The organism is Clostridium ihumii AP5, assembly GCF_000612845.1.
GTDB classification, from domain to species: Bacteria; Bacillota; Clostridia; order Clostridiales; family Clostridiaceae; genus Clostridium_J; species Clostridium_J ihumii.
The window spans coordinates 115,344-173,014 of record NZ_CCAT010000085.1 but is presented as its reverse complement, the minus strand read 5'-3'; the positions used below and the strand labels follow the sequence as shown (position 1 = coordinate 173,014).

General features: G+C 26.9%; 55 protein-coding genes (1 of these 55 only partly in view). 50 read left to right on the top strand and 5 right to left on the bottom strand.

From position 1 onward, the window contains the following. The 8 genes from acpS to BN346_RS18760 all read left to right on the top strand — a co-directional run. Positions 1–168 carry the 3' portion of a holo-ACP synthase gene (gene acpS / locus BN346_RS18795; RefSeq protein WP_040330602.1) on the top strand. 207 nt of this gene lie to the left of the window's left edge, so 168 of the gene's 375 nt are visible here — the last part of the coding sequence; its start codon lies off the left edge, out of view; the stop codon is at positions 166–168. Position 169: 1 nt separating this feature from the next. Next, on the top strand, positions 170–1,084 hold the full coding sequence (locus tag BN346_RS18790) for an NAD(P)H-hydrate dehydratase (RefSeq protein WP_051540520.1): 915 nt from the start codon (positions 170–172) through the stop codon (positions 1,082–1,084). A 72-nt stretch (positions 1,085–1,156) separates the two neighbouring features. After that, on the top strand, positions 1,157–1,789 hold the full coding sequence (locus tag BN346_RS18785) for a germination lipoprotein GerS-related protein (RefSeq protein WP_040330601.1): 633 nt from the start codon (positions 1,157–1,159) through the stop codon (positions 1,787–1,789). A 75-nt stretch (positions 1,790–1,864) separates the two neighbouring features. After that, positions 1,865–3,028, top strand: a complete 1,164-nt coding sequence (gene alr / locus BN346_RS18780; RefSeq protein WP_040330600.1) for an alanine racemase — start codon at positions 1,865–1,867, stop codon at positions 3,026–3,028. 145 nt (positions 3,029–3,173) lie between these two features. Continuing rightward, a complete protein-coding gene (locus BN346_RS18775) occupies positions 3,174–3,437 on the top strand; it encodes a hypothetical protein (protein ID WP_040330598.1) in 264 nt (87 codons plus the stop codon). A 16-nt stretch (positions 3,438–3,453) separates the two neighbouring features. After that, a complete protein-coding gene (locus tag BN346_RS18770; protein WP_040330597.1) occupies positions 3,454–3,819 on the top strand; it encodes a type II toxin-antitoxin system PemK/MazF family toxin in 366 nt (121 codons plus the stop codon). 161 nt (positions 3,820–3,980) lie between these two features. Continuing rightward, entirely contained in the window at positions 3,981–4,808 is an 828-nt protein-coding gene (locus tag BN346_RS18765; protein ID WP_040330595.1) for a transketolase, read from the top strand. Beyond that, positions 4,805–5,746, top strand: coding sequence for a transketolase family protein (locus tag BN346_RS18760; protein WP_101541726.1), 942 nt, complete (start codon positions 4,805–4,807; stop codon positions 5,744–5,746). Before BN346_RS18765 ends, BN346_RS18760 begins: the two co-directional genes overlap by 4 nt. A gap of 1,252 nt (positions 5,747–6,998) precedes the next feature. Here the strand turns inward: BN346_RS18760 and BN346_RS18750 are convergent. Continuing rightward, positions 6,999–7,766, bottom strand: a complete 768-nt coding sequence (locus BN346_RS18750) for a YdcF family protein (protein ID WP_051540519.1) — start codon at positions 7,764–7,766, stop codon at positions 6,999–7,001. A 289-nt stretch (positions 7,767–8,055) separates the two neighbouring features. On the opposite strand from BN346_RS18750, the gene BN346_RS18745 reads away from it, so the two are divergent. The 21 genes from BN346_RS18745 (at position 8,056) to BN346_RS18645 (ending at position 34,309) form a co-directional block, all read left to right on the top strand. Further along, positions 8,056–8,532, top strand: coding sequence for a hypothetical protein (locus BN346_RS18745; protein WP_040330592.1), 477 nt, complete (start codon positions 8,056–8,058; stop codon positions 8,530–8,532). Positions 8,533–8,722: 190 nt separating this feature from the next. Further along, positions 8,723–9,409, top strand: coding sequence for a cell division ATP-binding protein FtsE (gene ftsE, locus BN346_RS18740; RefSeq protein WP_040330682.1), 687 nt, complete (start codon positions 8,723–8,725; stop codon positions 9,407–9,409). Beyond that, on the top strand, positions 9,399–10,289 hold the full coding sequence (gene ftsX, locus BN346_RS18735; protein ID WP_040330591.1) for a permease-like cell division protein FtsX: 891 nt from the start codon (positions 9,399–9,401) through the stop codon (positions 10,287–10,289). Before ftsE ends, ftsX begins: the two co-directional genes overlap by 11 nt. Before the next feature lie 283 nt (positions 10,290–10,572). Then, positions 10,573–11,841 (top strand): S41 family peptidase, encoded by a 1,269-nt coding sequence (locus BN346_RS18730; RefSeq protein ID WP_040330590.1) that lies wholly within the window; start codon positions 10,573–10,575, stop codon positions 11,839–11,841. 194 nt (positions 11,842–12,035) lie between these two features. After that, complete coding sequence (locus BN346_RS18725; protein ID WP_040330589.1) at positions 12,036–13,319, top strand: PDZ domain-containing protein; 1,284 nt, start codon at positions 12,036–12,038, stop codon at positions 13,317–13,319. Between the two features lie 11 nt (positions 13,320–13,330). Next, positions 13,331–15,298 (top strand): excinuclease ABC subunit UvrB, encoded by a 1,968-nt coding sequence (uvrB, locus tag BN346_RS18720; RefSeq protein WP_040330588.1) that lies wholly within the window; start codon positions 13,331–13,333, stop codon positions 15,296–15,298. Position 15,299: 1 nt separating this feature from the next. Further along, complete coding sequence (uvrA, locus tag BN346_RS18715; RefSeq protein ID WP_040330586.1) at positions 15,300–18,122, top strand: excinuclease ABC subunit UvrA; 2,823 nt, start codon at positions 15,300–15,302, stop codon at positions 18,120–18,122. Positions 18,123–18,213: 91 nt separating this feature from the next. Further along, positions 18,214–18,654 carry an FHA domain-containing protein gene (locus BN346_RS18710; protein ID WP_040330585.1) on the top strand — a complete coding sequence of 147 codons (441 nt, stop codon included), beginning with the start codon at positions 18,214–18,216 and terminating at the stop codon, positions 18,652–18,654. Positions 18,655–18,670: 16 nt separating this feature from the next. Next, entirely contained in the window at positions 18,671–20,095 is a 1,425-nt protein-coding gene (locus tag BN346_RS18705) for an FtsW/RodA/SpoVE family cell cycle protein (RefSeq protein WP_040330584.1), read from the top strand. Next, positions 20,085–21,530: a peptidoglycan D,D-transpeptidase FtsI family protein gene (locus BN346_RS18700; RefSeq protein ID WP_040330583.1), complete on the top strand. Its 1,446-nt coding sequence runs from the start codon at positions 20,085–20,087 to the stop codon at positions 21,528–21,530. Before BN346_RS18705 ends, BN346_RS18700 begins: the two co-directional genes overlap by 11 nt. A gap of 504 nt (positions 21,531–22,034) precedes the next feature. Continuing rightward, the gene (locus BN346_RS18695) at positions 22,035–22,637 is read left to right on the top strand and encodes a metal-dependent hydrolase (RefSeq protein ID WP_040330582.1); all 603 of its coding nucleotides are present in this window, start codon (positions 22,035–22,037) and stop codon (positions 22,635–22,637) included. A gap of 42 nt (positions 22,638–22,679) precedes the next feature. Beyond that, complete coding sequence (uvrC, locus tag BN346_RS18690; RefSeq protein WP_040330581.1) at positions 22,680–24,533, top strand: excinuclease ABC subunit UvrC; 1,854 nt, start codon at positions 22,680–22,682, stop codon at positions 24,531–24,533. Between the two features lie 73 nt (positions 24,534–24,606). Further along, a complete protein-coding gene (locus BN346_RS18685; protein ID WP_040330580.1) occupies positions 24,607–25,326 on the top strand; it encodes a phosphatase in 720 nt (239 codons plus the stop codon). A 73-nt stretch (positions 25,327–25,399) separates the two neighbouring features. After that, positions 25,400–26,323, top strand: coding sequence for a UDP-N-acetylmuramate dehydrogenase (murB, locus tag BN346_RS18680; protein WP_040330579.1), 924 nt, complete (start codon positions 25,400–25,402; stop codon positions 26,321–26,323). Positions 26,324–26,604: 281 nt separating this feature from the next. After that, entirely contained in the window at positions 26,605–27,696 is a 1,092-nt protein-coding gene (hisC, locus tag BN346_RS18675; RefSeq protein WP_040330578.1) for a histidinol-phosphate transaminase, read from the top strand. A gap of 211 nt (positions 27,697–27,907) precedes the next feature. Further along, positions 27,908–28,792, top strand: a complete 885-nt coding sequence (gene rapZ / locus BN346_RS18670) for an RNase adapter RapZ (RefSeq protein WP_040330577.1) — start codon at positions 27,908–27,910, stop codon at positions 28,790–28,792. After that, positions 28,789–30,132 (top strand): gluconeogenesis factor YvcK family protein, encoded by a 1,344-nt coding sequence (locus tag BN346_RS18665; protein WP_040330576.1) that lies wholly within the window; start codon positions 28,789–28,791, stop codon positions 30,130–30,132. Before rapZ ends, BN346_RS18665 begins: the two co-directional genes overlap by 4 nt. A 3-nt stretch (positions 30,133–30,135) precedes the next feature. Next, positions 30,136–31,086 (top strand): DNA-binding protein WhiA, encoded by a 951-nt coding sequence (whiA, locus tag BN346_RS18660; protein ID WP_040330575.1) that lies wholly within the window; start codon positions 30,136–30,138, stop codon positions 31,084–31,086. A gap of 3 nt (positions 31,087–31,089) precedes the next feature. Next, positions 31,090–32,397, top strand: coding sequence for a DRTGG domain-containing protein (locus tag BN346_RS18655; RefSeq protein WP_040330574.1), 1,308 nt, complete (start codon positions 31,090–31,092; stop codon positions 32,395–32,397). 33 nt (positions 32,398–32,430) lie between these two features. After that, positions 32,431–32,727, top strand: a complete 297-nt coding sequence (locus BN346_RS18650) for a Dabb family protein (RefSeq protein ID WP_040330573.1) — start codon at positions 32,431–32,433, stop codon at positions 32,725–32,727. Positions 32,728–32,974: 247 nt separating this feature from the next. Continuing rightward, positions 32,975–34,309, top strand: a complete 1,335-nt coding sequence (locus BN346_RS18645; protein ID WP_040330572.1) for an FAD-dependent oxidoreductase — start codon at positions 32,975–32,977, stop codon at positions 34,307–34,309. Between the two features lie 55 nt (positions 34,310–34,364). On the opposite strand, the gene BN346_RS18640 is transcribed toward BN346_RS18645, so the two are convergent. Continuing rightward, positions 34,365–34,823, bottom strand: coding sequence for a DUF2798 domain-containing protein (locus tag BN346_RS18640; RefSeq protein ID WP_040330571.1), 459 nt, complete (start codon positions 34,821–34,823; stop codon positions 34,365–34,367). A 152-nt stretch (positions 34,824–34,975) separates the two neighbouring features. Between BN346_RS18640 and BN346_RS18635 the strand changes: the two genes are divergently transcribed. Further along, the gene (locus tag BN346_RS18635) at positions 34,976–35,392 is read left to right on the top strand and encodes a MarR family winged helix-turn-helix transcriptional regulator (RefSeq protein WP_040330570.1); all 417 of its coding nucleotides are present in this window, start codon (positions 34,976–34,978) and stop codon (positions 35,390–35,392) included. A 97-nt stretch (positions 35,393–35,489) separates the two neighbouring features. Here BN346_RS18635 and BN346_RS18630 read toward each other — a convergent pair whose 3' ends face one another. Next, positions 35,490–37,088, bottom strand: coding sequence for a tetratricopeptide repeat-containing diguanylate cyclase (locus BN346_RS18630; protein WP_040330569.1), 1,599 nt, complete (start codon positions 37,086–37,088; stop codon positions 35,490–35,492). A 150-nt stretch (positions 37,089–37,238) separates the two neighbouring features. Beyond that, positions 37,239–38,357: a Coenzyme F420 hydrogenase/dehydrogenase, beta subunit C-terminal domain gene (locus tag BN346_RS18625; protein ID WP_040330568.1), complete on the bottom strand. Its 1,119-nt coding sequence runs from the start codon at positions 38,355–38,357 to the stop codon at positions 37,239–37,241. 443 nt (positions 38,358–38,800) lie between these two features. Between BN346_RS18625 and BN346_RS18620 the strand changes: the two genes are divergently transcribed. The 14 genes from BN346_RS18620 (at position 38,801) to BN346_RS18560 (ending at position 50,462) form a co-directional block, all read left to right on the top strand. Next, on the top strand, positions 38,801–39,337 hold the full coding sequence (locus tag BN346_RS18620; protein ID WP_040330566.1) for a flavodoxin family protein: 537 nt from the start codon (positions 38,801–38,803) through the stop codon (positions 39,335–39,337). Between the two features lie 24 nt (positions 39,338–39,361). After that, positions 39,362–39,751: a MerR family transcriptional regulator gene (locus tag BN346_RS18615; RefSeq protein WP_040330565.1), complete on the top strand. Its 390-nt coding sequence runs from the start codon at positions 39,362–39,364 to the stop codon at positions 39,749–39,751. Between the two features lie 186 nt (positions 39,752–39,937). Further along, complete coding sequence (locus BN346_RS18610; RefSeq protein ID WP_040330563.1) at positions 39,938–40,846, top strand: GNAT family N-acetyltransferase; 909 nt, start codon at positions 39,938–39,940, stop codon at positions 40,844–40,846. Positions 40,847–40,924: 78 nt separating this feature from the next. Then, a complete protein-coding gene (locus BN346_RS21815) occupies positions 40,925–41,077 on the top strand; it encodes a hypothetical protein (RefSeq protein WP_158644517.1) in 153 nt (50 codons plus the stop codon). Between the two features lie 176 nt (positions 41,078–41,253). Beyond that, the gene (locus BN346_RS18605) at positions 41,254–41,880 is read left to right on the top strand and encodes a hypothetical protein (protein WP_040330562.1); all 627 of its coding nucleotides are present in this window, start codon (positions 41,254–41,256) and stop codon (positions 41,878–41,880) included. Continuing rightward, entirely contained in the window at positions 41,873–42,637 is a 765-nt protein-coding gene (locus BN346_RS18600) for an ABC transporter permease (protein ID WP_040330561.1), read from the top strand. Before BN346_RS18605 ends, BN346_RS18600 begins: the two co-directional genes overlap by 8 nt. Continuing rightward, the gene (locus BN346_RS18595; RefSeq protein ID WP_040330560.1) at positions 42,624–43,340 is read left to right on the top strand and encodes an ABC transporter ATP-binding protein; all 717 of its coding nucleotides are present in this window, start codon (positions 42,624–42,626) and stop codon (positions 43,338–43,340) included. Before BN346_RS18600 ends, BN346_RS18595 begins: the two co-directional genes overlap by 14 nt. Positions 43,341–43,385: 45 nt before the next feature. After that, the gene (locus tag BN346_RS18590) at positions 43,386–44,354 is read left to right on the top strand and encodes an ABC transporter substrate-binding protein (protein WP_040330559.1); all 969 of its coding nucleotides are present in this window, start codon (positions 43,386–43,388) and stop codon (positions 44,352–44,354) included. A 13-nt stretch (positions 44,355–44,367) separates the two neighbouring features. Further along, positions 44,368–44,910 (top strand): hypothetical protein, encoded by a 543-nt coding sequence (locus tag BN346_RS18585; RefSeq protein WP_040330558.1) that lies wholly within the window; start codon positions 44,368–44,370, stop codon positions 44,908–44,910. Between the two features lie 498 nt (positions 44,911–45,408). Beyond that, on the top strand, positions 45,409–45,852 hold the full coding sequence (locus BN346_RS18580) for a LytTR family DNA-binding domain-containing protein (RefSeq protein ID WP_242838457.1): 444 nt from the start codon (positions 45,409–45,411) through the stop codon (positions 45,850–45,852). A 16-nt stretch (positions 45,853–45,868) separates the two neighbouring features. Continuing rightward, a complete protein-coding gene (locus BN346_RS18575; RefSeq protein WP_051540518.1) occupies positions 45,869–46,285 on the top strand; it encodes a DUF3021 domain-containing protein in 417 nt (138 codons plus the stop codon). Between the two features lie 440 nt (positions 46,286–46,725). Continuing rightward, positions 46,726–48,648 (top strand): serine hydrolase domain-containing protein, encoded by a 1,923-nt coding sequence (locus tag BN346_RS18570; RefSeq protein ID WP_040330557.1) that lies wholly within the window; start codon positions 46,726–46,728, stop codon positions 48,646–48,648. A gap of 43 nt (positions 48,649–48,691) precedes the next feature. Beyond that, positions 48,692–49,387 (top strand): response regulator transcription factor, encoded by a 696-nt coding sequence (locus BN346_RS18565; RefSeq protein ID WP_040330556.1) that lies wholly within the window; start codon positions 48,692–48,694, stop codon positions 49,385–49,387. Beyond that, the gene (locus BN346_RS18560; RefSeq protein WP_081771075.1) at positions 49,380–50,462 is read left to right on the top strand and encodes a sensor histidine kinase; all 1,083 of its coding nucleotides are present in this window, start codon (positions 49,380–49,382) and stop codon (positions 50,460–50,462) included. The genes BN346_RS18565 and BN346_RS18560 overlap by 8 nt, the downstream gene beginning before the upstream one ends. 771 nt (positions 50,463–51,233) lie before the next feature. On the opposite strand, the gene BN346_RS21855 is transcribed toward BN346_RS18560, so the two are convergent. Next, positions 51,234–51,395: a hypothetical protein gene (locus BN346_RS21855; protein WP_162472038.1), complete on the bottom strand. Its 162-nt coding sequence runs from the start codon at positions 51,393–51,395 to the stop codon at positions 51,234–51,236. 762 nt (positions 51,396–52,157) lie between these two features. Between BN346_RS21855 and BN346_RS20735 the strand changes: the two genes are divergently transcribed. The 6 genes from BN346_RS20735 (at position 52,158) to BN346_RS18525 (ending at position 57,559) form a co-directional block, all read left to right on the top strand. Beyond that, entirely contained in the window at positions 52,158–53,123 is a 966-nt protein-coding gene (locus BN346_RS20735) for a retron St85 family effector protein (RefSeq protein ID WP_051540517.1), read from the top strand. After that, complete coding sequence (locus BN346_RS18545) at positions 53,101–53,985, top strand: retron St85 family RNA-directed DNA polymerase (protein WP_158644516.1); 885 nt, start codon at positions 53,101–53,103, stop codon at positions 53,983–53,985. The genes BN346_RS20735 and BN346_RS18545 overlap by 23 nt, the downstream gene beginning before the upstream one ends. 348 nt (positions 53,986–54,333) lie before the next feature. Continuing rightward, positions 54,334–54,792 carry a GNAT family N-acetyltransferase gene (locus tag BN346_RS18540; RefSeq protein ID WP_040330551.1) on the top strand — a complete coding sequence of 153 codons (459 nt, stop codon included), beginning with the start codon at positions 54,334–54,336 and terminating at the stop codon, positions 54,790–54,792. 376 nt (positions 54,793–55,168) lie between these two features. Then, positions 55,169–55,825, top strand: a complete 657-nt coding sequence (locus BN346_RS18535) for a TetR/AcrR family transcriptional regulator (protein ID WP_040330550.1) — start codon at positions 55,169–55,171, stop codon at positions 55,823–55,825. 76 nt (positions 55,826–55,901) lie between these two features. After that, the gene (locus BN346_RS18530; RefSeq protein WP_040330549.1) at positions 55,902–57,200 is read left to right on the top strand and encodes an MFS transporter; all 1,299 of its coding nucleotides are present in this window, start codon (positions 55,902–55,904) and stop codon (positions 57,198–57,200) included. 23 nt (positions 57,201–57,223) lie between these two features. Then, positions 57,224–57,559 (top strand): hypothetical protein, encoded by a 336-nt coding sequence (locus BN346_RS18525; protein ID WP_040330548.1) that lies wholly within the window; start codon positions 57,224–57,226, stop codon positions 57,557–57,559. The last annotated feature ends 112 nt before the right edge of the window (positions 57,560–57,671 follow it).

Sequence of the window (57,671 nt, the reverse complement as noted above, 5' to 3'; positions counted from 1 at the left end):
AGTTTTAGAGATTTAACAATAATAAATGACGAATTAGGAAAACCTATTGTTATTTTGAGTGAAAATGCTAAGAAAATTGTAGGCAAAGATGGAAATTACAAAATTCATATAAGTATATCTCATAGCAATGATAATGCAATAGCATATGCCATTTTGGAGGTGGAATAAAATGAATGGAGGATTTCAAGATTTTAAAAAATCTATAGTATCTAATTTACATAGTATTTGTGTTAAACCTTATAAGTTGAATGACGATTTTATATTATCATGTTTTGAAAAAAGAAAATCAGATGGGTACAAAGGTGATTATGGTAGAGTACTAGTGATAGCAGGATCAAGAGGGTATAGTGGTGCAGCATATTTAGTAACAGAAGCATGTGTTAGAAGTGGTGCAGGATTAGTTACATTATGTACACATAGAGAATTGCAAGGCATCATGAGCATAAAGTTAAATGAGGCTATGACAATAAATTTTGAAGAAACAGATAAAATTAATAATATCGTAACTAAAAGCAATGTTATAGCTATAGGACCTGGAATGGGAAATAGTAAGTTGACTTATAATATATTAAAAGAGATTATAACAAAAAGTGAATGTCCAATTGTAATTGATGCAGATGGAATAAATGTATTACAACAAAATTTAGAATTGTTAGAATCAAAAAACAATCAAATTGTACTGACTCCACATATGGGAGAAATGTCAAGATTAACTGGATTGTCTATAGAAGAAATAAAAAATGATAAAATAAAAGTTGCTAGGGAATTTGCAGAGTTAAATAATGTAATAGTCCTATTAAAAGATCATAATACTATAATTACAGATGGAAAGTCGGTATATATAAATACTACTGGAAACAGTGCTATGGCATCTGGTGGAATGGGTGATACATTAACTGGAATTATAGCATCATTCATAGCTCAAGGATATGATCCGTTAAAAGCTACATTCATGTCAGCTTATATACATGGATTTTGTGGAGATGTTTTATCAAAAGATATGTTTTGTGTTAATGCAACTCATTTAATTGATTTTTTGCCTTATGGTATAAAAATGTTTTTAGAAAAAAATATAAAAAATTAATAAAAAAGTTATAGTAGCAAATTATTCTTAATAGATATAGTAGTGTATTATTGAATTTAGGGGGAGTAATTTGTGAGTAATAAAATAAAAAGGTCAGTAGTAATAGTTATTTGCATAGTTGCATTTTTTTTTACTGTACTAATAACTTGGAGGCATAGCAATAATAAAGATTTGAGCAAAGCTAATGAAACTAAGATTATTGATAGTTTAAAAAATATGAAGGGATATGAAACAGATATAGAACTAGAAGTATTAAATGGAAGACAAAATCTTAAATATTCAGGAAAACAAAAGTATTTAAAAAATATAGGTAAAGAGATAAATCTAGGGGAAAATAGAATATTTACATATGATAAGGATAGTATACATGTCAATGATAAAGCAAATATGAAAAAATACGATTTGCCAGAGAATTTTGATGAAATATTAAATCAATTAGGGGTTGAAAAGTTTTGCGAATTTTTAGATAGTAGCAGTCAAGTCGTAATATCTAATAAGGAATTAGATAATAAGGAATATTTAGCTATTGATTTATTGCTTCCGGGATATAATAAAAACATATACAGAGGAATAATGTATATTGATAGTGAAAGTGGAATACCAAATCAATATCATATATTAGATGAAAAGGGGACAATTAGAATTAGATGTAACTACAAAAAATTTTTAAATAAAGAAAAAATTGAAAATTTTGAAATTAAATAAATATGGTTACATATTGGGTATCAAGTTGTATTATATAACATTATAAATAGTTAATTTTATGGAGAGGTGGAAAAAATGTTTAGACATTTAAGACCAGTGTGGGCAGAAATAGATTTAGATAAATTAGCTCACAATATGAAAGAAATAAGAAGAGCTTCACAAAGTAAGGGAATTATTGCAGTTGTAAAAGCTGATGCTTATGGACATGGAGCAGTAGATGTAGCACCAGTGCTTTTAGAAAATGGAGCAGATAGATTAGCAGTAGCAGTAATTAGTGAAGCAGTAGAATTGAGGAGATCAGGGATAGATGCACCTATAATGATATTAGGTTTTACACCACCAAACTTGATAGATACACTTTTAAAATATAATATTGAGCAAACTGTTATAAATTATGAGTTTGCAAAAGAGTTATCCAATATGGCAAGAAAGAAAAATAAAATAGCTAAGATTCATATAGGGATAGATACAGGCATGGGAAGGATAGGATTCTTACCAAATGAAACTAGTTTAAATGAAATATCAAAAATAAATCAACTACCAAATATAGAAATTGAAGGTTTATTTTCACATTTTTCTTCAGCTGATGAAAGCTGTAAAGAATATACACTTAAACAATTGATGTGTTATGAGGATTTTTATAAAAGGTTAATAGAAAATGATGTGAAAATAAATAATAGACATATAGGAAATAGTGCTGCAATTATAGATTTGCCTAAGACTCATTTCGATTATGTTAGACCTGGAATTATCCAATATGGATATTATCCGTCAAATGAAGTTTTAAAGGGTAAATTGAATTTAAGGCCAGTTATGTCAGTTAAGTCTAATATAGTTCATATAAAGACTTTAAAGGCAGGAGAGCATATAAGTTATGGAAGACGGTTTACTACAGAGAGGGAAAGCATTATAGCTACATTACCAGTAGGATATGCAGATGGATATACAAGATTACTTTTTGGAAAAGGAAAAGTTATTATTAATGGAAAGTTTGCACCGATAGTTGGAACCATATGTATGGACCAATGTATGATAGATATAACTGATATTGAGGGTGTAAAAATTGGAAATGAGGTTATACTATTAGGTGAAGACAACCAAGGTAATAAATTTAATGCTGATGATATAGCAGAAAGCCTAGGAACTATTAACTATGAAGTAATTTGTGCAATTAATAAGAGAGTTCCGAGGGTTTATACAAAAGGTGGAAAAGTAATTAAGGTTAGAAATTATGTGTAACTAATGCATTGTCAGATAAAGTAAAAAACTGTTGTAGAAAGTAGAAAAAACCAATAATTTCTTTGACATCATGACATTAATTCAATTATAATTAAAACGGTACATAAATGGTTGTTATTAGTTATATAGGAGGTAGTGATGTTCCATGTCAGATTCAAAGAAGTTGCATGCAGATATTTCTAAGTCAATGTTAATGAATATAAGTGATACTTTGACTAAAGATTATAGTGAAAGTAAGGAAACTTTGGATAACTCTATAATATTATATATAGAGGAAGAACTTCCAATAGAATTTATAGAAAATATGAAAAATGGATATTTAGAAATGGCGGAATTAAATTTAGAAATATCCGAATTGGGATTAGAACAAGATGTTTGTGATTTCATAAAATATGAATCAAAGCTTTAGGAGTGTGAATTGCCTAATGACAACTGTTGTGAAAAGAGGAGATATATTTTATGCAGATTTAAGTCCAGTTGTGGGATCAGAACAAGGAGGCGTTAGGCCTGTTATAATCATTCAAAATGATATAGGAAATAGATATAGCCCTACAGTTATTGTAGCTGCTATAACGTCTCAAATAAATAAGGCTAAGTTGCCAACACATGTGGAAATATCATCAGAAGAGTATGGACTAAATAAAGATTCAGTAGTTCTTTTAGAACAAATAAGAACTTTAGATAAGAGAAGATTAAAAGAAAAGATAGGTCATATGACAAAAGAAGATATGGAAAAGGTCAATACATCTTTGATGCTTAGCTTAGATTTAAAGCATAAAAAGACAGTTTAATTTAATAAAGAGTTTAATATACACATATAATAAAAGAACCTTAACAGGTTCTTTTATAGTTTTAATATGGATAAGTAAAAAACTTAAGATAAAAATACATTGTTAAAAGATAGAAAATTGTTATAATATTTATAGAAGATAATCTAGGAGGTACTGGTTATATGGAAAAGACACTAGACCAATTACAAGAAATAACTAAAGAAATAAGAAAAGATATTGTTACAATGTTAACAGAATCAGCATCAGGACACCCAGGTGGATCATTATCATCTGTTGAAATTTTAACTACGTTATATTTCAATGAAATGAACGTTGATCCAAGTAAACCAAATGATCCTGATAGAGATAGATTTGTACTTTCAAAGGGTCATGCAGCACCAGTATTGTATGCTACATTAGCTGAAATGGGCTTTTTTGATAAGTCAGAACTTATGAAATTAAGAAAAATAGGTTCTATACTACAAGGACATCCAAATATGAATTATGTGCCAGGTGTTGATATGTCAACAGGTTCATTAGGCCAAGGAATATCAACTGCTGTAGGTATGGCATTAGCAGGAAAATTAGATAATAAAGACTATAGAGTTTATACACTTTTAGGTGATGGAGAACTTGAAGAGGGTCAAGTATGGGAAGCATCAATGTGTGCTGCTCATTACAAATTAGATAATTTAACAGCATTTGTTGATTATAATGGCTTACAAATTGACGGAGATATATCTAAAGTTATGAATCCGAATCCAATAGCAGATAAATTTGTTGCTTTTGGATGGAATGTTATATCATTAGAAGATGGTCACGATTTAGCAGCTATAAAAGAAGCTGTTGAAAAGGCTAAGAATTTTAAAGGTAAACCTACTATGATAGTATGTAAAACTATTAAAGGCAAAGGTGTGTCATTTATGGAGAATCAAGCTGGATGGCATGGATCAGCTCCTAGTAAAGAACAATGCGAAATAGCATTAAAGGAAATAGGAGGGGAAAAATAATGGCAAAAATAGCAACAAGAGAAGCATACGGAAAATCACTTGCAAGAATGGGTCAAGAAAATAAAAATATAGTAGTTTTAGATGCAGATTTATCTAAATCTACAAAAACTGCAGAATTTAAAAAAGTATGTGAAGATAGATTTTTAAATATGGGAATAGCAGAAGGAAATATGATGTCTGTAGCAGCAGGACTTGCAAGTTGTGGAAAAATTCCATTTGTAAGTACATTTGCAATGTTTGCAGCAGGTAGAGGATTTGAACAAATAAGAAACTCTATATGTTATCCTAAATTAAATGTAAAAGTATGTGCAACACACGCTGGATTAACAGTAGGTGAAGATGGTGCATCACACCAAGCAATAGAAGATATATCACTTATGAGAAGTATTCCTAATATGGTAGTTATAAGCCCAAGTGATGCTATAGAAACAGAAGCAGCAATAGAAGCTATAATAAAATATAATGGACCATGTTATGTGAGACTTGGTAGAAGTGGTGTTCCAGAAATAAACACAAATTCAGATTATAAATTTGAAATTGGAAAAGCAGTTAACCTAAGAGAAGGAAAAGATGTTTGTATAATTGCTACAGGAATAATGGTTGATGCAGCTTTAGAAGCAGCAAATACATTAAGTGAAGAAGGAATAAAAGCTACTGTACTTAATATACATACAATAAAACCAATAGATGAAGAAGCTATAGTAAATGCTGCTAGAAAAACAGGATTAATAGTTACAGCAGAAGAACACAATATAATTGGTGGATTAGGATCAGCTGTAGCTGAAACTGTAACAGCAAATTATCCAGTTCCAGTATTAAGAGTTGGTGTAAAAGATACTTTCGGAGAAAGTGGAAAACCAGCAGACTTATTAAAAGCATATGGATTAACATCAGAAGATATAGTTAAAGCTGTTAAAAAAGGTTTAGAAATAAAGTAAATTTAAGTTAATGTAAAAAGTTAAGACTTTATGGTTAGTTACTGCTAATCATAAAGTCTTTTATTATATTAAAATCTATATAGTTTTTATAAAGAAAAATCCAATTAAAAGAATAAATAGTATACCTAAAAAAATCATTACTTTACCTATATAAGTGTCTTCAAATGAATTTTCAGTATAAATATTATTTTCAAAGTCTACTAAAATTTGTTTGTGATTGTTTAGATGTTTACAATTCTTAATTTTTATTATATCAGTATAGGTATGTGTAATGGGATTAATTTCATAAGAGTACAAAGAGATAGAATTAGATATTAAGTTGTTTGTTAGTAAAGTTTTATCAAATATTTTTTTTAGGTTATTAGTATCAATATTATATATAAATAATTTTGTATATTTTTTTCGTGTAAAAAATAAATAAAACAAGAAGAAGATAAGGGCACATAAGCCTACAAAAATTGTATTCTTATTCCAAGGCATTACTAAAAGTATAAAAAACAATACAATTAATTCTGTAGAAGTAATATGAGAAATATAAGTTTTAGTTTTTAGTATATTTACCCCAACAATAATAAAATAAATTGCATAAATTAATGCAATTACAGATAGAAATAATGATTGACCATTCAAAAAAATCACTCCCAACTATATATATAAAATTAATTTATGTAGATTACTTTATTCATAATAGAAATTAAAAAAATAAGTTAATTATATTTTAGTTGAGAATTTATATGAAAATTAAACATTAACAATTAAAGATAAAATATTATAGTAAAGTTATTTTAAGTATCATAAATTATTAGAGCGGAGATTCCGATCTAAAGTATTATATTGTTAGTGATCAAAAAATTTAAGAAAAAATAATTTGCAAAATTTTTAAATGTATAGGAGTTTCAAATTAATAGGTTAACAACTATTTGAAATAGTTTATTTAATTTATAGTATAGATTCTACATATTAAATACTGATTAAAATAATATATATATAATGTGAATAATAGATATGTAACAAAAAATTGAGAGAATATAAAAATAAATATAAGAAAACTATACTATTTCAAAAATATATTATGACTTGAAATATAGGGTTCCAAGTTCATCTTCATAATTATTAGTTCCAAAACTTGGATACCCTTAAGAGTGAGACTAGCTCGGAATCATTTTATAGTAAGTATTTCTTTTGAAAGCAATATATTTACAGCTAAAAAATAGTTTTGAATTCGAGCTTGTTTCCCTATAGTATAGTTTTCTTATTTATCAAATATTATTGATTTAAAAGTAGCAAAAAATTCCCTAGTAAAGAAATTTGGTTCTAATATTAATGGGGTAGGGCTATTATAAAATGTAACATTATTATAGCCATTACGGTTAGCTAAAATACTACTTCTAAAAGCATGAAAGTTACTAGTGATTATTTTAATTTTTATATCACTAAAGTTCATATTAGAATCTTTTTGTATCATATTTCTAGAAAATTTAAAGTTTTCAAAAGTGTTAGTTGATTTATTTTCTAAAATAATTTTATTTGATGAAATACCATTATTAAGTAAATAAATTTTCATAGCTTCAGCTTCTGAAATACCTTCATCAGGACCTTGTCCACCAGAAAGGATAATTTTAGAACTTTCATTAGAAGTTTTAGTTAATTGGATAACGGCATCAAGGCGTCTTTTAAGTGTTAAAGATGGCTTATCATTTTTAAGACCCGCACCTAAAATTACAATGTAATCTGAAGTAGTTGTATCCTTTAAAGTTGAGAAATAAATAATAAATCCTTCTAAAACAATAAAAACTATAAGAAAAATTATTAGAAAAGGTTTAGCAAATTTAATTAGGCTAGAAATAGTATTTATGCTATAAAAGTAAGGTTTAGAATAATGAAAAACTATTAGAAATATTCCTGTGATTAAAAAGAATGAACTAAAGGCTATTTTACCGAGAAAGATAGTTAGTGTTAAAAAGTAAATAACAAAGAGTACTCCTAATATTAAATCAAAATTGTGTTTAATAATAATCAATCCTTTCTAAAAACGTAATATTAGTAATATTTTAACATAAAAATAGGAATAAGAATAAAAATAAAGTTGATTAATTTCAATTTACAGAAAATAATGACATTTGTAAGAATGTATGATAAAATTATTAAAAAATAGTTTGTTCATATATGAAATTTTTATTAATAGTTATAAATATATAGAACTTTTATCATATTTATTTATAATTAAGAAATAATATAATATGTAAATTTAAAAACTTTTAGGAAAGGAGTATTATCTAATTATAAAATAGATAATAAGTGGAAGATATATGAATTATGAAATGAAATCATCTGAAAATAATCAATACATAAGTGGAAGATCTAAAACTAAAATGATAATTGGCGATATACTTCAAAGCTTTAAAATATCATTAATTATATATGCACTTGTAATAGTAGGAGCTTTTATAATTGCCACTATATACACTATTTCAAATAATTATCAATACAAAAGTGATTTTATATGGGGGTATGGAGTACAGTTTTTAAGTTTTTCGTATATATGGGCATTCCAAATATTAAGATATTCTATGTTGATAGGAATGATAGTGTCTTGTGTAGGATTATTTCTTACAGCTGTTGGATTTGCAAAACCAATAGTAATGAGACCATTAGATTCAGAAAAACAATGGAGAATTTATTATGAAAAGTTTAATATAATATTGGCAATAGGAAGTATATGTTTTTTTACATTAATATATTCATTGTCATTAGATGTAATATTAGTAAATCTTCTGAATATGTAGAGCAAATTTTAAAGTTAATGGGTATTTATAGTACAAAATCCATTAACTTTTTTATATTTACCCTATAATTAACGATTTTTTTTATTATTATATAAGAATAAGACAAAAAATTATGCTATAATTAAGAAATGAAAAAGTATAAGTTAGGTTTTATTTTAAAAGGAAAGGAATGGAGTGTGAATATAAGAAAATGATAGAATTTAAGAATGTTACGAAGGTATATAATAACAACGTTTTGGCGTTATCGAATTTAAATATAGAAATAAATAAAGGTGAGTTTGTGTTTTTAGTAGGTCCAAGTGGGGCTGGAAAGTCTACATTTATAAAAATGTTGTTAAAAGAAGTAAATCCAACAGCAGGAAATGTAATTGTAGAGGGGACAGATTTAACAAAATTAACAAATAAAGAGGTTCCTTTTTATAGAAGAAAAATAGGAGTTGTATTTCAAGACTTCAGATTAATACCTACATTGAATGTTTATGAAAATGTAGCATTTGCATTAAGAGTTACAGGTGCGACAGAAAAAGAAATACATAAGAAAGTACCTGTTGTATTATCAATGGTTGGATTATCTAAGAAATATAAATCATTTCCTAATGAGTTATCAGGTGGAGAGCAACAAAGAATATCAATAGCAAGAGCAATTGTAAATAGTCCAAGCCTTTTAATTGCAGATGAGCCAACTGGTAATTTAGATCCAGAAACTTCATTAGAAATAATGGATATTATAAGTGATATTAATAGGGCTGGAACAACTGTAGTTATGGCTACGCATGCCAAAGATATTGTTGACTCTATGAAAAAGAGAGTTATAGCTATAGAAAAAGGAACTGTAGCAAGAGACGAAGAAAGGGGTAAATACGGTTATGAAATTTGATTCAATTAAATATTTTTTCAAAGATGCATTTAAAAGTATAAAAAGAAATAAAACCTTAAGTATTGCCTCAGTAGCAACTGTTGCAGCTACATTCTTTATACTTGGTATAGTAGCATTAACATTGGTAAATGTAAATAAAGCTGTTAATGATGTTGGTTCTAAAGTTGAAGCAAGAATATACTTGAAAGATGATATAACTAGCGAAGAAAAAGCTAAACTTGAAAAAACTCTTAAAGATACAGAAGGAGTTTTAAATGTTAAATTAGAAAGTAAAGAGCAGGCTTTAGAAAATTTAAAAGACCAATTAGGTGACGATACTGGAAGTATTACAGCAGGATTTGACAAGAAAAATCCGTTACCAGTATCATATATTGTTAGAGTTAAAGATCCTAAAGCTATAGATAATGTAGTTGAAGCAATTAAAGATGTAAAGGGAATTGAAAAAATTAAAGATGCTAGAGAGATAATTGATAAGGTTACAAAAATAACAGATGCAGTTACTATGGCTGGTATAGGAGCATCAATTATATTTATACTTGTTTCAGTATTCTTAATAGGAAATACAATAAAAATAACTGTATTTTCTAGAAAAAGAGAAATAGGAATAATGAAATATGTTGGAGCTACTGATTGGTTTATAAGATGGCCGTTTGTAATAGAAGGTATGATTTTGGGAATTCTAGGATCACTTATATCTTTATTATTAGTTTATCTTGGATATATATGGGGACAAAATTGCTTCCAAGAATATCTTATGGGATTTAATTTTGTAAGCAATATGTATATATTAAAAACTTTATCATGGGAATTTATTCTTGGTGGAATGTTTATAGGTTCATTAGGAAGTATAATTTCAATGAGAAAATTCTTAAAAGTTTAATTAAAATAGAAATGATTTTTCACATAGATAGAGGTTGTCCAAAAGACAATCTCTATTTGTTTTTGCAGAAGAGTTTTGTAAAGTATTTTTTATAATGGATAATAAAATCGGTGTATGGATACATATAATAATAAAGAAAATAGAGTTGCTTTCATTATAAAATGATAAATAAAAAAGTAAGATTAAGTTTTTATTTAAATAGTGTTATAATTATTTAAAGTAACTACGGAATTGGATATATTAAGCAATTTTATTAATGTAGGAATTTAAGAGGTGAATAGCAATGAATGATGAAAAAAATGGAAATGACTATTTAAAAAGAGATAGCCTAAAGACAACTGTAAAAAGAAAATCTGTTACATATACAGTACTTCTTTTAATACTTACTAATATTATAACGGCATTTGTAGTAAGTATGATATCAGTAAGACTTCCAAATGGAAAAGTTATAGTTAGTCAAAAGACATTTGAAAATATATTAGCTTTTGAAAAATTATATACTGTCAAAGATAAGATAGATGAATGTTACATGGGAACTGTAAATGAAGAAGATCTTATAACTGGTGCAGCAAAGGGGATGGCAGCTTCATTAAAAGACCCATATACAAGTTATATGGATAAGGCACAATTTACAGAGTTCACAACACAAACAGAAGGAAATTATGTTGGATTAGGAATACAAATAGGAGCTAAAAATGATAAGATAGTTATAGTTTCAACATTTGAAAATTCACCAGCAAAAAAAGCAGGAATTTTAGCTGGTGATGAAATTATATCAGTAAATGATGAGGTTGTTTCAAGTAAAGATATGGATAAAGCAACTTCAATAATGAAAGGTGAAGAAGGCGGAGCAGTAAAGCTTATAGTAAGTAGAGATAATGATGAATTATCATTTGATTTAAAAAGAGAAAAAATTGAAATGGTAACAGTTAAAAATGAAATGATAGAAGACAAAATTGGATATATACAAGTTTCAATGTTTGATGAAAATACTTCTAAACATTTTAAAGAAGCAATAAAGAGTTTAAAAGATTCAGGAATGGAAAGTTTAATAGTTGATTTAAGAGAAAATCCAGGTGGGCTTTTAGATCAAACAGTAGAAATGGCATCGCAATTTGTTCCAAAGGGCGAAAATATAGTTTATACAGAGGATAAAGATGGAAAGAAAAAAGATTATGAATCTGTTGGTGGAGATAGTATAGGCCTTCCAGTAACTATACTTATTGATGGAAATAGTGCAAGTGCGTCTGAAATATTTATGGGATCACTTCAGGACTATGGATATGCAACATTGGTAGGTGAAACTAGCTTTGGTAAGGGAGTAGTTCAAACTACGTTCTATAGACCACAAGATGGATTTGGAGATGGTACTGCATTAAAGATAACAATTTCAAAATATTTTACACCAAATGGGAAAAATATACATGGAGTTGGAATAAGTCCAGATGTGGAAGTTAAATACCCAGATAATTTAAGGGAACAACCATATAGTAGAGAAAAAGATCCACAATTTAAAAAAGCATTAGAAGTTGCAAGAGAAAAAATAAAATAGAATATAAAAAAGATAACTAGTTATTATAAATATATGATAACTAGTTATTTTTAAAATGTAGATAAATAGTTATTAATATTGTTATAATAATAAATATTAATAAATAATTATTTTTAAAGTATCTTGTTTGAAAGATTTGTAATAAAATATTTATAGATTAAAAAAATAAGTAATGGTTAAGGGGGAACTCGGTTTTGGAATTACTAAAAAATACTTTAAGTAAAGTTTCATATGCATTAGTAGATCCAACATATTGCACAATTCTAATTGTGTTGGGATTTATATTTTATGTAAAAAATAAAAAGAGTTCAAGAGTTGAATATATGATAATTGGAGAAAAAAATATATCCGCATTTGAACTTACTATATCGCAAATAGTAATGGGTATATTTGGTGGAATATTAGCAAGTATAATGATAAGTTTTTTAGGAATAACATTTAATGCTACATCAAATATATATATTATATTTTGGATTTCTATAATACTTATGATGTTAAATCCTAGATTTATATGTCTATCGTATTCATCAGCAGTATATGGGATTATTTCTATAGTTGTATCATTTGTTATTAAGGAAGCTAGTGGAGATATAATTAATATATTTGATATAGATATAATGAATTTATTAGCACTTGTAGGTGTTATGCATTTTGTTGAAGGTATATTGGTTATAATTGATGGCAAAAGAGGAGCTATACCTGTATTTGGAAATAGAAATAATCAAATAGTAGGTGGATTTATATTAAAAAGATTTTGGGCAACACCTATAGTTTTACTAATGGTTATAGCAGCATCAAGTGATGTTACTGGAACTATAATTAAAACTCCAGAATGGTGGCCTATACTTAATCATGCTCAAAATAAGACTCTATTTGAAACATTAGCTATATCCGCATTACCTATTTATTCTGTTATAGGTTATAATGCTGCTACATTTACAAAAACAAAAGAAAAGAAAGCATTATCTTCAGGTATATATATATTATTTTATGGATTAATATTGATATTAATATCTCCATTAGCACATTTAGGTGTTATAATGCAGGTAATTTTATTGATTCTTATGCCTACAATGCATGAAGGAATGCTTAATATACAAAGGAAAAAGGAAGTTAATGACGAACCTATATATGTTAGTGATAGTGAAGGTATAATGATACTGGATGTAGCTAAAAATTCATTTGGAGAAAAGATAGGTTTGAAATCTAGAGATATAATACTTATGATAAATGATATAAAAATGTACACAGATGAACACATTTTTAAATTTATGGAAGAAGTTCCAGAAAAGTTGTCTATGGAGATAAAAAGAGGCAAGGATATAATAAGTATAAATGAAGTAGTTAAAGGTAAAATAAGGCCTGGGATAGTTGTAGTTCCAAGGGAATTTCCAAATAAAAGTAAAATAGTAAAAATGAATAAAAACTTTGATGAAGTACTTAATAAGGTTAGAAATAGAGAAAAATCAGATAAGTAGGAGAAGGATAAATGAGTGAGTTTAAAATACATTCTAAGTTTAAACCAATGGGTGATCAGCCAGCGGCAATAGAAAAGTTAGTAGAAGGAATAAAAGATAATAAAAAATTTCAAACCCTTCTTGGAGTTACTGGTTCAGGAAAAACTTTTACAATGGCCAATATAATTGAAAAGGTTCAAAAACCAACTTTAGTATTAGCTCATAATAAAACCTTAGCAGCACAACTTTGTTCAGAATTTAAAGAGTTTTTTCCAGAAAATGCAGTAGAATATTTTGTGTCATACTATGATTATTATCAACCAGAAGCATATGTAGCACAAACAGATACTTACATAGAAAAAGACGCAAGTATAAATGATGAAATAGATAAGCTACGACACTCAGCTACAGCTTCGTTGCTTGAAAGAAAAGATGTAATTGTTGTAGCATCAGTGTCTTGTATTTACGGTCTTGGTAATCCAGAAGAGTATAAAAAACTAACAGTTTCTATAAGAGAAGGCGCTGAGAGAGAACGAAATGATATAATAAGACAACTTGTAGACATACAATATGAAAGAAATGATATAAATTTTGTAAGAGGAACATTTAGAGTAAGAGGAGATGTACTAGACATATTTCCAGCATCATCAACTAATAGAGGTATAAGAGTAGAGTTTTTTGGTGATGAAATAGATAAAATTAGAGAATTTGATGTATTAACTGGTGAAATCACTTCTGGTATGAAGCATATTTCCATATTTCCAGCATCTCACTTTGCCACATCAAAGGAAAAGTTAGAAATAGCTATAGATCAGATTGAGCAGGAATTAGAAGAAAGATTAGAAGAATTGAAAGCTGAAGATAAATTATTAGAGGCTCAAAGATTAAAACAGAGAACAAACTTTGATATTGAAATGATAAGAGAGGTTGGATATTGCACTGGAATTGAAAATTATTCACGAATTTTAGATGGAAGACCTAAAGGAACACCACCACAAACGTTGATGAATTATTTTCCAGATGATTTTTTATTGTTTATAGATGAAAGTCATGTTACAATGCCTCAAATCAGAGCAATGTATGGTGGGGATAAATCAAGGAAAACATCCCTTGTAGAATATGGATTTAGACTACCATCAGCATATGATAATAGACCATTGAAATTTGAAGAATTTGAAGATAATTTAAATCAAGTTGTATTTGTAAGTGCTACACCATCAACTTATGAAAATGAACACTCTGAAAATGTAGCAGAACAAATAATAAGACCAACAGGGTTATTAGATCCACAAATTATAGTAAAGCCAATTAAAGGACAAATAGATGATTTATACAGTGAAATTAATAATACAATAGAAAATGGATTTAGAGTATTAGTTACAACATTAACAAAAAGAATGGCTGAAGATTTAACTAAGTATTTAAAGGATTTAGGGGTAAAAACTACATATCTACACTCCGATATAGATACTATTGAAAGAATGAAGATTATAAGGGACTTAAGAAAAGGTGTTTTTGATGTACTTATAGGAATAAATTTATTAAGAGAAGGTTTGGATATACCAGAAGTAGCATTAGTTACAATATTAGATGCAGATAAAGAAGGATTTTTAAGGTCTGAAACATCATTAATTCAAACTATTGGAAGAGCAGCAAGAAATTCAGAGAGTAAAGTTATTATGTATGCAGATAATATTACAAGGTCTATGGATAAAGCTATTAGTGAAACTAATAGAAGAAGAAAAATTCAAATGGAATATAATGAAGAACATAATATAATACCAACTACAGTAATGAAGGATATAAGAGAAGTAATAGAGATATCAACTGTAGCTGAGGAAACAACAGGTTATGGAATAGAAGAAGAAAAGGATGAAATTGATATTGCCGAGTATATTAAGAAATTAGAAGATGAAATGAAATTAGCAGCTAAAGATTTACAGTTTGAAAAAGCGGCTAGATTAAGAGATGAAATTGTAAGATTAAAAAAGGAGATATAGAATGAGGGATAAAATATTTATTAAAGGTGCAAATGTAAATAATTTAAAAAATGTAGACTTAGAAATACCTCGTGATAAACTAATTGTTTTTACAGGATTATCAGGATCAGGAAAGTCATCTTTAGCCTTTGACACATTATATGCAGAAGGACAAAGAAGATATGTAGAGTCTTTGTCATCATATGCAAGACAATTCCTAGGTCAAATGAACAAGCCTGATGTTGAATATATAGAAGGATTGTCACCAGCTATATCAATAGATCAGAAAACTACAAGTAGAAATCCTCGTTCAACAGTTGGAACAGTTACGGAAATATATGATTATCTAAGACTTTTATATGCAAGAGTTGGTACACCACATTGTCCTAAATGTGGAAAAGAAATCACACAACAAACTATAGATCAAATGGTAGATCAGATAATGAATTTAGAGCAGAAAAGTAAAATTCAAATATTAGCTCCAATTGTAAGAGGAAAGAAAGGTGAACATATAAAAATTATTGAAAATGTAAAAAAGAATGGATATGTTAGAGCCAGAATTGATGGAGAGTTAATTGATCTTATAGAAGATGAGATAAAGTTAGAAAAAACTAAAAAACATACAATTGAAGTTGTTATAGATAGATTAGTAATAAAAGAAGGTATAGAATCAAGACTTTCAGACTCGTTAGAAAGTGCACTTAAATTGGGTGAGGGTTTAGTTATTGTAAATATTATAGGAAAAGAAGATATATTATTTAGTGAGGATTTTGCTTGTATAGATTGTGGAATAAGTATAGGTGAAATTGCACCAAGAATGTTTTCATTTAACTCACCTTTTGGAAAATGTGATAAATGTGATGGACTTGGTACACTTATGGAGATTGATGAAGATTTGGTTATACCAAATAAAAGTAAAAGTATACTAGATGGAGCTATAGTAACTTTTGGTGAGGGAAGTTTAAAAGAAGATTCTTGGACGCTTTCTGTATTAAAAGCTTTAGCAAGGGAATATAAATTTTCATTGGATACTCCACTTGATGAATTACCAAGAGAAAAATTAGATGTTATTTTATACGGAACAGATGGTAAGAGGATACAAGTTGAATATACAAAGGAATTTAAAACAGGAATATATAATCACAATTATGAAGGTGTTATTAATAACTTAAAAAGAAGATATTTTGAAAGTAATTCTGATTACATAAAAAAAGAAATAGAACAGTATATGAGTGATAATCCATGTCCTAAATGTAAAGGAGCAAGGCTTAGTAAAGAGGCGTTATCAGTTACAGTAGGAAATAAAAACATATCAGAATTCTGTGCATTATCAATTAAAGATGAGTTGAAATTTTTAACCGAAATAAATTTTTCAGAAAAAAATAAAGTTATATCAGATCAAATATTAAAAGAAATAGTAAGTAGGTTATCATTTTTGAAAGATGTTGGATTAGAATATTTAAATTTATCAAGAGCAGCAGGTACTTTGTCAGGAGGAGAAGCTCAGAGAATTAGACTAGCAACACAAATTGGTTCAAGTTTAATGGGAGTTCTATATATACTTGATGAACCTAGTATAGGACTACATCAAAGAGATAATGATAAATTAATAAAAACACTAGAACATCTTAGGGATTTGGGAAATACATTAGTTGTGGTAGAACATGATGAAGATACAATGAGAGCGGCGGATTATATAGTTGATATAGGTCCAGGTGCAGGTGAGCATGGCGGTGAGATTGTAGCAGCAGGAACAATGGATGAAATCATGCAATGTAAAAATTCTATAACTGGACAATATCTAAGTGGTATAAAAAATATAGAATCACCAAAAGAATATAGAGAGCCTAACGGAAAATACATAACTATAGTAGGTGCAAAACAAAATAATTTAAAAAATGTAAAAGTTGATATACCACTAGGAGTATTAGTATCTGTAACTGGAGTATCTGGCTCAGGTAAAAGTACACTTATAAATGAAATATTATATAAGGGTCTTAATAAACTAATAAATAAATCAAAAAAGATGCCTGGAGCACATAAGGAAATTAAGGGATATGAAAATATAGATAAGATAATAAATATAGATCAAAGTCCTATTGGAAGAACTCCAAGAAGTAATCCAGCAACATATACTGGTATGTTTGATATTATAAGAGAGGTATTTACAACAACCCCAGAAGCTAAGATGAGAGGTTATAAACCAGGAAGATTTAGCTTTAATGTTAAAGGTGGAAGATGTGAGGCTTGTAAAGGTGATGGAATAATAAAAATTGAAATGCAATTTTTATCAGATGTTTATGTTCCTTGTGAAGTATGTAAAGGTAAAAGGTATAATAGAGAAACATTAGAAGTTAAATATAAAGGCAAAAATATTGATGATGTTTTGGAAATGACTGTAGAAGAAGGTCTGAAGTTCTTTGAAAATCATCCAAGAATAACAGCTAAACTTCAAACACTAATGGATGTTGGACTTGGATATATAAGGCTTGGTCAACCATCTACAACTTTATCAGGCGGAGAAGCTCAAAGAGTTAAGCTTGCATATGAACTATCTAAACGTAGTACAGGAAAAACACTTTACATTTTAGATGAGCCAACTACAGGACTTCATATAGAAGATGTAAATAAGCTTATAAGTATCCTACAAAGATTGGTTGATAATGGTAATACTGTTTTAGTAATAGAGCATAATTTAGATGTTATAAAATGTTCAGATTATATAATAGACTTAGGACCAGAAGGTGGAGATAGAGGTGGTACTATACTTTGTACAGGAACACCAAAAGATATATGCAATTGCAAAGAATCATATACAGGACAATATTTAAAAAAAATGATATAATTGACAAGATTAGAGAGTATCATAAATAATAAATAGCAATAAAGAAAGAAATATTTCTTTCTTTGTTGCAATCTATGTATTATAAGGAGTAATGCCTATGGCAAATTTAAGTTTTATATTTAAAATATTAATAGTACTTATAATTTACTGTATTATTTTTTATGCATTAAAGATAATGTACAAAGATGTAAAAAATGAAGGTAGGAAAAGACCAAGAAAAAGTAACAGAGTTAAATTTGGCTTAGAAATAATAAAAAGAGGTCAAAACTACAATTTACAGGAAGGTTCTGTTATTCCTATAGACGATATGATAACAATGGGAAGAGCTGAAGACAATATGGTAGTTTTAAGTGATAAGTATGCTTCATCTCATCACTTAAAAATATATTTAAGAAATAATGAATATGTATTAGAAGATTTAAATAGTACAAACGGGACCTTTGTTAACGATGCAGCTATTTCAGGTAAAATAACTTTACAAAAAGGTTATATTATAAGAATTGGTTCATCAGAATTTAAAGTTATAAATTAAAGGAAAGGTGACAGAAATGAATAGTTTAAAAGAAGAAAAGCGAGTTCTGAAGCTTACATATTTATTAACAATGACACTTTTCCTTAATGTAGCTTTAATATCTCCAACATTTGATAAAGTATCTCTTGTTATGGGAATTATTATGTGTGGGGTATTAGGGTATTCACATTTTATTATAAGAAAGTTTTTTCCAGACGGCGATAAATATATATTATTATTTTCAAACTTATTAGCAGTTATAGGTATAGCTATGCTTACAAGATTGGATTTACCTATGTCTGGTGGAACCTTTATAGAAGATGGAACAAGAACTTTCCTTGCAGCTAAACAAATGATATTTTTTACAGTTGGGATAGCTGCATTTATAATGATAGTAGTAATACTTCCAGATTTAAAAAGTTTTAGCAATTATAAGTATATATATCTTGTTATAACTTTGGTACTAATGTCATTAGGTACATTTTTTGCACCAGAAATAGGGGGAGCAAAAAACTGGGTTTCAATTGCGGGATTCTCATTTCAACCATCCGAATTTGCAAAAATAACCTTAGTTGCATATTTAGCATCTTCACTGAAAGATTATGGAAAGGTGCCAGGTTATGTTGATAAAATATTTAACAAGCATTTTGAAATAAATGAGAGCAAAAAAAGTAAAAGAAAAGAAAAAGTAGAAGAAGATAACTTAGAAATAGCAGATAAAAGTGTTGAAAAGAAGAAATTGAAAATAATGGGATTTAAAAAAGAAAGTGTATATAACTTTTTAAGTTTAGTAGAACCAGCCATGGTAGTTGCAATAAGTTTAATATTTATGCTACTACAAACAGATTTAGGTTCAGCATTACTTTTCTTTGGAATATCTGTAACAATGCTATATATAGCTACCTCTAAGAAAAAATATGTATTTATAGCACTTTTACTATTTATATTAGGAGGAGTTGCTGGATATTTTTTATTTGGGCATGTTAGAGTTAGAGTTATGATTTGGAAAAATCCATGGGAATATGGATATGATCAAGGGTTACAACTTGTTCAAAGTTTAATATCTATATCAGAAGGTGGAGTATTTGGAACAGGGTTAGGACTTGGATATCCAAAGTTTGTTCCAGTAGTTACTACAGACTTTATATTCTCTGCTATATGTGAAGAAATGGGAATATTAACAGGAATAGCACTAATGCTAATATACTTTTTACTATTTTATAGATGTATAAGAGCAGCTATATATGTAAAAGATAAATTTTCAAGATTATTAGCTGTTGGATATAGTACAATGATTGCATCACAAGTACTTGTAATAGTAGGTGGAGTAATAGGAGCTATACCGTTAACAGGAATAACACTTCCATTAGTTAGTTATGGTGGTAGTTCTTTACTAATCACATATTTCTCACTTGGAATTATTCAAAAAATTTCAGAGGAGGGGAATAACTATGAGAAATAGTAGGAAGAAAAATGGCGATGATATATTAAGCAATATAAAAGTAGTTCTTATAGTTTTTCTTGTTTTATTTATAGGGTTAATATCTTATATAAATTATGTATATGTTTTTAAAAGTGACGAATATAGAGACAGTACATTTAATAAAAGACATGATGCAGAGAGAAGCAAAGTTTTAAGAGGAACCATATTCGACAGGAATTTAGAGCCGTTAACAAAAGGCGAAAAAACTGGAGAATTTGAGCAATCAAGAGAATATGTTTATGGCGAAAAATTTGCGCATGTATTAGGATATTATGATACTGTGTACGGATTAAGTGGATTAGAAAAGAGATTTGATAAGGCACTAAGTGGTAGAGAACAAGGAAATATAAAAAATAGTATAAAAAATTACTTTAAAAAAGAAGAAGAAAAAATAGGTGATAGTGTAGTTACAACATTAGATGCAAATTTACAAGTAAGTGCATTTAATGCATTAGGAGAAAATAAAGGTGCCATAATAGCATTGAATCCTAAAAATGGAGAGGTACTTGCTATGGTGTCTAAACCTACATTCAACCCTAATAATTTACATGATCAATGGGAAGCATTATCAAAGGATGAAGAAACTCCATTTTTAAATAGAGCAACAGCAGGATTATATGCACCAGGTTCTACATTTAAAACTGTTACAGCAGCCGCTGCTATAGAGAATATGAATGGAGTAACAGAAAGAATATTTGAAGATAATGGTGTTATAAATTTCAATGAAACTGCATCCTTAGAAAATGATAGTGGTGTTGCCCATGGAAGTATAAATTTAGAGCAGGCATTTACAGTATCAAGTAATGTTGTTTTTGGTACATTATCTATGGAAATGGGAAATAGTACATTAAAAGAGATGGCTGAAAAATTCTATTTTAATAAGGAAATACCATCAAGTACGCTAATATTAGAAGATAGTCAGTTTCCTACATATAAAAAATATGAAGTAGGTAACATAGCACAAAGTGGTATAGGTCAGAGTGGTGTATTAGCAAGTCCTATGGAAATGGCATTGGTTGCAAGCACTATAGCAAACAATGGTGTTATGATGGAACCTAATGTAGTACAGAAAATAGTGGACAGTAAAGGTGATACAGTATCAGAAATTGAATCTAAGGAAATTGGTCAGATAGTTCAACCTAATACTGCAGAGATAATAAAAAAATATATGAGAAATGTTGTAACTAGTGGTACAGCAACAAATGCTAATCTATGGAGTGTAGAAGTAGCAGGAAAAACAGGTACAGCAGACCATGATAGTGGAGATAAAATACCACACAGTTGGTTTATTGGATTTGCACCTTATGAAAATCCAGAAATAGCATTTGCTATTATTCTTGAAGAAGGTGGAAACTCATATAGAAATGCAGCTGATGCAGCAAAAGAATTTTTAAGTGGATACTATGGAAATTAAACAATGTTAAAAAATAAAGCTGAAAACTAAAATTTAGTTTTCAGTTTTGTTTTGTGAAAAAATATAAGGTTATAATGTAAAATGAAATTATTTTTTATTTTATTTGAGAAAGGGCAATTTAAAGTATTATACAAAATTAACAATTAACAATGTAGGATAAAACTGAAGTATCAATTTTTAAAAATCAATTTTTATAATAATTTGCTAATCAAATGATTTAAATATCATATGAAAACTAGTTTTTATGTGTTTCTATTTTTAGATATTAGGAATAAAGAGAGTAATATCTACCATAACTTTTCACTCTTCAATCTTAGTTCTTAATTGGTTCAAAATATAAAAATAGAAATAACATGTAACTTTAGTAGTATCATTTGATAAAAAGAGTACTTTAAATTTAAACTTGGAACCTTATATAAGGATTATAAATTTAAGTAATTTGTAGTATAATTTAAATGGATTATATTTTGAATAATATTAATTAATCCATGAGAGGTATTAAATATGACAGGGAAAACACATTTAAGTGTAGGAATAAGTGCTTTTATGTATTTAAGTGATAAATTGCCTGGGAAATATGCATTTTTAAGTCTAATATTTGCGGCTATTGGAAGTTTGTTTGCAGATATAGATCATCCTAAAAGTATAATAAATAAATATTTATTACCATTTAGAAATAACAGAAATAAAGTTATTTTTTATTTAACAGTTGGTATAGTGTTGTTATATTTAGATGATAAATATATGACATCTATGGTTGTTAAAATCGCTGGATTAAGTTCTATAATGATAGGTTTATCAAGTCATAGAAATGGGTTTACTCATAGTATATTTGGAATGTTGATATTTACACTAATAGTATTAACATTTGGCAAAACATATAATTTTGAGAATATATACATATATTTTTTTGTAGGATATATATTACATTTAATTTGTGATATGTGTACTAAAAAAGGAGTGCCGTTATTATATCCAATAAACAATAAAAAAATGAAATTCCCATTAGCGTATAGTAGTAACTCTAAAAGGGGAAAATTAACAGAAGAAATTGTAGTTTTATGTTGTATAATATATTGTACGTTAAAACTACCTACATTATTTTAGAATATAGTTTAGATAATATAAATATCTAAGAGAGGTGTAAATATGTTTGATTTTGAATTTCATTTAAAGAATTTACCAGATAATCCTGGTGTTTATCTCATGAAAAACACATTAGGAGAAGTAATTTATGTAGGTAAAGCGAAAAATTTAAAGAATAGGGTCAGACAATATTTTCAAAAGTCTAAAAACCATACAGAAAAAGTTAAAGCAATGGTTAAAAATATAGCTGAATTTGAGTATATAGTAACAGACTCAGAGATAGAAGCTTTAATTTTAGAATGTAATTTAATAAAAAAATATAGTCCACAATATAACATTTTGTTAAAGGATGATAAAAGCTACCCTTTAATAAAAATTACAATTAATGAAGAATTTCCTAAAGTTTTTGTTACAAGAGAAAAGAAAGATGATGGAGCAAAATATTTTGGACCATATACAGATATATCCGCAGTTTATGAAACTTATGATTTAATAAAAAAGACATTTCCTCTAAGAACTTGTAAAAAGAATATAACTACAGATGGAAAAAATACTAGACCTTGTTTAAATTATTATATTAACCTATGCAAAGCACCATGTGATAAATTAATAAATAGAGAAGATTATAAAATTATAGTAGATGATGTAATAGATGTACTGAGTGGAAAAGATAGAAAAATAATTAATAATTTAAAAGTAGACATGGAAAAAGCGTCAGAAGAATTAGATTTTGAAAAAGCAGCAAGCTTAAGAGATAAGCTAATAGCCATAGAAAAGATAAATGAAAAGCAAAAAATAATAAGTTCAAACTTTGAAAATGAAGATTTTATATCTATAGCTCAAGATGAGTTTGATAGTTGTATACAAATATTCTTCGTAAGAGATGGAAGAATTGTTGGTAGGGAACATTTTATATTAAATGACACTGGATATGAATCAAAAGAAAAACTTATATATGAATTTATTAAAAATTTCTATGGAGGAACTGCATTCATACCTAAACAAATATATACAACTTTTATAGAAGATAAACAAATATTAGAGGAATATTTATCTATAAAAAAAGAGCATAAAGTAGAAATAAAAATTCCCATTAAAGGTGAGAAAAAAAGAATATTGGATATGGTAGATAAAAATGCAAATCATGCTTTAGAAATATTTAAGATTAAAGATAAGACTGATAAGGAACTTCAAGATAATATTTTAAAAGATATTCAAGGAATATTAGAACTTAATGATGTGCCTAAGAGAATAGAAGCATACGATATATCCAATATAATGGGTGTTGATTCAGTAGGAACTATGGTAGTATTCCAAGATGGAAAACCTAAAAATAGCGACTATAGAAGATTTAAAATAAAAACAGTAGAAGGGCCTAATGATTATGATTCAATGAGGGAAATATTAACAAGAAGGTTTCAACATGGACTAGATGAGATAAAAAAAATTCAAACTGGTGAAATTAAATATTCATCTGGAAAATTTTCTATATTTCCTGATTTAATTATGATGGATGGTGGAAAGGGTCAAGTAAATATAGCAATTGAAGTTTTAAGAGAACTTAATATTAATATTCCAGTTTGTGGGATGGTTAAAGATGATAAACATAGGACTAGAGGATTAATATATGAAAATGAAGAAATCTATATAAATTCAAATTCTAAAGTTATAAATTTCATAACTAGAGTACAAGATGAAGTTCACAGATTTGCTATATCGTATCATAGAAGTTTAAGAAATAAGAATACACTGCACTCTGTATTAGAGGATATACCTAATATTGGACCAAAAAGAAGAAAAGAACTTATACAAAAGTTTATAAGTGTTGAAAATATAAAAAAAGCAACAGATGAAGAATTATTGGAACTACCATCGATGGATAAAAAATCGGTGGAAAGTCTTCGAAAAAATTTATAAAAATTTAGAGTAAATTTATAAATTATGTAAATAATTAAAATATATCTTATTTATATGATGGGAGGGGTAAATAATGAAAGCAATAGTAGATGTACATACTCACACTACATTTAGTGGTCATGCATACAGCACATTATTAGAAAACATTAAAGAAGCATCTAATAAAGGTATTAAAGTTTTAGGGGTAGCAGACCATGCACCAACAATGCCAGGAACTGCTGATTTATCATATTTCGCTAATTTGGATGCTGTTCCTAGAATGCTATATGGTGTAAAAATACTAAGAGGTTGTGAGGCCAATATTATTGATTATGAAGGAAATATTGATGTTCCAGAGAACATTGCAAATAGATTAGATTATATGATTGCTAGTTTACATGAAGTTTGTATAAAACCAGGAACAATTGAACAAAATACCAACGCTGTAATGAAGGCAATGGAAAATAAAAATGTATTTATATTAGGTCATTTAGGAAATCCAAAATTTCCAATAGATATAGAAAAAGTAGTAAAAAAGGCTAAAGAAGAAGATAAGATTATAGAGCTTAACAATAGTTCATTTGTTACATCAAGAAAAGGAAGTGAGCCTAATTGTTATAAGATAGCTGAACTATGTAAAAAATATGAAGTAAAATGTATTTTTGGTAGTGATGCACACATATGTTTTTCTATAGGGGAGTTTTCGTGTGTAGAAAAGATGATAGAAGAGATTGGTATATCAAAAGAATTAGTATTGAATTATAAAAAAAATATGTTTACAGATTATTTACATAAAAACGGAAAAATTGTATAGTAATTATTGATTACAAAGTAGCCGATAAATTATACTATAATTATGTGTAAATAATTTGTGAAAGAGGTACAAGATGATTGAAAATAAAGAATTACTAAATGAACTAAAATTCATTTTAAAAGAAGAGAATATAAATTTAAATTCACCAATGAAAGAACATATAACTTTTAGAGTAGGAGGACCAGCAGATATACTAGTCCATCCAACAACTTATGATGAAGTTATTCAAATAGTAAAACTATGTAATAAATATAATGAACACTTCTTTATTTTAGGAAATGGATCTAATTTGTTGGTAAAAGATGGCGGCATAAGAGGTGTTGTTATTAAATTTGATAAATTAGATAATATAAAAGTTGATGGTAAAAGAATAATAGTACAAAGTGGTGCATTATTAAAAGATACATGTAAAGTAGCTTTAAGCAATGCTTTAACAGGAATAGAATTTGCATGTGGAATTCCAGGTAGCATAGGTGGAGCTACAACAATGAATGCTGGAGCATATGATGGTTCAATGTCTGACGTTATAGAATCAGCACTAGTACTAGATAAAGAGGGAAATATAAAAAACTTATCTAAAGAGCAATTAGAGTTGAAATATAGATCTAGTGCTATTATGAAACATAAGTATATAGTTTTAGAAGTGACTTTAAAACTTGAAAACTTGGGTGAAGATAAGATAAAGAATAGAATGGATGATTTAACAAATAAAAGAAATGAAAAGCAACCATTAGAATATGCATCAGCAGGAAGTACATTTAAAAGACCAGAAGGACACTTCACAGGTAAGTTAATTCAAGATGCAGGTTTAAAAGGAACACGTGTTGGTGGTGCAGAGGTTTCTTCAAAACATTCAGGATTTATAATAAACAAAGGAAATGCAACAGCAAAAGATATTTTAGATCTTATTGAGTTAGTTCAAGATAAGGTAAAAGAAGAATTTGATGTTACATTATTACCAGAAGTTAGAATAATAGGTGAAGATAAAGAAGATTAGAATATATATTGAGTTTTTATAAAAACGTACAAAATAATTTATTTTATTTTGTACGTTTTTATTTGTAATTTTTCATAAAAATTAACAAAATGTTAACTTTCTAATAAAAATGAAAGTTTTTATAGATTTAAAGTGCTGATATTTAGCAATTTAAAGCAAATATTAACAAAATGTTAATATTTTTACAAAAAAAGTCGAATATAACAAATAAATTATTTTTTGTAGTACAATCAATCATAAGGGATAAAAACTGAATTTTCAAAAAAAGAGGGGGATGTTTTATGGCATATGGAATAAGAGAAGAAATTCTAAACTTAAAAGAGTATAAGGCAGGAAAGCCTATAGATGAAGTAAAAAGAGAATATGGGTTAAATACAGTTATTAAACTTGCATCTAATGAAAATCCATTAGGATTTTCCCCAAAAGTAAAAGAGGTTTTAAGCAATTTAGTAGATAATGCAAATATGTACCCAGATGCTTCTAACTATGAATTAAAGTATAAAATAGCACAAAAACGAAATGTTCATTTTGATCAAGTTTTTTGTAGTACAGGATCAGATTCACTTATAAAGGTAATATGCAATACATTTTTAAATACTGGTGATGAATCTATAATGGGTGAAGTTACATTCTCAAGATACGGTGATTGTGTTAAATTAATGGGTGGAAAAGTTGTAGAAATACCTATGAAAAATCATGGCTTAGATTTAGAAGCTATGGTTAATGCAATAAATGATAAAACAAAAATAATTTGGTTATGTAATCCTAACAATCCAACAGGAACAATATTTACTATGGAAGAGTTAGAGAATATATTAAATAGAATTCCAAAACATGTAGTAGTGGTTATGGATGAAGCCTACATAGAATATGTAAGTGATAAAAATTTCCCAGACTCATTAAAATTATTACCAAAATATAACAACATGATAATTTTAAGAACCTTCTCAAAAGCTTATGGCTTAGCTGGTCTTAGATGTGGATATGGTATTGCTAGTAAAGAATTAGGTGGATATTTTAATAGAGTTATAGGACCATTTGATGTAAACTTATTTGCTCAAGGAGCTGCTGTTGCTGCACTTGATGATGATGAGTTTATAAAGAGAGCACATGATACCAATGAAGAATGGAGAAATTATTTATATAGTGAGTTTGAAAAATTAGGCTTAGAATATATAAAAAGTAACACAAACTTTATAATGTTTAATTGTAAAACAGATGATGTTAGAGTATTCAATGACTTATTAAAAAGAGGTATAATAGTAAAAGCAGGTACACATTTAGGTATGCCTGGTTGGGTAAGAGTAAGCATTGGAACTAAAGAGCAAGATGCTAAATTTATAGAAGTATTAAAAGATGTTTTAAATAAATAATATATAACCAGTTGATATGGTAAAAGTATCAACTGGTTATTTTCTTTTAATTGTACAAGTAAGTATGATATAATTAAATGTAATATGTTAAATAATAAATAAATAAAATATAAGAAGAATTGTTTTACAAGTTAATATAACTAATAACTTTTTAATATTAATTTGTAACCATATATAAGTTACGATTTTTAAAAAGAAGGGTGGTTTACTAATGAGATTTGTTATAGTTACAGGAATGTCAGGGGCAGGAAAAACACAAGCAATGAGAAGCTTAGAGGATTTAGGTTACTTTTGTGTTGATAATTTACCACCAACATTAATTCCTAAGTTTGCAGAAGCTTGTTATCAAACTGAAGGAAAGATAGATAAAATTGTAGTTGTAGTTGATATAAGAGGAAGAAAATTCTTTGATGATTTAATAGGTAGCTTAACAGTATTAAATGAACATGGATATAACCATGAAGTACTATTTTTAGAAGCAACAGATGAGGTTATAGTAAAAAGATATAAGGAATCTAGGAGAAAGCACCCTTTAGCACCAGATGGAAGAATTATAAATGGTATAGTTATCGAAAGAAAAAAATTAAAAGCTATAAGAGAAAAAGCAAATTATATAATAAATACAACAAAGCTTAGCAATAGGGATTTAAATGAAGAAATAATTAATATATTAGGAGAACAAGGACAGATAGAGACAAAGTTACTTGTAAATGTACTATCATTTGGATTTAAATATGGTATACCAGTAGATGCGGATTTGGTTTTTGACGTTAGATTTTTACCAAATCCTTATTATATTACTGAATTAAAACCATACTCTGGTAATGATAGCCCTGTTAGAGATTATGTGTTAAGTAAAGAAGAAACTAAGCAGTTTATAGAAAAACTCAATGATATGTTACAGTTTTTATTACCTAACTATAAAAAGGAAGGAAAAAGACAACTTATAATAGCTATAGGATGCACTGGTGGTAGACATAGATCGGTAGCAATAGCAAATAAAACTTGTGAACTTTTAGAAAAAAGTGGGTATACTGTTACTATAGATCATAGAGATATAAATGAAGATGTAAGTAGGGGAGCAGGAAAGCTATGAAGCTTAAGTACTGGTTAAAACCGGGACTAGGAATAAAAAGATTAATATTTGAAATTATTCTTGGTGTATCAGTAATTGTTTATAGTTTAATAAGACTTATTCAATTAATTGAAATAGAAAAAATAAAATTAGTTTATATAGCTTTTATTATAATAGGATTATATGCTTGTTATGATGGGCTTAGAAAATATGGAAGAAAGATGATATCTTTTGGAATAAATGATTTTAATATGAAAAACAGCACTAATAAAAGTGTTCCTGAATTTCTATATGAGAAGAACATTTTAGCAAAGGGGCCTAAAATAGTAGTTATAGGAGGGGGAACAGGCTTATCTAACCTTCTAACAGGTCTTAAATTGTATACTAGCAATATAACTGCAATAGTAACAGTAGCAGATGATGGTGGTGGTTCTGGAATGCTAAGAAAAGACTTGGGAATGTTACCACCTGGTGATATAAGAAACTGCATTACAGCACTTGCTTATACAGAACCAATTATGGAAGAATTATTTCAATATAGATTTAAAGACGGAAGCTTGGAAAATCAAAATTTTGGGAATTTATTTTTAGCAGCTATGGATGGAATATCTAAAGATTTCAATGAAGCTGTTAAAAAAACATGCTCAGTTTTAGCTGTTCAAGGCAGAGTAATACCAGTTACATTAGATAATATAAACCTATGTGCAAAACTTAAAAATAATAAAATTGTAAAAGGTGAATCTAATATACCAAAGGAATGTATAAAAGATAAGACATCAATAGAACGTGTATATATAGAGCCTAAAGAAGCAAGAGCTATTGATGATGCAATAGAAGCAATTTTAGATGCACATGCTATTATTCTAGGGCCAGGAAGTTTATATACAAGTGTAATACCTAATCTTTTGGTAAATGGAATTAGAGAAGCTATAGAATCAAGTAATGGAGTAAAGATTTATGTATCCAATATTTTAACCCAAGAGGGTGAAAGTGATAATTATTCCGTAGAAGATCACATTAAGGCGATACAAAAACATTCATCAGATAAACTTATGGATTATGTGATAGTTAATGATTCAGATTTAGATGAAGAAGAAAAAAAGATGTGTGTAAATAATCAATATAGCTTAGTTAAATTAGATAAAAAAAGAAATAAAAAATTGAAATTGCATTATATAAAGGGAAAATTTATAAAATTAAATGAAGAAGGTTATGTAAAGCATGATGAAGAAAAATTAGCTGAAGTTATATTAGAAACAGTACTAAAAAAGAGTTTATTTAATGAAGATAAAAAAGTAATGGAGATGTTTTATCTTCCGCATATGTTAAAAGAATTAAAAAAGAATAGAGAGAAAGGATAAAGTATGTCATTTTCACTAAAAGTAAAAAACGAAGTATGTAGACATTCAGAATTGAATAAGGAAGAGGCTATTGCAGAACTTTCAGGTATAATGAGGGCAAGTGGAACACTTGGAATTGGATCTAAGATGAGCTTGAACTTTAAAATAGTTACTGAAAATCCTGCAATAGCTAGATTAATATTTAAATTATTAAAAGAACATTTCAATATTCATACTCAAGTAATTGTTAAAAGAAGTAATTCATTAAAGAAGAATAATGTTTATGTTGTGGCAATTACAGAGGATTCAAATGTAAAAGAACTATTATTAGAAGTTGGAATTTTAACAGAAGAAGATTTTTTAAATTTAAATTATACAATACCTAAAAAGTTGGTTGAAGAAGAAGAGGCTAAACGTGCATATATAAGAGGAGCATTTTTAGGTGGGGGCAGCATAAATAATCCAGAAAAGTCTTACCACTTAGAATTTGTAACGCATAATTTAGAATATGCTAATGAATTAAGCAATCTAATAAATGAATATAATCTATCTTCAAAAGTAATTCAGAGAAAAAGTAGTTATGTTATATATCTTAAAGAAGGGGAACAAATAGTGGATTTATTAAACATAATAGGTGCACATAGTTCTCTTTTAGAATTAGAAAATATAAGAATAATGAAAGAAATGAGAAACAATGTAAATAGATTAGTTAACTGTGAAACAGCTAACTTAAGTAAGACAGTAAATGCAGCAGTAAGACAAATAGAGAGTATAAAATTAATTCAAAAAGAAATAGGATTAGATAGATTAGCTAAAAACTTAAGAGAAATAGCAGAATTAAGATTGGAATATCCTGATGAGTCGTTGAAAGAATTAGGCGCTATGTTAAATCCACCAGTTGGAAAATCAGGAATAAATCATAGACTTAGAAGGATTGAAAAAATAGCTGCAGAACTTAGGAAGGAAGAATGGTAGCAAATGTCTAAGCATGAGGAAATTATAAAATACATATTATCCTTAGAAATAGGAACAAAGATTTCAGTAAGGGGAATTAGCAGTGACTTAGGAGTTAGTGAGGGAACTGCATACAGAGCCATAAAAGAGTGTGAATCTATTGGTATAGTTAATACTGTACCGAGGGTAGGAACAGTCAGAGTAGAGAAATTAGAGAAAAAGAATATAGATAAGCTTACATTCAAAGATGTTACAAATATTGTTGAAGGTACTATTCTAGGTGGAGAAGAAGGCGTAGATAAGGTTCTTGATAGATTTGTAATAGGTGCTATGAAAGTAGATAGTATACACAAGTATATTGATGCAAATTGCTTATTTATTGTTGGAAATAGAGAAGAAGCTCAGAGATTGGCACTGCAAAAACAATGTGCAGTGCTTGTAACTGGGGGATTTGATTGTAGTGATGAAATTAAAGAATTAGCAGATGAGAAAAAATTACCATTAATATCTTCAACATATGATACTTTTACAGTAGCAAGTATGATAAATAGAGCATTATTTGAGAGTAATATAAAAAAAGATATTATTTTAGTTGAAGACATAATGGAAAAGAGCCCTGCTTGTTTAAGTGTAAAAGATACTATAAAATCATTAAAAAGCTTAACAAAGGAGACTGGGCATGAAAGATATCCAGTTATAGATTCCAGTGCTAAGGTTGTTGGAATAGTAACTATTAGTGATATACCAAATGGGTGTGATGATGAAGAACTAATAGAGAATGTTATGGTAAAAAAACCAATAGTAGTGACACCATCAACTACTCTTGCATATGCAGCACATATTATGGCATGGGAAGGTATAAAGCTATGTCCCGTAGTAAATAAAAATAAATTAGTTGGTGTGATATCAAGAGAAGATGTTATAAAAGCAATGCAATTAGCACTTAGGCAGCCACATGTTGGTGAAACTTTTGATGATTTAATAATGAAAAATTTTGAATTTGAATTAGATAAAAATATAATGCATTTTTGGGGTGAAATTAATGCTGAAATGTTAGATTCTATAGGAACAGCATCTTGGAGTTCATTAAATATGATGCTTACTACAATGGGAACTATGGCATTAAGACAAAAAAATAGCAATACTAATATAGCGATAGATAGCTTTTCATCCTATTTTATGAAACCAGTTCAAATGGGACGTATAATAGACATCTATGCAGAAGTTTTAGATTTAGGTAGATATTATTCTAAAGTTGAAATAGCTGTATATAACAAACAAAAACAACTTATAGGAAAGGCTATGATGTCTGCTAAAATGTTAAAAAAATAATGTTTATAATTTAATTGGGAAGGAGTAATAATAATGTTTACACATATTGTGCTTTTTAAATTAAAAGATAACTCAAAAGAAAACTTAGATAAAGCTAAAAATTTACTTTTATCTATGAATGGAAAAATTGAATATTTAAGAGGTTTAGAAGTTGGAGCAGATGAACTACATACAGAACGTTCATATGATATTGCATTAATAACAAGATTTGACTCATTAGATGATATGAATGCATATCAAGTTCATCCATACCATGTTAATGAAATACTAGCAAACTTAAAACCTATGTTAGAATCTTCAAAAGCAATAGACTATACAAGTGAAAAATAGTTATAAATTACATTATTGAGAATTATAAAAAATCATGATTACAATAAAATTTTATTTTGTAATCATGATTTTTTATTTGAAATATTTTAGTAAAATTAGTCTAAAAAATAAATAAATATTATATACATAATTATGCTTAATATATAGGAATAACTTAAGATATTTGAGATAAAAATAAACAAAGGAAATATAAATGTTTAAGAGTTAAATTGTATGTTAATTTATATTTTGTTGGAGGTATTTAAGTATGAAGATAGTAGTTGTTGGGTGTACTCATGCTGGTACAGCATGTATTGTTAATGCAAAAAATAAATATCCAGATTCTGAGATTGTAGTTTATGAGAAGAATGATAATGTATCATTTTTATCATGTGGAATAGCATTAAGTGTATCAAAAATTGTTACAGAGCCAGAAAGTTTATTTTATAATTCCCCACAAAATCTTAATAATTTAGGAATAAATATGAAGATGAATCATGAAGTTATAAATATAGACTTTAAAAACAAAAAATTAATAGTTAAAGATTTAAAAAGTGGTGAATTAAATGAGGATTATTATGAAAAATTAGTTCTTACATTAGGTTCTTGGCCAATAGTTCCTAAGTTTGATGGTGGAGAGCTAGATAATATATTACTTTGTAAAAATTATAATCATGCTAAAACTGTTATAGAAAAATCAGAAACAGCTAAAAATATAGTAGTTATAGGGGCTGGATATATAGGGGTAGAACTTGCAGAAGCATTCCAAATCAAAGGAAAGAATACAGTACTAATAGATGCTGAAGAAAGAATAATGAGCAAGTATTTAGATAAAGAGTTTACAGATATAGCAGAAAAAGAGTTTAAAAATAAGGGTGTACAACTTAAGTTGGGACAAAAGGTTGAAAGATTTGAAGGAAGCAATGGAAGAGTTAGTAAAGTAATAACTAATAAGGAAGAAATAAATGCAGATTTAGTTGTTTTATGCATTGGATTTGCACCGAATACGTCATTAGTTAAAAATCAATTAAAAACTCTTAAAAATGGAGCAATTGTAATAGATGAATATATGAGAACCAGTGAAGAAGATGTATATGCTGCTGGAGATTGTTGCATTGTAAGATATAATCCTGCTAATGATGAAAGATATATACCATTGGCTACTAATGCTGTAAGAATGGGTACATTAATAGCTGAAAATTTAGTTGAACCAAAATTAAAGTATTTAGGAACTCAAGGAACATCAGGAATTAAAATTTATGATTATTGTATAGCATCAACTGGAATGACAGAAGATGTGGCTAAATCAACTACAACAATTAATGTAGGTAGTGAATTTTTAAAAGAAAATCATAGACCAGAATTTATGCCAACATATAGTGAGGCGATGATAAAATTGGTTTATGATAAGGACACAAATAGAGTTATTGGAGGACAAATTTTATCAAAAGAAGATTTAACTCAATTTATGAACACATTGTCTGTAGTTATACAAAATAATATGACAGTGGAAGAATTAGCAGTAACAGATTTCTTTTTCCAACCACATTTTAATAAACCATGGAGTCTTTTAAATTCAGTTGCATTAAAAGCTTTAAAGTAGAAAATTCAAATAAAAAATAAAAAGCTATGCAGGTTTCATAGCTTTTTATTTTTTATTAATTAGCAAACATTTTACCAAATAAAAATCTTACTAGAGGAGATACAATAAGTAAATTAAGTGGTAATGCCATAATGAAATTTTTAACAATACATAAAGGATAAATCTTTAATGCGGTACTACTAAAGCCAGCAGCTATAATGGCACCATACATAGACATACAAAGAACCATACCTATTACCATACAACATGAAATAGCTAGTACAATTTTAATTTGTTTAGTTTCACTATTAGGTTTTACAATTTTAAAAGCAACTGGTTTTGCAATTTTGCCAACAACAAATACATCTAGTAAAAGTGCAACAATAAACCCAAACCAGAAATCGCTTAAAAGATTAGCAAAGAATTGATTACTAAAACCTTCATTCAAAAGCATATTATAAATAGTCATTCCTAGAACCATAAAAAAGCACATAAGTAGAGTAAAAATAAATTTTTCAAATTTCGTTTTTCCCATATAAAAAATACCTCCTAAAATATAAAAAAGTCAACTAAGTTGACAATAAAAATAATAACACTAAATCTAAATTGTGTCAACTAGGTTGACTTTGTGGGGTTGTTATAAATAAAATATATGATACAATATAAAAAAACAAAAAGGTGATTATAATGAAAAATGAATTGAGTATAATAGATTTAATAAGTGAAAAGCATATTGAACTAAGGCGAGAGGTAGAAGATCGATGGGGCAAAATGGGTGTAGATGAAATTTCACATACAGAAGCACTTCTTTTAGCGAAAATTAACATGGGTAAGATTTCCATTGCAGAAGTTGCGAGACAGGCAAATATATCACGTCAAGCTATGTATAAATGTGCAAAGAAATTAGAAGAAAGAGGATATTTAAAATTTGTAATTGATGAAAAAAACAGCAAATATACAGAACTTACATTAAAAGGGGAAGAGTATTGTATAAAAAGTGAAAAGTTAAAAAAAGAAATTGAGAATGAAATATCAAATATATTAGGGGATGAGTACATTTTAATACTTAAATCTATTTTGAATAAAAGTTGGATATTGAAATAAAAATTATAATCAATGTAAAGTTTATTTCAATATGTGTTCAAATAATAAAGAAAGCATGGTACGAAAAAAATGCTTTCTTTATTTTAATTTCTAAATTTTATATGTATAAATTTGAATATGTAACTTTATTTCTTCCAGTTTCTTTTGATTTATATAGATTATCATCTGCAAGTTTAAATAAGTCATGGGTTTGAATAGAGTGAGCAACTCCTAAACTAATAGTTACAGTAATATTGTTTTCCCATGTCATATTTGCAACGCTTTCTCTTAATGATTCTGCAAGTATAACAATTTCTTTCATAGATTTATTATGACAAAGTACACAAAATTCTTCACCACCATATCTAAATAGAGTATAGTCTTTATCTAATTTAGTTTTCATATTAGCAGCAATGTTTTTTAAAACATTGTCTCCAACTCCATGACCCAATTTATCATTTATTAATTTAAAATAGTCTATATCAATCATAATCAATCCAAAAGGTTTATTGGAGTTTTGTAATAATAAGTATTCATGATTAAGTTTCCTTCTGTTATACACCTTAGTTAGTTCATCTGTTTCCACTTGATTTTTAGATTTTTTTGCATATATTAAAAGTAGTATTAAGATAATAATTAGAGTTAATATAAGGCCAGCTTGAATACTTAATTTAAAGTTTTTATTTTTAATATTCAATGCTTGAACATTACTTTTACATTCATCAACTATAAATTGAACAACCAAAAAATTTTTTTTATCCATAATTTTAGTATAATCTGATAGTAATTCATGTTGATATAAGTCAATTTCACTTAAACTATCTTCAGAACAGTATTTGTGTAATACATCAGAAATATAATGTATATAATTACTTTTAATTTCAGTTAATCCTTCTTCATCACATAAATCAAATAATTTTCTTGCAGTATTAATACCCGTAGTTATGTTACCATCATAAAATTCAACTTTAGACTTTAGTGCTAGGTATGGTATTTTAACATTAAATGCAATAGTATTGCTAGGTGTATTTACCTGTATGTCTAGTTGGTTTAAAATACGTTTACATTCAGAAATCTTTCCAGTGTAAAAAAGTACTCTAGCTTTAATTATATTAATCGTTAAATAGTCTATATCATCATAATTACCATAAGAATCAAGAAGATTTAATGAAGTATCAATATAAGTTAATGCAGCATCATAATTATTATTTTTTGAATAAATATCAGCTAAATTAATGTAAGCATAAAGCTTTATTAATTTATTACTTGATTCATCATTAATTTTTAATGATAATGCATATTTAATGGTTTCTTCAGCAGTATCAAAACCACCTAAATCAGTAAAAAGATTAGAAATATTTATTAGACTTTTAGCAGCCTTAAAAGTATCACCTGTCTTTTGCGCAAGATAAACTATTTCAATAGAATATTTTAAACCATTTTGATAATCAGAGTTTAGTATATATAATTTAGATAAATCGTTTAATAAAATAAGTTTATTATATTTATTTATATACTTATATTTATCAAGTACTTCTGTTAAAGTTATAATTGATTTATTTCTATCTTCCATTGTAGTAAATGATATTGATGATGTTGCTTTTAGTATTTCATTATTGGTTTCTTTAATTCGATTTAAAATAGAAAAAGTAATTAATATTATTAATATAAGTATAAAAACTAAAATAAATTTTATATTTGTAATTCGTTTTTTCATTTAAGAATAATAAACCCTTTCAGTAAAATATAAGGTTCAAATAGTTAAAATAAGATATAACGCATCAACCTAGAACCTTATAAATATTTTCGTACATTAATTTATTAAATAAATAAAATTTTTTAATATATTTAATAATATTATTATAAATTATTTATAGTTATTCTTTAAATAATTAGATATATATTCAAATCCGTAGTTATGATAAGTATCCCAAAAGTCTGCTCTAGTGTTTGGATATTTAACTGGAGAAGTAAGTCTATTTTGTTCTGTTAAGGCTTCTATTTTATTACGTTCTTCTATATGGAGAAAATTAAAGGCCTCATTTAAAAGTTGGTGACCTTTTTCAGTAGATACTGAGATTAAGGAGACACCTTTAGTGTCATACCAAGCTGTATCATATTTTTCTATGCCCCAGTAATCGGCAATGGTAATATCAGATACACGATGAATATCTGTATATGGACAGTTTTCACATGATGGTCTCATAATAGTCATTTCATTAAAGAAAAGTTGATAAAATCTATTGTCAGTATAGTAGTTACTATCACCAGCAATTTTATATGTAAAGCCCTTATTGCTATTTTCCCTACGCCAATCTACTTGTTTTGTACGGAAGAATACTTCAACTAAGTTATTAGAATGCTCTTTTTCTAATAATGATTTGTATTCTTTCCAAATTAGAGGACTAGGAACGCTATGGCAAATTAAATCACAAGTATATAAGTTTTTACTTATAATATTATTTCCAATAAAGCTTCTAAGACCTGCAATTTGACATGGAGTACCAGTAAATAAGACTTTTTTACCAGAAATAAGGTCAGCTTTAACATCTTTAAAAATAGAATTCATAGTACTTTGGGCATATTTTGAAAATCTCATTCGATTTCGTTCATTTTCATTAGTAGCTTTGGTATGAATAATATTAAAATCATCATCAAAGTCTACACCATAAATTAATCCATTTTCTTTTAGTATTACATCAGAAATAGCTGTAAAGGCACCACCAGATGTGGAATTAGAAAGAACTGAAGTATCTTTATGTTTTGCAACATAGAAAGTAGGTTCTTTATCATTTTTAAAGTTATCTTCTTTAATTAATGGACATACATTTTTACAAATACCACAATTTATGCATAAGGTTTCATCTATAAATGGATATAAAAAACCTTCTGAATCAGCTAGCATAGATATTGCATTTTTAGGACAAGAATTGTAACAAGCAGTACAACCACAACAATCTTTTTTTGAATTATAAATTTGTTTCACAACAAAACCCCCCTTATAAAGTTATAGGCAAGCAAGCTCCAATTTTAAACTATATTTTTAGCTATAAATATTTTCTTTCAAAAGAAATGTTCATTTTAAAACAATATAAAAACTTGTTTTTTAGGTATTTCTAGGAACAAAGTGAGCAATATCTACTATAAATATTCACTTTTCACTTTTACTTCTTAATTTAGTTTCAAATATAGAAATAAGAATAACCTGTAACGCTAGAGTTATCAATTGAAAAGTATATTATTGTAAATCTGAACTTGAAACCCTATAGGAACAAACAACTAAATTAATAATTTAATTTTATCACTTTGAAATAATTTTTAAATAAAATAAAAAATATAAATTAAGTTATTGACTTAGAGTTAACTCTAAGTGGTATTGTTTTTATGGAAGTAAAAACTATTATAAAAAGAGGGGAAGAGTGAGAAAATATGAGTAAAAAAGTATTGATTTTATCATCAAGTCCTAGAAAAGGTGGAAATTCAGATATTTTATGTGATCAATTTTTAAAAGGTGCAAAAGAAAGTGGACATGAAGTAGAAAAAATATTTTTAGGAGAGAGAAAAATAAATTATTGTTTAGGTTGTGAAGGTTGTGCAGAAAGTAAAGTTTGTGTATGGCATGATGATATGGCAGAAGTGTTAGATAAAATGATTGAATCAGATGTAATTGTTATGGCAACTCCAGTATATTTTTACACAATGGATGCTCAAATGAAAACATTAATTGATAGAACTGTTCCTAGATATACTGAAATTAGAAATAAAGAGTTTTATTTTATTATGACAGCAGCAGATAGTAGCAAGGAATCTTTAGAAAGAACATTAGAAGGATTCAGAGGATTTACTAGTTGTCTTTCTGGGGCTACAGAAAATGGTGTTATATATGGAACAGGCGTATGGAAAAAAGGAGAAGTTAGAAAAAGTAAAGATTTTGAAATAGCATATAATATGGGAAGAAATATATAAATCATTTGAAAGAAAGGAAACTATATGAATATTACAGAAGTAAGTAAAAAGTTTGGGCTTTCTCAAGATACACTTAGATATTATGAGCGTATTGGATTATTACCACATGTAAATCGTAATAAAAGTGGAATTAGGGATTATACTATAGAAGACTGTAATTGGGTAGAGTTTATAAAATGTATGAGGAGTGCAGGACTCCCAATTGAGGTACTAATTGAATATGTTTCATTATTTAAGAAAGGTGATGAAACTATTGATACTAGAAAGAATATACTTATTGAACAGAGACAGATACTATCAGAAAAAATAGAAGAAATGCAAAATGCATTAAATAGGCTAGATAAAAAGATTGCTATGTATGATGATGGTCTAATAAAAACAGAAAGATGTCTAAAAAATAGTAATGAAAAATAGTATGAATATGTATATATATTGATAATAGGAGAAGTCGTAAGATATAAACTTACGGCTTATTTTTATTTAAGAAAAAATTATAAGGTTGAGTAATAATAGGTTTACAAATAAAATTAAAAGTAGATAAGATGCAATATTTAATGCAATTTTAGGAGAAAAAAATTTAAGAGCAAAAGGGTGGAAGTTATGAGTAGTTACATAGAAGTTATGAAAAAGAAATATCTTTATGAAGTTGGATATAGAAATAAAGATGTTTTTAGAAATAGTTTTAATGAATTAGCAGAAAAAACATTTGGAATTAATTTTGAAAAATGGTATCAAGAAGGTTATTGGGGAGATGGGTATATACCATATTCTTTATTAGATGGTGATAAAGTAGTAGCAAATGTATCTGTAAGTATTATGGAGTATTTAATTCATGGTGAAAAGAAAACATATATACAACTAGGTACTGTTATGACAGATAAAGAATATAGAAATAGGGGCTTAAGCAGAATACTAATGGAGAAAGTGATAGATGAGTGGGAAAATAAAGGTGATTGCATATATTTATTTGCAAATGACAATGTATTAGATTTTTACCCTAAGTTTGGGTTTAAAAAATGTGATGAATATCAATACTCAAAGAATATAATTAAGGAAAGAACTAAAACAACAGAAAAAGCAAGAAAGATGAATATTGAAGAAAAGTTTGATAAAGATATTTTTTTACAGGTTATTAGTAACAAATGTAATTTATTCAAAGTTAATATGGAAAATAACAGGTCACTAATAATGTTTTACTGTATGGATTATATGAAAGAAAATATATATTATATTGAAGAATATAATACTATTGCTATATGTGAATATGATGAAGAAAAACTATATATACAAGATATATTTTCAACAAAGGAAATAGATTTAGATAAAATTATAAATATATTAAGTTTAGATGAAACTGAAAAAGTAATTCTAGGATTTACACCTAAAAACACATCATCTTATGAAGAATCATTAGTAAATGAGGAAGATACTACATTATTCATAAGAGCAATAGGAAAAACTCCATTTGAAACAGAAAAGCTAATGTTTCCAGTATTATCACATACTTAAAGTAAAGATTTAAAAACTAATATTGTGAAAGAAAAGTTATAATAGTTTAGGTTTACAAATTTTATCTTAGGTTAAACTATGATGTATAAATCTATATATTATAATGAAAATATAGATGAAATGGTAGTTAAAATTGGAATATTGAAAGAAAAATGCTTAATTGGACAAATACCGTCAACTTACACGATAACTAGTGAAATTATAAAAGTTTCACTAGTTATTTTTATATAAAGATATATTATTATAATTTAATTATTTAAAAATTTTTAATATTACAAACTTTACATATGATATTGATTATCAATATCATATGTAATATACTTTATTTGTTAATTTAAAAAATAATATAAAGTAAATATTAACGAAAAGATATTAAAATACATGATTGAATTAGGAAGGAGGAAACGATGAAATATATTTTTATAAATCCAGTTGTAGCCAATATGTACATAAAGGAAGAATTAGATAGAGTCTTATATAAAAATGGATACATAAGGGTAGAAGTTAAAAATGATTGGCATAAGATTGTAAAAGAAAAGTATAATAAAGAGCTTAAAGGAGTAGATAGAACTTTTTTAGATAAAAGATGTCCTTTAGCTATAGAAACAATTCATAAATATGTAAATAAAGAAGATGTTTTTATTCCTAAGATTGATCCAATTTTAATACATTGTGGTATAGAAATTGCAAATAGAGAGGAACTAAGGGGAAAGAAAAAAATAATTACTACACCATGTGAAAGTTTAGCAATTTATGGAAATGAAAAGAATTTAGAAGATACCATATTTATAAGTTGGAAAGAATTCATATCTAATCTAGCGGACCATGAAAATCTTAAAGTAAAACAACTCAATGAAAGTCCTATTCCATTAGGGTATTTTAAATCTTTAGAGGTTAAAATTAGTAGTATTTCAGGAAAAGAGAATATAGAAAATTACTTTAAAAATAAATTACATATGGAAAGTGACTTAGTTGAGATGCTTTATTGTCCAAATGGATGTAACAATGGAGATGGAGTTTTAATAAATGAATAAAAATAAATGGATAAAAACATTGATTTCTATTGTGATTCTAGTTTTTATATGGAGTATAGCCACTAAGATGGAGCTAGTTAATTCTTATATTTTACCATCACCATCAAAGGTATTAGATGTTTTATTTAAAATGATTGTATCAGGAGAGATTTTTCAGGATATCTACATAAGTTATATAAGAGTTTTAAAAGGATTTTTTATAGCAACTATATTAGCACTTGTATTAGCAATGATAAGAGTTATTCTTCCAAAATGTAATGATTATTATGAAAATATAATTCAATTTTTTAAGAATGTGCCACCGCTAAGTTTAATATCTCTTCTAATTTTATGGTTTGGTATAGGTGAAACAACTAAGATAGGAATAATAGTTTTAACTTCATTTTTCCCAATATACTTAAATACAGTAAAGGGATTTGTAAGTTGTGATGAAAAATTATTGGAAGTTGGTAAAATTTATGGATATTCAAAGACAAGAAGTTTTTTTAAGATAAGACTTCCATATGCTATGTCAGATATATTAGTTGGAATGAGAATAGGTTTAGGTTATAGTTGGAGAGCCATAATAAGTGCAGAAATGATTGCTGCATCAACTGGTTTAGGTCATATGATTTTGTTTGCTCAGCAAATGTCTAGAACAGATAAGGTTATAGTTGGTATTTTAGTAATAGGTGTAATTGGTTACATAACAGATAGAATGTTTGCATTTATAATTGATAAGGCTTTGAAAGGATCAGAAAAAAATGGATGGGATTAAATTAGTAAATGTAAGTAAGTTTTATACTGTTGAAAAAAATAGTATAAAAGTTCTAAATAGAATTGATTTAAACATACAAGCAAATAAGATAACAGTAATTTTAGGGCGAAGTGGATGTGGAAAGACTACATTATTAAGACTTGTAGCAGGTTTGGAAAAGTTAGATCAAGGAGAAATTTTAGATGATAATTCAAAGAAAAAAGCTTATGTATTTCAAGAGGATAGATTAATGCCTTGGCTAGATGTAAAAAAAAATATAACTTTTGGGATAGATAAAAATGATATAGATAATAAAAGAATTAATGAAATTATTGAAATGGTAGGTCTTAAAAAATTTTATAGTGCATATCCAAAACAATTATCAGGTGGAATGAAACAAAGAGTATCAATTGCAAGAGCATTTGCATATGATCCAGATTTTATAATGATGGACGAGCCATTTTCAGCATTAGACTTTTTTACAAGAGAACAAATGCAAAAGGAATTATTAAAAATTCATAACACATCCAGATGTTCAATTTTATTTGTAACTCATAGTATAGATGAGGCTCTTATTCTTGGGGATAAAATAATAATTTTAGAAAAGGGTGTTATTAAATCTCAATATGAAATTGAAGAAGAAAATGATTCAAGAGATTTATTAGATTATAAGTTTGTTGAATTAAAAAAGAAAATAATTAATGACTTAAAAATAATTAATTAAAAAATATATGTACATAAAGATACAAAGATAACGGAGGAAAAAGGTATGAAATTAAGTAAATCAATAAAAAGAAAATTAGCATCGGTAATTGCAACTGGTATAGTAATGACAGCAATGGTTGGATGTACACCAACAAAAGAAACAAGTTTAGAGGAGTTAGTAATAACCCATGTAACATCACCTTTAAATGTACCAAGTATAATACAAAAAAATAATAATATATTTGAAGAGGAATTCAGTGCAAATGGTAAGAATATTGCAATTAAATATGCTGAAATAACATCAGGAGCTGACCAAACTCAAGCATTAGCATCAGGAGATGTTGATATTTTATATGCTGTTGGGGGAACTTCTATAGTTTCAGCAGCTGCAAATGGTGCAGATATAAAAATATTAAATATGTATAGTAGATCACCAGAAGCATTTTGCATGTATTCATTAGATAAAAACATAAAATCAGCAGAAGACTTAAAAGGTAAAACTATAGCAGGACCAGTTGGAACTAACTTACATCAATTGTTAGTAGCATACCTTGAAAAAGCTGGAATAACTATAGATGATGTTAATTATGTGAATATGTCTATATCTGATGCAAAAGCTGCTTTAGATGGGAAAAGTGCTGATGTAGCATTACTTGCAGGACCTACTGCATACAAAGCAAAACAACAAGGATACAATTTAGTTGCTAATGGACAAGGATTAACAGATGCAGTAATAGCAGTTGCTGTTAGAGAAGATTTTTACAATGAGCATAAAGAAGAACTAAAAACATTTATGAAGGCTGAAGCTAAGATAATTGAATACATAGAAGAAAATTATGACAAAACTATGGATATAGTTTCTAAAGAACTTGATTTAGATAAATCAGCAGTTGAAGAAATGTATAAACAATATGATTTTAATATAGAAACAACAGAGGAAGATCATAAGGCATTTCAAAATGTAGCAGACTTCATGTTAAAAACTAAAATGATAGAAAAAGAAGTTAACACAGATGAACTTTTCATAAAGTAGTAGGTGGAAATAAGTGATACAAGAAAAAATTATAATAAAAGATGAAAGTGATATTATAGAGATAACTTATGATGATATATTAAAATATCATGGTAGAGAAATGATTGGTGGAGCAGCTTTAGCATTTAAAATTATGGTAATGACTTTTCCGAAACTTTGTAATGAAATACCACAAAGAGGAAAATTTACTTTTTATAGTGGAATAGGACAAAATGGAAAAGGAATAATAGATGCTGTAGAAATGGTTATGCGTGTAAAAACTCATGGACAATTAAGATTAGATAGTGAGTATTCTAATGCTAAGATTGGAGAAAAAGCACCTGGTGGTGGAAGATATTATTTTGAAATAGGATATGATGATAAACTAGTAAAATTATATTTAAGAGAAGGAATAATACCTAGTGAGTTTATAAACTATTCTAAACTAGCTCATAAGTGTAAAGCAGAAAATATATCTATGACAATACAAGACAAAGAAAAATTATTATCATTGAGACAAGAATTAGCTAGAAGTATTATAGAAACTAAACCAGAAGACTTATTTGTCATTTTATAATAATCTATAGGGTTCCGAACTCAAATTCAAAGGAATCTCTTTATCAAATGATACTACTAAAGTTACATGTTATTTCTATTTTTATATTGGAACCAAGTAAGAAGTAAGAGTGAAAAGTGAAAAATTAAGGTAGGTATTACTCACTTTGTTCCTAATATCTAAAAATAAAAGCACATAAAACTTTCTCAACTCACATAAAAATAATAGCATTTTTCAAATATTAAATTAGAATAATGCTATTTTAAGAAATGGGGAATTTTCAAAGGTTATTCATAAAAATTCCAAAGAAAATCTAATAAATAATGTTACAAAAATAGTTAGTAAAATTATAAAAGTTTTACTAACTATTTTTATATATAAAATATCAAATAGCATTTAAATGGTGTCTTTTAGTATCTTACTATTAAATTATTGCATGATAGATGTTTCTTTATGACTTAATAGTTAATTAAAAGTATAATGAATATATAAGCTAGCTTAAGGAGGATGTTAAGGAGGATGAGTTCTATTAAGGTTGAGATTAAAATAAACGAGAACATCGAACAGGCATATGTTGTTATTTATACAAATGAGATAAATGAAGAGATAAACGAAATATTACTAAGGTTAAAAGAAAATGCAGAAATTATCGCAGTGAATGAAGGAGAAAAAATAGTAATTTTACAGAAACGAGAGATATATATGGTAAGGTTAGAAGCAACTGAACTTATGATTTACACTAAGGATAAATCATATAAAAGTAAGAAAAGGTTGTATGAAATAGGTGAACAGCTTGGCAGTGGGTTTATGCAAATATCAAAATATGCTTTTATAAATTTAAAAATGGTTGATAGTGTAGAACCTTTCTTTAATGGCGTAATGAACCTTAAACTTAAAAATGGGTATACAGAATATATATCTAGAAAATATTTGCCAAGTTTTAAAAAATACCTAGGAATTTAATAAGGAGGATATGATTATGAAAATATTAAAGAAGATATTATCTGGAATAGCTTGGGGTTCAACATTTTTTGTTATTAGTGGGATAATAGCAGCATTAAATAGTGATGCTTTTTTTATTGAAACAAATAGTCAATTTATTACTCAAGCTATAGCATCGATAATTTGTGGAATTTCATTTTGTGTTCCAACTATAGTTTATGATAATGAAAAAATACCAATGCCATTAAAAGTATTAATTCATATGGGGACAGGCTTAACAGTTTATTTGCTAATAGCATTATGGATAGGCTGGATTCCAATTAAACATGGAATATTACCAATGATAATAACAGTATTAGGAATGATAATTTTATCATTTGTTATTTGGGGAGGATTTTATTTTTATTATAGAATGGAAGCAAAAAATATAAATAAAAAAATAAAAGAAAAGTAAAAATTTAATACAATGCAAATAAGAAAGCTTAATGCTTCAACATTAAGCTTTCTTATTTACATTTATTTTGTTTTATGGTTATTGGGATTAACGGAATATGTTAAAGAAAATGATGATAATTCCATATGGAGCATTAGCAGAGATTGATTGTAATAATATAAAATTTTCTATATTGGAATGAGGTGTATTATAATTTAATTAAGTAAAAAATTAGTAGCCTAATTGTAGACGGGGCTACTATTTTTTATTTAATTAATATAGGAGGTGATATGTTCAGAAGTAAAGTTACTAGAACAAATAAGTGAATTATGATAATTATGTGAATAGCAATTTGAGTTTATTTTAAGAAAGAAAAAATCGTATAATTTTCGTAAGAAAAAAGTTAAAAAATAAAAATCACCATAGATTACAATGAAATTATAAAAGAAAGGGTGATTTGAATGAAACAAAGGTTAAGAAAGAGTGTATTAATATTACTTTGTAGTATAACATTTTGTCTTTATATAAGTATACCAACTTTGGCATTGAGCAATGATATGGAAATAAATCATGAAAATATTGAGTATTTTATGGATGATTTCTTTAAAAAAAATATAGACAAGTATAACTTGCCAGGAGCTGCAGTTGTTGTTGTAAAAGATGGAGAAGAAATTTTAAAAAAAGGATATGGATATAGCAATCTAGATGAGAAAAAAGTGATTAATCCTGATGAAACATTATTTCCAGCAGCATCAGTAAGTAAGTTATTTACAGCAACTGCCATTATGCAACTTGCAGAACAAGGTAAGATTGATTTAAATGAAAATGTTGAGAAGTATATTGCACCTTATAAAATAGAAAATAAATTTGTAGGTAAGGTAACTTGTAGAAATCTATTAACACACACAAGTGGAGTAGATGAAGCAAGTGAAATAAATGGGAATACTAGAGATAAGAATAATATAAAGTCGCAAGAATATTATTTTGATAATCATAAAATAATTGTAACTAGAGAGCCAGATACAGTAAGTAGATATTCAAATCAAGGTTACAACATTTTAGGATATATAATTGAGAAAGTTTCAGGAATGAGCTATGAACAGTATATAAATGACAATATATTATATCCACTTAAGATGAATAATTCATTGGTAAGATTAGATAATGATAATCTTGCAAAAGGGTATGAAATATCATATAAATCTTATACATTAGTTCCTTTAGCTTATCAATATACTTCGGGTTCTTCAGGAATAGTAGCTACTGTAAAGGATATGGAAAACTTTATGTTGGCTCATTTAAATAATGGAGAATTTCAAGGTAATAGAATAATGAATGTGGAAACTTCAAAATTAATGCAAAGTAAGCAATTTGCAAATGATAATATTTTTTCAGGTATGGGTTATGGATTTATTAGAAGTAATAGAAATGGACAAGAAATAATAAAGCATGAAGGGGCGTTGCCAGGATATACAACAACTATGTTTTTAATACCCAAACAAAATTTAGGTGTTTATGTAGCAACTAATTCATTAAATCCAGTGCCATTTAATATAGAAGAAGACTTTTTAGATGAATTTTATACAGAGAATATCAATGAGTATAAAGATATAATACCTAAAAATTATAAAGATTATAGCAAGTATAGTGGTATTTATAGAAATTATGATGGAATTTCAAAAAGTAACATTATGAAAATTGGATATCTATTTGATCCTACTATGGATATGGAAATAGTGGATAATAAAGATGGTACTTTAAGTTTAAAGGAATATACTAATGCAAAAGAAAAAAATGTAACAAAGCTTGTAGAAACTGATGATGGTGTGTTTGCTAGGGAAGATGGTAAGGGGAAATTTGCATTTAGACTTGATGAAAAAGGACAGGTTATATATGCATTTAATGATGTAAGTCATAATGCGTATGAAAAAATAAATTTATATCAAGGCAGAGAATTAAATATAGTTTTACTAGCTTTTTCTACAGTGATTTTTTTAATAGTAATATCTAGATCATTGTTTAGGTGTGTGAAAAGACTAGTAAAAAAGCAAGAAAATGAGGACTTTAAAGAAATAAAAAGATTAAATATATGTAATTGTATTATATCATTTCTAAGTATTATGGGTTTTTATGGAAGTGTAATATTAGCAGTTTCAATTATATTAATTAATGATTCATCTTTTATCTCATTATTATATATATTATTGGGATGTATAGTAGTAGCTACTATTTTAAGTATTATGTCTATTATATATACAATAGGTATACTTGCAAAATGTAATGTTAAGGTAAAAGTAAAGCTTTTTTATGTGATAGTATCAATAGCTAATTTGGTGTTTGGATTAGAAATGTATCACTTCAATTTTCTTGGGTTTAAGATATAAATAGGTGTATAATCATGATGAACTAGAGAAAAGAGGAGATATTATGTACAACATTTTAATTGTTGATGATGAAATAGAAATACTTGAACTTATAGAAGTATATCTTAAAAATGATGGGTATAACGTTTTAAAGGCAAGTAATGGGGAAGATGCATTAAAAATAATAGATAATGAAGATGTACAATTAGCTATATTCGATATAATGATGCATGGAGTTGATGGATTACAATTATGCATGAAAGTAAGAAATAAATATAACATACCAATAATAATGTTAAGTGCTAAATCGCAGGATATGGATAAAATAAATGGACTTTCTATGGGAGCAGATGACTATATAACAAAACCTTTTAATCCCATGGAATTATTAGCAAGGGTAAAAGCACAAATAAGAAGATATTTTTATTTATGTGGTGCTAATAAAGTTGAAGATAATAAGGATGTATTAGAAGTTAAGGATTTAACAATTAATAAGAGAAATCATAAGGTATATGCTTATGGAGAAGAGGTAAAATTAACGCCAACTGAATATAAAATATTAGTGCTTCTTGCAACAGAAAGAGGTAAAATATTTGATTCAGAAGAAATATTTAAGAGCATTTGGAAGGAAAAATATTTCGATGGAAATAATACTGTTATGGCTCATATGTGGAGATTAAGGGAAAAAATAGAATATGATCCTAAACAACCTAAAATAATAGAAACTGTATGGGGAGTAGGTTATAAGATTGATGAGTAAAAGTATTAAATTTGATATAATATTTAATTTAATAATATCTGTAATATTAAGTTTTGTAGGAACTTTTTCTTTATTATTTATTGGGATTTTAATAATGCAGTATGCTGATGTAAGTTTATACAATAAGTTTATTAGTGAATATAATTCAAATAACAAATTCATGGTGAGTTTTGTTTTTTTATTATTTAGTATATTTGTAATAAATATGATAGCTATTTTTATAAAAAGAATGGATAAAATAACTGATTATATAAATGATCTTAGTAGAAATGTTAAACTTGTTTCTTCTGGAAATTTAGAAATAAATATTCCAATTAAATCTCAAAATGAATTAGGTGTTTTGGCAAAAGATATAAATAAAATGTCAGAGAGTATTAAACAATTCATGGAAAAAGAAAGACAATGGGAAGAAAACAAAAACAATTTAATTACGAATATTTCGCATGACTTAAGAACACCATTAACTTCTATAATTGGATTTTTGAGCATTATAAAAAACAAAAAATATAATAATGAAGAAGAATTGGAACATTATTCAGAAATAGCATATTTAAAAGCCACTGAGCTCAAGATATTAGTAGATCAATTATTTGAATTTACAAAAATATCAAATTGTGATAGTAGATTAAATATAAAAAATATAAATGTATGTGAATTGATAGAACAAGTTGTTGTTGGGTTTATACCAACTTTTGAAGAAAATCAAATGGAATATAGAGTGAAAGCAGAAGATAGAAAAATATTAGTAGAAGCAGACCCCATATTATTGGCTAGAGCTTTTGCAAATATTATTAGCAATGCAATAAAGTATGGCAAGGATGGTAAAGTTATTGAAGTTAATATTAAAAATCATGATGGGAAAGCAAAAATAGATTTTATTAACTTTGGCGAAAAAATTGATGAGAACGATATAAATAATATATTCGATAGAATGTTTAGGATAGAGAAAAAAGATAATAAAATAGAAGGAAATGGTTTAGGTTTAGCTATATGCAAAACAATAATTGATAAGCATAATGGAAGTATAAGCGTAAAGAGTAATGATGAAAAAACTATATTTAGTATAATTATATAAATACTTTAGAGTGTCATATACATAAAACTATTTATATTCATTACCATTATGTAAAAATATAAAATTAGAAATCCAAATAATAAAAAAGTTTAAAACGCTATTCTGTGAAAATTTCAAAGAAGCTGTAAATATCTTTAAATTTAATTTTAAAGACTACCTGTTGAAGCGACATCCTTGTCTGGTGCAACAGCTAATCCATCCTTGGATTAGGTCTTAAAAATAGAATAAAAATATATAACAGCTTCTATTTCAATTTTCAATGAATAACTTATTTAAATTTTTCATTATAAAAATAAAAAAGTAATACAAAAAATTTAAAAATATATAAGTGAAAGTTTTAAAGTAGGTTAATTTAGAATAAGAAATAGAGAACCGTATCATAAGTAAAATTTAATTTACAAATTGTGTTACATTAAATTTAAAGTGAAAGGTAAATAGGAATTTGTATATGAGTTAAGAAGTAAGAGAGAAAAGTGAAGAGTTAAGGTGAAAATCCTAAAGGATTTCTTTTTAAATATATTCAAATTCAGCTTTGCTGAATTTATTCATTAATTTTTCACTCTTTATTTTTACTTTTTAACTAATTAGTAAATTCAAATTTATAGGGGTGTTAAATATTAAAAAATTATTTATGTTTATTTTTTATAAAAATTTGATATAATATAAATAAGAAAAGCTTAGTGCGTCAACACTAAGCTAAGTCTTAGAACATTTATTTTGTTTTAGGGCTATTGGATGAATTTAATTAAATATTAATTTCTAGAAAAAGTGCTACTCTTTGAAGGATGGGGCACTTTTTTCTTTGCTCTTAATCTCAATATCAAGACCAATAAATTTTATTGAAATCTTTAAATAATGAATGAAAAGATTATGTTTTAAAACTAATCTTATAATATAAATAGCGAAAAAGCCTTTTATAATTAATTCTAGCATATCCAATACCACCCCCTAACTATGATGAAATATCACCAATAGTCCAAGGGGGATAAAACGGTCAAAACCCCCGTAGCCATCCACTACGGAATTCTTAATTTCTATTTTAGAATTATACCATAATTATGTAGAATATATACACAAGAATAAAATGGAAAATATTAATAATGAAGAAATTTAAAACGCTATTCTGTGAAAATTTCAAAGAAGCTGTAAGTATCTTTTAATTTAATTTTAAAGACTACCTGTTTAATCGACGTCCTTGTCTTGTGCAACAGCTAATCCGTCCGTGGATTAGATCTTAAAAATGAAATAAAAATATATAACAGCTTCTAATTCAATTTTCAATGAATGGCTTATTTAAATTTTCCATTATAAAAATACAAAAAGTAATACATAAAATTTTAAAATATAGAAGTTAAAGTTTTAAAGTAGGTTAATTTAGAATAAGAAATAGAGAACCGTATCATAAGTAGTATATAATAAAAAATACAAGAGTATAATTTTGCGAAAAGATATAATGTAAAATATTGATTAATAAGTAATTAAATTGTATAATATAATTAGAGCTTTAGTATTAATCGTATGGTATATTCTTTTAGATATACTGTGCTCCTTTGAGTTGAGTTCAGAGGATGAGATATTGGTAGCATTCTGGCAAATAAAATTGCAACTTAATTATGCACCGCATAATTAAGTCACACTTTCATTTGCCTTGTGCTTTAATGTAAAGCTCTTTTTTTATGCAAATGGGGGAATATTATGTCAATTTTAAATTCAAAAAATATTCAAAATATAATAGATAAGTTATCATACAGTAGAAGAAAAAATAAATTTGTAAGTAGCGAGATACCTAAGTTTGTTTTCGTGTGTGGAAAACAGATAATAAATGAGTCAGGAGTTGTTATTGATAGTAAACAATTGAATGAGAATGAAAATAAAAGACAATTCTTAATTGATAAGCTATCATCAAAAACATTAATATGTACAATATCAGAAAAAATATACGATAGTAGTTCTATGATTGATACACTAACATTTGAAGAGTTATTAGCTGAGCTTAGTGAAGATATTATAATTATAATAGAAAGTCCTGGAACAATTTGCGAACTGGGAGCATTTACAGTTAAAAATAAATTTTTTGAAAAACTTATTGTAATAAATGATAAAAGGTATAAGGATGAAAAATCATTTATAAATGAAGGACCTATAAGAAAAATATATATAAATGATGAAGAAAGATGTATATTAGTTGACGATGAATATAAATTATTCAAAAGTAATTTTCAACTTAATGATTGTATAAAAAGGATAAAGGAGAAAAAAATTACTATTAACCCTAATAATAACAATAAAAAAATAGATTTAAGGAACTTAATTTATGAATTATTAAATATTGTGGAGCTATTTCAGCCTATAACAAAATATGAACTTTTTTATATTTATAAGAGAGTTAAAGAAATATCTAACTATGATATTGAAAATAGAGAAAAACATAAAATTAATTCTCCGAGTGAAGTAATTAAGCTGATGAATAATATGAATTTAATTAGTGTAGAAGGGGAATATATAAAGAAATATGGCAATTATACATATTATAATACCTTGTTTAACATAAATAAAGAGAAGTATAATGAAATTAGAATGAGAATTCTTTATGATATGAGAAAAAATTGCTCTGAAAGATTGTGGGGTGATGATGATAATGATATTAGAATTAATGAGTAAAGATTTAAATTTAGATGAAGAATTTATATTAAAAATATCAAAAAAAAATACTGCTTATAAAAAATATAGAATTAAGAAAAAGAAGAGGGGGTATAGGACAATATATCATCCTAGTAAAGAACTTAAATTAATGCAATATTGGTTGGTAAAGAGAATTTTTTCAAAGTTTCCTATTAGCGACTATAGTACAGCATATTCACAAGGAAATTCAGTTAAGAAAAATGCATTAATGCATAAGAATTCTAATTATATGTTGCATTTAGATATAACTAATTTTTTTGAAAACATATCACATTATCACCTGGACAAACTTCTAAAGAAAATCGATAATATCAATAGTGAAGATATTGAGTTAATAAAGAATATAGTTTTTTATAATGGTGAATACTTAGTAGTTGGAAGTGTTTCATCTCCTATTATTTCTAATTGTGTTATGTATGATATAGATGAAGAAATAATAAATAAATGTATTATGGGGAAACATTTAATATATACTAGGTATGCTGATGATATTATAATATCTGGTAAAGATTATATAGATGAAAATATAATTAAAGATATTATGAGAATATTAAATAAAAACAAATTTATTCTTAATGATAATAAAACATACTTTATGAATAAAAAATCTAGACGAGCTGTTACCGGGATAGTTATAGACAATAATAATAATTCGTTATCAATTGGAAGTAAAAAGTATAGAGAGATTAAAAGAGAAATATATAGATTATTAATTAAAAATGAAGGAAATAAAGATAGGATATTAGGATATTTATCATATATAAGAGATGTTGATATAAAAAGATATAATAATTTAAAAAATGTATATAGTAAATACGACAAAAATAATATTTTATTTTAATATTTTATATGGACAGTATATATATTAGTTAAAAATTAAAAAAGAATAATGTTTTTATTTAGTTAAGGCATTCTAGTAGTAGGATGCTTTATTATTTTTATTTTGAATAACAATGTATGTATGAAAAGTAAACTATACTATATCTGTATAATTGTGTATTTAGAACCTCACTTTTAGGTACTACGGAGAACTGTATTATAAGTAGTCGCAAATTTTTTATTTAAATTCTGAGTATGAAAATCAACAGATTCAAAATATTGGTATTGTGTTTATGTCTAAGGTATAATAATAATTAACTATTGTAGAAGAGTGCGAAGTGAGATTTATAAATGTAAGGTGGTGAAAGATATGAGAGTAAGAAAGTTGGGTAAAGAGGATATGGACCTTCTTATAAAGATTCGTATGGATTATTTGTTTGCAGAAAAAGGTGTGTTTTCTGATGAAGAAGTGCAGGATATTAGAAAAAAGTTAGAAGAATATTTTACTAAATATCTTAATAAGGGATTTATTGCTATGATTGCAGAGAATGAAAATGAAGTATTAGCAACTGCATTTATGTCAATGGTGGAAAGACCTCCACTAATAGCGTTTTCATCATATCTTGTGGGTACGGTATACAATGTTTTTACATATCCTCAATATAGAGGACAAGGCATTGCAACGAAAGTTATGAATGAACTTTTATCGGAAGCAAAGTTATTAGGCGTTGTTGCAGTTGATTTAATGTCAACTGAAAAAGGGAAATCATTATATAAAAATTTTGGATTTCAAGTATCAAGTTATACATCAATGAATAAGTTTCTCTAAATCTCGTAAAATAGTATAATCATAAACTTTATTGATTCAGAATATTCATATATTTAATATTGTTAAATAAGGAATGTAAAAAAGTATGCTAAAATCATTTGATTAGCATACTTTTTTTACAGAAATCGTTGTAGCTATACATATAAATAAATTCAACCAAGCTGAAGCCTAATATACATTAAAAGAATTCCCTTTAGTGATTCCAAATAGCAAATCTTCACTATTAACTTTTCGTCAAATTTTAATTTGTATTGGGGATATATGTTAAATAAAAATCAATATAATTTATAAATTATTAGTACAAGATATTGACATTGATAAAAAGAAATGATAATTTTAATACATACCGAACGAAAGTATGTAAAGGGGGATTGTTATGGCAAGAAATAAAAATCCAGAGATTACAATAAATCGTATATTAGATACTTCCATGGATTTATTCTTAAAAAAAGGCTATGATAATACAACTATACAAGATATTGTAGATGAACTTGGTGATTTAAGTAAGGGTGCAATTTATCATCACTTCAAATCAAAGGAAGAAATAATGGAAGCGGTAATACCTAGAATTTATAGAGGTTCTGATGAAGATTCCTTAGAACTAGAAAAAATTACTTATGAAAATGGGTTAGATAAGTTAAAAAAAGTGTTAATTACATCGTTAAAGAATCCTGCTCAAGAAAGGCTTATTAAAGCAGCACCTAATTTAATGAAAAATCCAAGGATATTAACACAGCAGCTTTTTGATGTTATAGAAACAATAGTACCTAATGTAATTGAACCAATTATTAGAGAAGGTATGAATGATGGATCTATAAAAACTAACAATCCCAAAGAGGTTGCAGAAAGTTTTCTTATATTGATGAATGTGTGGTTAAATCCATCTATATTTTTTGTTAGTAAAGAAGAATTCAGACAAAAGTTTGAGTTTTTAAAAGATGTATTAATAGGCTTGGGAATTCCAGTTTTAGATGATGAATTTCTAGAGGTAATGGAAAAGTACCGTAGTATTATTGAAAATAGTAAAAAATAACTGCCTAATTGGCAGTTTAATTTTAAAAAAATACATACCAAACGAATGTATGTAAAATATTTAGGAGGATAATAATATGGAAAATAAAATAAAATTTTTAAACAAAAACTTTACACTAATGGTGATAGGGCAAATAATATCTCTTTTTGGGAATTCAATTTTAAGGTTTGCTTTACCATTATATCTTTTAGAAGAAACAGGTTCAGCTGCATTGTTTGGGTTAGTATCAGCATGTTCATTCATTCCAATGATTTTATTAACTCCATTTGGTGGAATTATAGCTGATAGAGTAAATAAAAAATATGTTATGGTGGTATTAGATTTTATTACAGCATTATTAATGATTGGTTTTACAATTTTTATTGGAAGTTCAAATTTAGTAATATTAATAATTATAACTTTGATGATTTTATATGGAATACAGGGAGCATATCAACCGTCAGTACAAGCTAGTTTACCTTTTTTAGTAGATAAAGAAGATTTGCTTAAGGGAAATGCAATTATTAATCAAGTTAGTGCTTTAGCAAGTTTAATCGGGCCAATAATAGGTGGACTTTTATATGGAGTATATGGATTAATTCCAATATTGCTAGCAAGTATAGTATGTTTTATTTTAGCTATAATTATGGAAATGATTATGAAAATACCATATGTAAAAAATGAAACTACAGATAGTATAGTTTCAATAGTGAAAAATGATATAAAAACGAGTGTAAGTTTTGTTGTGAAAGATAAACCAGTATTATTTAGAACTATTGTTATAATTTCACTTTTTAATTTAGTTTTAACTGCCATGATAATAGTAGGAATACCAGTAATTATCACAACTGTATTAAATATGTCTAGCCAAGCCTATGGAATAACACAAGGTGTTATAGCTTTAGGGGGATTATTTGGAGGCATTTTAACAGGGTTATTAGTTAAAAAATTGAAAATATCTAATAGTTATATAATATTATTTTTAGATATATTAGCATTAATTCCTATGGGCTTAGTTCTTATGTTTGAAATACCAACTAATATTTCATATATTATTATAACTATTTGTTGCTTCTTTATTATGACGGTATCAACTATATTTAGTATCCAGATGATAACTTTTATACAAGGAGAAACACCAGGAGATTTAATAGGAAAGGTAATGTCAATTTGTTTAACAATAGGTATGTGTGCCCAACCAATAGGACAATTAGTATATGGATATCTTTTTGAGATATTAAGAGATAATATTTCATTAATAATTTTTGGAGCATTTATAGCAGGAGGAATAATAGTATTTATATCAAAAAAAGTTTTTAGTGAATTGGAATCTTTATCTGTAGTAGGTGAAAAAGAATTAGATATAAAAGATAGCACTATGAAGGAAATAAATTAAGTTATAGGGGTTGAGGTTGACATATGGAAAAAGGATTAAAAATAGTAGGATATACAATAATGAAGATATTTAATATTTTAATAGGATTACCATTAGTATTTGCAGGAACATTAGTGGTTTTATCAATATGTTTAGTAGATTTAATACTTCTATTACTACCAGTTTTTTTAGTATTAAATGTAGTTTTAAAAGATATATGTGTTGTAGTTGTTCCGAATAGTTTAGGGTTACAGCTTGTATTTACTATTTTAGGAACACTAATGGGATATTATTTACAAAGAACATTAAAGGTATATATTCCAAAATGGTTCAAGGGAGTAAAAGTATATATAATTAGAAGTGTAACTTTTCATTATTAAGAATAAATTAGAAGAATTCTATTTAGTATAGCTATTTATGATTGAATACGGAGTAAATGAAATTTATAGCCTTAGGTATTTAAATATATTGCCTAAGGTTATGTTTGTCAGA

What these genes read in the sequence shown, in the direction of transcription:
- ftsE (WP_040330682.1), top strand. Translation starts at nt 8,723, where the DNA reads ATGATAGAATTTAAGAATGTTACGAAGGTATATAATAACAACGTTTTG.
- BN346_RS18770 (WP_040330597.1), top strand. Translation starts at nt 3,454, where the DNA reads ATGACAACTGTTGTGAAAAGAGGAGATATATTTTATGCAGATTTAAGT.
- ftsX (WP_040330591.1), top strand. Translation starts at nt 9,399, where the DNA reads ATGAAATTTGATTCAATTAAATATTTTTTCAAAGATGCATTTAAAAGT.
- BN346_RS18765 (WP_040330595.1), top strand. Translation starts at nt 3,981, where the DNA reads ATGGAAAAGACACTAGACCAATTACAAGAAATAACTAAAGAAATAAGA.
- BN346_RS18685 (WP_040330580.1), top strand. Translation starts at nt 24,607, where the DNA reads ATGAAAGCAATAGTAGATGTACATACTCACACTACATTTAGTGGTCAT.
- BN346_RS18790 (WP_051540520.1), top strand. Translation starts at nt 170, where the DNA reads ATGAATGGAGGATTTCAAGATTTTAAAAAATCTATAGTATCTAATTTA.
- BN346_RS20735 (WP_051540517.1), top strand. Translation starts at nt 52,158, where the DNA reads ATGTCAATTTTAAATTCAAAAAATATTCAAAATATAATAGATAAGTTA.
- BN346_RS18590 (WP_040330559.1), top strand. Translation starts at nt 43,386, where the DNA reads ATGAAATTAAGTAAATCAATAAAAAGAAAATTAGCATCGGTAATTGCA.
- BN346_RS18560 (WP_081771075.1), top strand. Translation starts at nt 49,380, where the DNA reads ATGAGTAAAAGTATTAAATTTGATATAATATTTAATTTAATAATATCT.
- BN346_RS21855 (WP_162472038.1), bottom strand. Translation starts at nt 51,395, where the DNA reads ATGCTAGAATTAATTATAAAAGGCTTTTTCGCTATTTATATTATAAGA.
- BN346_RS18650 (WP_040330573.1), top strand. Translation starts at nt 32,431, where the DNA reads ATGTTTACACATATTGTGCTTTTTAAATTAAAAGATAACTCAAAAGAA.
- alr (WP_040330600.1), top strand. Translation starts at nt 1,865, where the DNA reads ATGTTTAGACATTTAAGACCAGTGTGGGCAGAAATAGATTTAGATAAA.
- uvrC (WP_040330581.1), top strand. Translation starts at nt 22,680, where the DNA reads ATGTTTGATTTTGAATTTCATTTAAAGAATTTACCAGATAATCCTGGT.
- BN346_RS18605 (WP_040330562.1), top strand. Translation starts at nt 41,254, where the DNA reads ATGAAATATATTTTTATAAATCCAGTTGTAGCCAATATGTACATAAAG.
- BN346_RS18630 (WP_040330569.1), bottom strand. Translation starts at nt 37,088, where the DNA reads ATGAAAAAACGAATTACAAATATAAAATTTATTTTAGTTTTTATACTT.
- uvrB (WP_040330588.1), top strand. Translation starts at nt 13,331, where the DNA reads ATGAGTGAGTTTAAAATACATTCTAAGTTTAAACCAATGGGTGATCAG.
- BN346_RS18710 (WP_040330585.1), top strand. Translation starts at nt 18,214, where the DNA reads ATGCCTATGGCAAATTTAAGTTTTATATTTAAAATATTAATAGTACTT.
- BN346_RS18620 (WP_040330566.1), top strand. Translation starts at nt 38,801, where the DNA reads ATGAGTAAAAAAGTATTGATTTTATCATCAAGTCCTAGAAAAGGTGGA.
- BN346_RS18745 (WP_040330592.1), top strand. Translation starts at nt 8,056, where the DNA reads ATGAATTATGAAATGAAATCATCTGAAAATAATCAATACATAAGTGGA.
- uvrA (WP_040330586.1), top strand. Translation starts at nt 15,300, where the DNA reads ATGAGGGATAAAATATTTATTAAAGGTGCAAATGTAAATAATTTAAAA.
- BN346_RS18545 (WP_158644516.1), top strand. Translation starts at nt 53,101, where the DNA reads ATGATATTAGAATTAATGAGTAAAGATTTAAATTTAGATGAAGAATTT.
- BN346_RS18655 (WP_040330574.1), top strand. Translation starts at nt 31,090, where the DNA reads ATGTCTAAGCATGAGGAAATTATAAAATACATATTATCCTTAGAAATA.
- BN346_RS18700 (WP_040330583.1), top strand. Translation starts at nt 20,085, where the DNA reads ATGAGAAATAGTAGGAAGAAAAATGGCGATGATATATTAAGCAATATA.
- BN346_RS18645 (WP_040330572.1), top strand. Translation starts at nt 32,975, where the DNA reads ATGAAGATAGTAGTTGTTGGGTGTACTCATGCTGGTACAGCATGTATT.
- murB (WP_040330579.1), top strand. Translation starts at nt 25,400, where the DNA reads ATGATTGAAAATAAAGAATTACTAAATGAACTAAAATTCATTTTAAAA.
- BN346_RS18695 (WP_040330582.1), top strand. Translation starts at nt 22,035, where the DNA reads ATGACAGGGAAAACACATTTAAGTGTAGGAATAAGTGCTTTTATGTAT.
- BN346_RS18615 (WP_040330565.1), top strand. Translation starts at nt 39,362, where the DNA reads ATGAATATTACAGAAGTAAGTAAAAAGTTTGGGCTTTCTCAAGATACA.
- BN346_RS18665 (WP_040330576.1), top strand. Translation starts at nt 28,789, where the DNA reads ATGAAGCTTAAGTACTGGTTAAAACCGGGACTAGGAATAAAAAGATTA.
- BN346_RS18535 (WP_040330550.1), top strand. Translation starts at nt 55,169, where the DNA reads ATGGCAAGAAATAAAAATCCAGAGATTACAATAAATCGTATATTAGAT.
- rapZ (WP_040330577.1), top strand. Translation starts at nt 27,908, where the DNA reads ATGAGATTTGTTATAGTTACAGGAATGTCAGGGGCAGGAAAAACACAA.
- BN346_RS18580 (WP_242838457.1), top strand. Translation starts at nt 45,409, where the DNA reads ATGAGTTCTATTAAGGTTGAGATTAAAATAAACGAGAACATCGAACAG.
- BN346_RS18570 (WP_040330557.1), top strand. Translation starts at nt 46,726, where the DNA reads ATGAAACAAAGGTTAAGAAAGAGTGTATTAATATTACTTTGTAGTATA.
- BN346_RS18705 (WP_040330584.1), top strand. Translation starts at nt 18,671, where the DNA reads ATGAATAGTTTAAAAGAAGAAAAGCGAGTTCTGAAGCTTACATATTTA.
- BN346_RS18600 (WP_040330561.1), top strand. Translation starts at nt 41,873, where the DNA reads ATGAATAAAAATAAATGGATAAAAACATTGATTTCTATTGTGATTCTA.
- BN346_RS18640 (WP_040330571.1), bottom strand. Translation starts at nt 34,823, where the DNA reads ATGGGAAAAACGAAATTTGAAAAATTTATTTTTACTCTACTTATGTGC.
- BN346_RS18525 (WP_040330548.1), top strand. Translation starts at nt 57,224, where the DNA reads ATGGAAAAAGGATTAAAAATAGTAGGATATACAATAATGAAGATATTT.
- BN346_RS18635 (WP_040330570.1), top strand. Translation starts at nt 34,976, where the DNA reads ATGAAAAATGAATTGAGTATAATAGATTTAATAAGTGAAAAGCATATT.
- BN346_RS21815 (WP_158644517.1), top strand. Translation starts at nt 40,925, where the DNA reads ATGATGTATAAATCTATATATTATAATGAAAATATAGATGAAATGGTA.
- whiA (WP_040330575.1), top strand. Translation starts at nt 30,136, where the DNA reads ATGTCATTTTCACTAAAAGTAAAAAACGAAGTATGTAGACATTCAGAA.
- hisC (WP_040330578.1), top strand. Translation starts at nt 26,605, where the DNA reads ATGGCATATGGAATAAGAGAAGAAATTCTAAACTTAAAAGAGTATAAG.
- BN346_RS18730 (WP_040330590.1), top strand. Translation starts at nt 10,573, where the DNA reads ATGAATGATGAAAAAAATGGAAATGACTATTTAAAAAGAGATAGCCTA.
- BN346_RS18540 (WP_040330551.1), top strand. Translation starts at nt 54,334, where the DNA reads ATGAGAGTAAGAAAGTTGGGTAAAGAGGATATGGACCTTCTTATAAAG.
- BN346_RS18575 (WP_051540518.1), top strand. Translation starts at nt 45,869, where the DNA reads ATGAAAATATTAAAGAAGATATTATCTGGAATAGCTTGGGGTTCAACA.
- BN346_RS18595 (WP_040330560.1), top strand. Translation starts at nt 42,624, where the DNA reads ATGGATGGGATTAAATTAGTAAATGTAAGTAAGTTTTATACTGTTGAA.
- BN346_RS18565 (WP_040330556.1), top strand. Translation starts at nt 48,692, where the DNA reads ATGTACAACATTTTAATTGTTGATGATGAAATAGAAATACTTGAACTT.
- BN346_RS18610 (WP_040330563.1), top strand. Translation starts at nt 39,938, where the DNA reads ATGAGTAGTTACATAGAAGTTATGAAAAAGAAATATCTTTATGAAGTT.
- BN346_RS18775 (WP_040330598.1), top strand. Translation starts at nt 3,174, where the DNA reads ATGTCAGATTCAAAGAAGTTGCATGCAGATATTTCTAAGTCAATGTTA.
- BN346_RS18530 (WP_040330549.1), top strand. Translation starts at nt 55,902, where the DNA reads ATGGAAAATAAAATAAAATTTTTAAACAAAAACTTTACACTAATGGTG.